The 57,671-nt window shown below is 69.6% G+C and carries 41 protein-coding genes and 3 rRNA genes (1 of these 44 cut by a window edge); 33 read left to right on the top strand and 11 right to left on the bottom strand.

Annotated elements, in window-relative coordinates; genetic code table 11:
- Nucleotides 1–267: 267 nt before the first annotated feature.
- The 4 genes from tig to clpX all read left to right on the top strand — a co-directional run bounded on the left by tig (nt 268) and on the right by clpX (nt 4,611).
- A complete protein-coding gene (tig, locus tag ACQEV1_RS40550) occupies nt 268–1,680 on the top strand; it encodes a trigger factor (RefSeq protein ID WP_285637099.1) in 1,413 nt (470 codons plus the stop codon).
- Nucleotides 1,681–1,855: 175 nt separating this feature from the next.
- Nucleotides 1,856–2,494, top strand: a complete 639-nt coding sequence (locus ACQEV1_RS40545) for a ClpP family protease (RefSeq protein ID WP_285574353.1) — start codon at nt 1,856–1,858, stop codon at nt 2,492–2,494.
- Nucleotides 2,495–2,520: 26 nt separating this feature from the next.
- Complete coding sequence (locus ACQEV1_RS40540) at nt 2,521–3,177, top strand: ATP-dependent Clp protease proteolytic subunit (RefSeq protein WP_285574426.1); 657 nt, start codon at nt 2,521–2,523, stop codon at nt 3,175–3,177.
- 159 nt (nt 3,178–3,336) lie between these two features.
- Nucleotides 3,337–4,611, top strand: a complete 1,275-nt coding sequence (gene clpX / locus ACQEV1_RS40535) for an ATP-dependent Clp protease ATP-binding subunit ClpX (protein ID WP_285574355.1) — start codon at nt 3,337–3,339, stop codon at nt 4,609–4,611.
- Here the strand turns inward: clpX and ACQEV1_RS40530 are convergent, their stop codons facing one another.
- Nucleotides 4,612–5,352 carry a hypothetical protein gene (locus ACQEV1_RS40530; RefSeq protein WP_433401787.1) on the bottom strand — a complete coding sequence of 247 codons (741 nt, stop codon included), beginning with the start codon at nt 5,350–5,352 and terminating at the stop codon, nt 4,612–4,614.
- 210 nt (nt 5,353–5,562) lie between these two features.
- Between ACQEV1_RS40530 and ACQEV1_RS40525 the strand changes: the two genes are divergently transcribed.
- The 4 genes from ACQEV1_RS40525 (at nt 5,563) to rrf (ending at nt 15,330) form a co-directional block, all read left to right on the top strand.
- A complete protein-coding gene (locus ACQEV1_RS40525; RefSeq protein ID WP_285637094.1) occupies nt 5,563–8,121 on the top strand; it encodes a valine--tRNA ligase in 2,559 nt (852 codons plus the stop codon).
- A 1,904-nt stretch (nt 8,122–10,025) separates the two neighbouring features.
- Nucleotides 10,026–11,540: ribosomal RNA gene (locus ACQEV1_RS40520) — 16S ribosomal RNA — on the top strand.
- Nucleotides 11,541–11,988: 448 nt separating this feature from the next.
- A 23S ribosomal RNA gene (locus ACQEV1_RS40515) occupies nt 11,989–15,126 on the top strand.
- A gap of 87 nt (nt 15,127–15,213) precedes the next feature.
- Nucleotides 15,214–15,330 (top strand): 5S ribosomal RNA (gene rrf, locus ACQEV1_RS40510).
- The 16S, 23S and 5S rRNA genes sit together here, the layout of an rRNA operon.
- Before the next feature lie 186 nt (nt 15,331–15,516).
- Here the strand turns inward: rrf and ACQEV1_RS40505 are convergent.
- A complete protein-coding gene (locus ACQEV1_RS40505; protein WP_285585008.1) occupies nt 15,517–16,134 on the bottom strand; it encodes a response regulator in 618 nt (205 codons plus the stop codon).
- Nucleotides 16,135–16,148: 14 nt separating this feature from the next.
- On the bottom strand, nt 16,149–19,991 hold the full coding sequence (locus tag ACQEV1_RS40500) for a HAMP domain-containing protein (RefSeq protein ID WP_285627608.1): 3,843 nt from the start codon (nt 19,989–19,991) through the stop codon (nt 16,149–16,151).
- 103 nt (nt 19,992–20,094) lie between these two features.
- On the opposite strand from ACQEV1_RS40500, the gene ACQEV1_RS40495 reads away from it, so the two are divergent.
- Nucleotides 20,095–22,170, top strand: a complete 2,076-nt coding sequence (locus ACQEV1_RS40495; protein ID WP_433401784.1) for a SpoIIE family protein phosphatase — start codon at nt 20,095–20,097, stop codon at nt 22,168–22,170.
- A gap of 6 nt (nt 22,171–22,176) precedes the next feature.
- On the opposite strand, the gene ACQEV1_RS40490 is transcribed toward ACQEV1_RS40495, so the two are convergent.
- On the bottom strand, nt 22,177–23,376 hold the full coding sequence (locus ACQEV1_RS40490) for a hypothetical protein (protein WP_433401782.1): 1,200 nt from the start codon (nt 23,374–23,376) through the stop codon (nt 22,177–22,179).
- Nucleotides 23,377–23,606: 230 nt separating this feature from the next.
- Between ACQEV1_RS40490 and ACQEV1_RS40485 the strand changes: the two genes are divergently transcribed.
- The 11 genes from ACQEV1_RS40485 to ACQEV1_RS40435 all read left to right on the top strand — a co-directional run bounded on the left by ACQEV1_RS40485 (nt 23,607) and on the right by ACQEV1_RS40435 (nt 34,582).
- Nucleotides 23,607–24,959 (top strand): bifunctional folylpolyglutamate synthase/dihydrofolate synthase, encoded by a 1,353-nt coding sequence (locus tag ACQEV1_RS40485; protein WP_433401780.1) that lies wholly within the window; start codon nt 23,607–23,609, stop codon nt 24,957–24,959.
- A gap of 43 nt (nt 24,960–25,002) precedes the next feature.
- Complete coding sequence (locus tag ACQEV1_RS40480; RefSeq protein ID WP_285585018.1) at nt 25,003–25,320, top strand: DUF4233 domain-containing protein; 318 nt, start codon at nt 25,003–25,005, stop codon at nt 25,318–25,320.
- Between the two features lie 147 nt (nt 25,321–25,467).
- A complete protein-coding gene (locus ACQEV1_RS40475; protein ID WP_285627617.1) occupies nt 25,468–26,898 on the top strand; it encodes a hypothetical protein in 1,431 nt (476 codons plus the stop codon).
- Between the two features lie 140 nt (nt 26,899–27,038).
- Complete coding sequence (ndk, locus tag ACQEV1_RS40470; RefSeq protein ID WP_285627619.1) at nt 27,039–27,449, top strand: nucleoside-diphosphate kinase; 411 nt, start codon at nt 27,039–27,041, stop codon at nt 27,447–27,449.
- Nucleotides 27,450–27,638: 189 nt separating this feature from the next.
- Nucleotides 27,639–28,670, top strand: coding sequence for a rod shape-determining protein (locus ACQEV1_RS40465; RefSeq protein ID WP_285585022.1), 1,032 nt, complete (start codon nt 27,639–27,641; stop codon nt 28,668–28,670).
- A gap of 12 nt (nt 28,671–28,682) precedes the next feature.
- The gene (gene mreC, locus ACQEV1_RS40460) at nt 28,683–29,660 is read left to right on the top strand and encodes a rod shape-determining protein MreC (RefSeq protein WP_285627621.1); all 978 of its coding nucleotides are present in this window, start codon (nt 28,683–28,685) and stop codon (nt 29,658–29,660) included.
- A 2-nt stretch (nt 29,661–29,662) separates the two neighbouring features.
- Nucleotides 29,663–30,208, top strand: coding sequence for a rod shape-determining protein MreD (gene mreD / locus ACQEV1_RS40455; protein WP_285627624.1), 546 nt, complete (start codon nt 29,663–29,665; stop codon nt 30,206–30,208).
- A gap of 4 nt (nt 30,209–30,212) precedes the next feature.
- Complete coding sequence (mrdA, locus tag ACQEV1_RS40450; RefSeq protein WP_285627627.1) at nt 30,213–32,363, top strand: penicillin-binding protein 2; 2,151 nt, start codon at nt 30,213–30,215, stop codon at nt 32,361–32,363.
- A complete protein-coding gene (gene rodA, locus ACQEV1_RS40445) occupies nt 32,360–33,535 on the top strand; it encodes a rod shape-determining protein RodA (RefSeq protein ID WP_433401776.1) in 1,176 nt (391 codons plus the stop codon). The genes mrdA and rodA overlap by 4 nt, the downstream gene beginning before the upstream one ends.
- 37 nt (nt 33,536–33,572) lie before the next feature.
- Nucleotides 33,573–34,061, top strand: coding sequence for a macro domain-containing protein (locus tag ACQEV1_RS40440; RefSeq protein ID WP_433401774.1), 489 nt, complete (start codon nt 33,573–33,575; stop codon nt 34,059–34,061).
- A gap of 119 nt (nt 34,062–34,180) precedes the next feature.
- On the top strand, nt 34,181–34,582 hold the full coding sequence (locus tag ACQEV1_RS40435; protein ID WP_433401772.1) for a type II toxin-antitoxin system VapC family toxin: 402 nt from the start codon (nt 34,181–34,183) through the stop codon (nt 34,580–34,582).
- Nucleotides 34,583–34,622: 40 nt separating this feature from the next.
- On the opposite strand, the gene ACQEV1_RS40430 is transcribed toward ACQEV1_RS40435, so the two are convergent.
- Nucleotides 34,623–35,621 carry a zinc-dependent alcohol dehydrogenase family protein gene (locus ACQEV1_RS40430; RefSeq protein ID WP_433401770.1) on the bottom strand — a complete coding sequence of 333 codons (999 nt, stop codon included), beginning with the start codon at nt 35,619–35,621 and terminating at the stop codon, nt 34,623–34,625.
- Between the two features lie 180 nt (nt 35,622–35,801).
- Between ACQEV1_RS40430 and ACQEV1_RS40425 the strand changes: the two genes are divergently transcribed.
- Nucleotides 35,802–37,718 (top strand): TIGR03960 family B12-binding radical SAM protein, encoded by a 1,917-nt coding sequence (locus ACQEV1_RS40425; protein WP_433401768.1) that lies wholly within the window; start codon nt 35,802–35,804, stop codon nt 37,716–37,718.
- A 1,007-nt stretch (nt 37,719–38,725) separates the two neighbouring features.
- On the opposite strand, the gene ACQEV1_RS40420 is transcribed toward ACQEV1_RS40425, so the two are convergent.
- Entirely contained in the window at nt 38,726–38,944 is a 219-nt protein-coding gene (locus ACQEV1_RS40420; protein WP_285627645.1) for a hypothetical protein, read from the bottom strand.
- Nucleotides 38,945–39,036: 92 nt separating this feature from the next.
- Between ACQEV1_RS40420 and ACQEV1_RS40415 the strand changes: the two genes are divergently transcribed.
- The 9 genes from ACQEV1_RS40415 (at nt 39,037) to ACQEV1_RS40375 (ending at nt 49,181) form a co-directional block, all read left to right on the top strand.
- Nucleotides 39,037–40,119 (top strand): LacI family DNA-binding transcriptional regulator, encoded by a 1,083-nt coding sequence (locus ACQEV1_RS40415; RefSeq protein ID WP_285627647.1) that lies wholly within the window; start codon nt 39,037–39,039, stop codon nt 40,117–40,119.
- Between the two features lie 27 nt (nt 40,120–40,146).
- Entirely contained in the window at nt 40,147–40,812 is a 666-nt protein-coding gene (locus tag ACQEV1_RS40410; protein WP_433401766.1) for a hypothetical protein, read from the top strand.
- Nucleotides 40,813–40,879: 67 nt separating this feature from the next.
- A complete protein-coding gene (locus tag ACQEV1_RS40405; RefSeq protein WP_285627652.1) occupies nt 40,880–41,698 on the top strand; it encodes a TIGR03936 family radical SAM-associated protein in 819 nt (272 codons plus the stop codon).
- A 164-nt stretch (nt 41,699–41,862) separates the two neighbouring features.
- Nucleotides 41,863–44,391, top strand: coding sequence for an Rne/Rng family ribonuclease (locus ACQEV1_RS40400; RefSeq protein WP_433401764.1), 2,529 nt, complete (start codon nt 41,863–41,865; stop codon nt 44,389–44,391).
- Between the two features lie 221 nt (nt 44,392–44,612).
- On the top strand, nt 44,613–44,927 hold the full coding sequence (gene rplU / locus ACQEV1_RS40395; RefSeq protein ID WP_285585043.1) for a 50S ribosomal protein L21: 315 nt from the start codon (nt 44,613–44,615) through the stop codon (nt 44,925–44,927).
- Between the two features lie 9 nt (nt 44,928–44,936).
- Nucleotides 44,937–45,194, top strand: a complete 258-nt coding sequence (gene rpmA / locus ACQEV1_RS40390) for a 50S ribosomal protein L27 (protein ID WP_285585044.1) — start codon at nt 44,937–44,939, stop codon at nt 45,192–45,194.
- Between the two features lie 87 nt (nt 45,195–45,281).
- Nucleotides 45,282–46,748 carry a GTPase ObgE gene (obgE, locus tag ACQEV1_RS40385; protein ID WP_285627657.1) on the top strand — a complete coding sequence of 489 codons (1,467 nt, stop codon included), beginning with the start codon at nt 45,282–45,284 and terminating at the stop codon, nt 46,746–46,748.
- Nucleotides 46,749–46,770: 22 nt separating this feature from the next.
- Nucleotides 46,771–47,913 carry a glutamate 5-kinase gene (gene proB / locus ACQEV1_RS40380; protein WP_285627660.1) on the top strand — a complete coding sequence of 381 codons (1,143 nt, stop codon included), beginning with the start codon at nt 46,771–46,773 and terminating at the stop codon, nt 47,911–47,913.
- Nucleotides 47,914–47,927: 14 nt separating this feature from the next.
- Entirely contained in the window at nt 47,928–49,181 is a 1,254-nt protein-coding gene (locus tag ACQEV1_RS40375) for a glutamate-5-semialdehyde dehydrogenase (protein ID WP_433401760.1), read from the top strand.
- Here the strand turns inward: ACQEV1_RS40375 and ACQEV1_RS40370 are convergent.
- From ACQEV1_RS40370 to ACQEV1_RS40360, 3 genes are all read right to left on the bottom strand, one after another.
- On the bottom strand, nt 49,150–50,574 hold the full coding sequence (locus ACQEV1_RS40370; protein WP_433401758.1) for a phospholipid carrier-dependent glycosyltransferase: 1,425 nt from the start codon (nt 50,572–50,574) through the stop codon (nt 49,150–49,152). The two genes, ACQEV1_RS40375 and ACQEV1_RS40370, sit on opposite strands and share 32 nt — an antisense overlap.
- A 101-nt stretch (nt 50,575–50,675) precedes the next feature.
- Nucleotides 50,676–51,326, bottom strand: a complete 651-nt coding sequence (locus tag ACQEV1_RS40365) for a hypothetical protein (protein ID WP_433401756.1) — start codon at nt 51,324–51,326, stop codon at nt 50,676–50,678.
- Entirely contained in the window at nt 51,323–51,895 is a 573-nt protein-coding gene (locus ACQEV1_RS40360; protein ID WP_285627670.1) for an RNA polymerase sigma factor, read from the bottom strand. The genes ACQEV1_RS40365 and ACQEV1_RS40360 overlap by 4 nt, the downstream gene beginning before the upstream one ends.
- A gap of 114 nt (nt 51,896–52,009) precedes the next feature.
- Here ACQEV1_RS40360 and ACQEV1_RS40355 point away from each other — a divergent pair, with 114 nt between their 5' ends.
- The 3 genes from ACQEV1_RS40355 to ACQEV1_RS40345 all read left to right on the top strand — a co-directional run bounded on the left by ACQEV1_RS40355 (nt 52,010) and on the right by ACQEV1_RS40345 (nt 54,880).
- Nucleotides 52,010–52,351 carry an ArsR/SmtB family transcription factor gene (locus tag ACQEV1_RS40355; protein WP_285627672.1) on the top strand — a complete coding sequence of 114 codons (342 nt, stop codon included), beginning with the start codon at nt 52,010–52,012 and terminating at the stop codon, nt 52,349–52,351.
- 56 nt (nt 52,352–52,407) lie between these two features.
- Entirely contained in the window at nt 52,408–52,605 is a 198-nt protein-coding gene (locus ACQEV1_RS40350; RefSeq protein WP_285627674.1) for a hypothetical protein, read from the top strand.
- Between the two features lie 118 nt (nt 52,606–52,723).
- Complete coding sequence (locus ACQEV1_RS40345) at nt 52,724–54,880, top strand: MMPL family transporter (RefSeq protein ID WP_433401752.1); 2,157 nt, start codon at nt 52,724–52,726, stop codon at nt 54,878–54,880.
- An 85-nt stretch (nt 54,881–54,965) separates the two neighbouring features.
- On the opposite strand, the gene ACQEV1_RS40340 is transcribed toward ACQEV1_RS40345, so the two are convergent.
- Nucleotides 54,966–57,209: a glycoside hydrolase family 3 N-terminal domain-containing protein gene (locus ACQEV1_RS40340; protein ID WP_285627679.1), complete on the bottom strand. Its 2,244-nt coding sequence runs from the start codon at nt 57,207–57,209 to the stop codon at nt 54,966–54,968.
- A 108-nt stretch (nt 57,210–57,317) separates the two neighbouring features.
- Nucleotides 57,318–57,671: the 3' portion of an ROK family transcriptional regulator gene (locus ACQEV1_RS40335; protein ID WP_433401750.1), read on the bottom strand. The gene runs 795 nt beyond the window's last position; the window shows 354 of its 1,149 coding nt (coding positions 796–1,149); its start codon lies off the right edge, out of view; it ends in the stop codon at nt 57,318–57,320.

The raw sequence follows: 57,671 nt of genomic DNA, 5'->3' as shown, positions 1-57,671 counted from the left end.
CGTCCACCCGTACGGGGTGGCCCTCGCCGAGGGGTCTGCCGAGTAGCGGCCGTAGAGTCGTCAGAGGGGTTCGTAGGCGCCCTTTCGCAATACTTGGCGACGCATTGCCGCCCCAACTGTCCGCGCGCGGGCCGGAACACCATAGACTTGGCGCGCGAAGGCGCGGTGACGCACTTTGACGTGCCCGCGTCCCGGCTGACAACGCAGCCGCCCACGACATCCAACGTGAAATCCGTGCCGCGGCCGGATCCAAGGAGACCGCCCAAAGTGAAGACCGATGTGGAGGAGCTGAGCCCGACGCGGGTCAAGCTCACCGTCGAGGTGCCCTTCGACGAGCTGAAGCCCAACCTCGACAAGGCGTACAAGGAGCTCTCGCAGCAGGTCCGCCTCAAGGGGTTCCGCCCTGGCAAGGTGCCGGCGCGCCTGATCGACCAGTACGTCGGACGGGGCGCGGTCCTGCAGGAGGCGGTCAACGACGCGCTCCCCGGCCTCTACGGCCGCGCCGTCGAGGAGAGCGAGCTGTTCGCGCTCGGCCAGCCCGACGTGGAGATCACCGAGCTGGAGGACAACCAGCAGTTCGCGTTCACCGCCGAGGTGGACATCCGGCCCAAGTTCGAGGTGCCCGACTACGACGGCCTCGAGATCACGGTCGACTCGGCCGAGGTGACCGACGAGGAGGTCGAGGAGACCCTCTCCAACCTGCGCGAGCGGTTCGCGACGCTGACCAACGCCGACCGGGAGGCGCAGGAGGGCGACTTCGTCTCGATCGACCTCGCCGCGACCGTCGAGGGCGAGGACGTCGAGGACGCCCGTACGAGCGGCTACTCCTACGAGGTCGGCAGCCGTAGTTCGGTCGAGGGCCTCGACGACCAGCTCGTCGGCATGAACGCCGGTGACTCCAAGACCTTCACCACCACCCTGGTGGGCGGTGAGCACGAGGGCAAGGAGGCCGAGGTCACCGTCACCGTGCACAGCGTGAAGGTCAAGGAGCTGCCGGAGCTCGACGACGAGTTCGCTCAGCTCGGCAGTGAGTTCGACACGATCGAGGAGCTGCGGGAGGACGTCCGTAAGCGTCTCGCCGACCAGAAGCTCCACCAGCAGCTCGGCGAGGCGCGCGACAAGGCCCTCGAAGCGCTCATGGAGAAGCTCGACATCCCGCTCCCGGAGAGCGTGATCGAGAACGAGATCCAGCGCCGCAACGAGCAGCTCGACCAGCAGCTCCAGATGTACGGCATGAGCCGTGACAAGTACCTCCAGGACGAGGGGAAGTCCGAGGAGGAGTACGACCAGGAGATCAAGGACGGCGCCCGCGACGCGGTCAAGGGCGGCTTCATCCTCGACCAGCTCGCCCTGCAGGAGAAGCTGACCGTCGAGAACGAGGAGCTGACCGACTACGTCGTCCGCAACGCCATGTCGATGGGCGTGCAGCCGGACGTCCTGGCCAAGCACCTGACGGAGAACAACCAGATCCCGGCCGTCGTGTCGGAGGTGCTGCGCTCCAAGGCCCTCAACCTCGTCGTCGAGCACGTCAAGGCCACCGACGACAAGGGTGCCGAGGTCGACATCGCGGCCATGCTGCGGCACGAGGCCGGTGAGGACGAGGCCCACGCCGACGAGGCCCCTGAGGCCCCTGAGGCCGCCGAGACGGCAGAGGCCGGCGACGAGAAGGCCGACGCCTGATCGATCCGCGACCAGACGGGCCGGCGCAGTGCGCGCCGGCCCGTTCGCGTCTCCGGGGCCGGCCCACCTTCCACGCCGACAGCGAACATGCCTCCCTCGCGGCCAAAGCCCTCGCCGCAGCGCGTTAATGTCGCAAGCAACCGACCACGACCACGATTCCGGAGCAGGTGACGCAGTGACCACGCCTCCGACCTTCGAACCGCCGTCGCCCGTGCAGGCGCGCACGGCCGAGGCGCCCCTACTGCCGTTGGGCGACCAGCTTTACCAGCGTCTGCTGCGCGAGCGGATCGTCTTCCTCGGGCAGCAGGTCGACGACGACATTTCCAACCGCATCTGTTCGGAGCTGCTGCTGCTCGCGGCGGAGGACTCCCGGCGGGACATCTACCTCTACATCAACTCGCCGGGCGGCTCGGTGACCGCCGGCATGGCGATCTACGACATGATGCAGTACGTCCCGAACGACATCGCGACGGTCGGCATGGGCCTGGCCGCGTCGATGGGGCAGTTCCTGCTCTGCGCCGGCACGCCGGGCAAGCGCTACGCCCTGCCGCACGCGCGGATCATGATGCACCAGCCGTCCGGCGGCATCGGCGGCACGGCGTCCGACATCAAGATCCTCGCCGAGCAGATGCTGTACGTGAAGCAGACGCTCGCCGAGCGGATCGCCTTCCACACGGGCCAGTCGCTGGAGCAGATCCAGACCGACTCCGACCGCGACCGCTGGTTCACCGCCGACGAGGCCAAGGACTACGGCTTCATCGACCACGTGGTGCACAACGCCAACCAGGTCGCCTCAGAGGGTGCGGTTTCATGAACATCGACCGGAGGGGACTGAACCCGATGAGCGATCAGATCCGGGCCGGTATCCAGCCCGTGGAGAGCCGCTACATCATCCCGTCGTTCGTCGAGCGCACCACGTACGGCGTCAAGGAGATGAATCCGTACAACAAGCTCTTCGAAGAGCGGATCATCTTCCTGGGCGTCCAGATCGACGACGCGTCCGCGAACGACGTGATGGCCCAGCTGTTCACGCTCGAGTCCATCGACCCCGAGCGTGACATCAGCATCTACATCAACTCGCCCGGTGGCTCGTACACCGCCATGACGGCGATCTACGACACGATGCAGTTCGTCCGCTGCGACATCCAGACGGTCTGCATCGGCCAGGCGGCCTCGGCCGCCGCGGTGCTCCTGGCGGCGGGCACGCCGGGCAAGCGCGCCGCGCTGCCGCACTCGCGGATCCTGATCCACCAGCCGGCCACCGAAGGTGGGTATGGTCAGGCCAGCGACATCGAGATCCAGGCGAACGAGATCCTCCGCATCCGCGCGGAGATGGAGACGATCTTGGCGCGGCACAGCGGTCAGGACGTCGAGAAGGTCCGCCGGGACATCGAGCGCGACAGATTCCTGACGGCCGAGGAGGCGAAGACTTACGGTCTCATCGACGACATCATCGAGAGCCGCAAGAAGCGCGTTTCCGAGGTAGTGTCGTCGTAAGCGGCCCTTGAGTGACCCTCAGGTGTCGGCCATATCGACCACACCGGAGGGCTCACTCACTGCCCGCCAGGCGGTAACGTCGAGACAACGTCGAGAGCCTCAGCACGCTCCCTCGATCCCGCGGACCGAGGATGAGCGGCCCCACGTAAAGGAGACAGGGTGGCACGCATCGGCGACGGTGGTGACTTGCTCAAGTGCTCGTTCTGCGGGAAGAGCCAGAAGCAGGTCAAGAAGCTCATCGCGGGTCCGGGCGTGTATATCTGCGACGAGTGCATCGATCTCTGCAACGAGATCATCGAGGAAGAGCTCTCCGAGTCATCCGACCTCAAGTGGGACAACCTGCCGAAACCACGCGAGATCTACGAGTTCCTCGACTCGTACGTGATCGGACAGGACAAGGCCAAAAAGGCCCTGTCCGTGGCGGTGTACAACCACTACAAGCGGATCCAGTCGGGCAGCGGCGGCAGGGATGAGGGCGTCGAGCTCTCCAAGTCCAACATCCTGCTGCTGGGCCCGACCGGGTCCGGTAAGACGCTCCTCGCGCAGACGCTCGCCAAACTGCTCAACGTTCCCTTCGCCATCGCCGACGCGACCGCCCTCACCGAGGCCGGCTACGTGGGCGAGGACGTCGAGAACATCCTGCTGAAGCTGATCCAGGCCGCCGACTACGACGTCAAGAAGGCCGAGACCGGCATCATCTACATCGACGAGGTCGACAAGGTCGCCCGCAAGAGCGAGAACCCCTCGATCACGCGCGATGTGTCCGGTGAGGGCGTTCAGCAGGCGCTGCTGAAGATCCTGGAGGGCACCACCGCGAGCGTGCCGCCGCAGGGCGGCCGCAAGCACCCGCACCAGGAGTTCATCCAGATCGACACCACCAACGTGCTGTTCATCTGCGGTGGCGCGTTCGCCGGTCTGGAGAAGATCGTCGAGCAGCGCGTCGGCAAGCAGGGCATCGGCTTCAACGCGGTTCTGCGCACCAAGGACGACGACGGCGAGGTCGCCGACCTGTTCGCCGACGTCATGCCGGAAGACCTCCTGAAGTTCGGGATGATCCCGGAGTTCGTCGGACGCCTTCCGATCGTCACGAGCGTGCACAACCTCGACCGCGAGGCACTGATCAGCATCCTCACCGAGCCGCGCAACGCGCTGGTGAAGCAGTACCACCGGCTGTTCGAGCTCGACGGGGTCGACCTGGAGTTCACCGACGACGCCCTCGAGGCGATCGCCGACCAGGCGATCCTGCGCGGCACGGGCGCGCGCGGGCTGCGCGCCATCATGGAGGAGGTGCTGCTGTCGGTGATGTACGAGGTGCCGAGCCGCGCCGACGTCGCCCGCGTTGTGATCACCCGCGAGGCGGTCCACGAGCACGTCAACCCGACGCTCGTGCCCCGGGAACGCACCAAGCGCGAGCCGCGGGAGAAGTCCGCCTGATCAGGCCTTCTTCTCCATGTCGTCGCGCATCGACAGGAGCAGTCCGGCCGTCTGCGCGGCGTCGCCCGCGTCGGTGGTGATCACGCCGAGCGTGCCCTCGTCGGCCCAGCCACAGGTCGCCAGCGTCGCCTGACCGGTGCTCAGCTGGTCGATGCACATGACCGTGCCCTTGAGCCGGCCCGCCGGATACGGCGTCAGCGCGCGGCCGCCCGCGCCCGTGCTCGTCGCCAGGCCGCTGATGAACTCCTTCAGCTGCGTCGCCGGGTCGGCGAGGCGCCCGGACGCCCCGATGAACAGCACGGTCGTGGTCGTCGCCGCGGCCCCGTGGTAGACGGCGGTCAGCGGGTTCGGCATGCCGGCCGCCTTCAGGCGCTCCCGTTGCCGGTCGGTGAGCTGCCGAGTGCCGGGGGAGTCGTCACGCTGGAGGCCGCCCGCCTGGGCGGGGGTGTTCAGCACCCGTGTCGGCGCCGCCATGACCGACAGCAGCGCGATCGCGGCGGTGATCAGGGCGCCCATGCCGAGGGCCGCGCTGATGCCCGCTCCCGCCCACATCCCGCGGGGCGACTCCGGTGGCGCGGGCGCGGCGGCGTACGGATGCGGGGGTGGCGCCGGTGACGGTGACTCGTCGTCTGCCGCCTCGGCGGCCCGCGTACGCCGGATGGCGCCGGCGGCGAATCCGGCGGCCAGGCCCAGCATCGCCAGGCCGACGATGAGCACCGCGATGGCCAGGAGCGCCTTCACGAGAGTCGTCTCCCCCTGTGCCTCAGCTGGTCGCTGCCTGTCACATTGTCCTCCGATACCACGCCTCACCCCCAGTGGCGCGGCCGTCATGGGTCACGCTGACAGGACCTTTCCACCGGTGCGTGACATCGAACCCGGCATTCTGCCGTAGTTCCCTCGATCTGCGGGGCGAGACCACGGTTCCGGAAGAACCTCCGTACACTCCGACGCGTGACTTCGCCTGATGCTCTGCCGACTCAGTACACCCCGGCCGACGTCGAGGGACGGCTCTACCAACGCTGGACCGACGGCGGCCTGTTCACGCCCGCCGTCGTACCCGGCGCGCCGGCGTTCTCGATCGTCATCCCGCCGCCGAACGTGACCGGATCCCTCCATGTGGGCCACGCGCTGGACCACTCGATCCAGGACGCGCTCGTACGCCGGCAGCGCATGCGCGGTCTCCAGACGCTCTGGCTGCCCGGCATGGACCACGCGGGCATCGCCACCCAGAACGTCGTGGAGCGCGAGCTCGCCAAGGAGGGCCTGTCCCGGCACGACCTCGGCCGCGACGCCTTCGTCAAGAAGGTCTGGGAGTGGAAGGCCGAGTCCGGCGGGAAGATCCTCGGGCAGATGCGCCGCCTCGGCGACAGCGTCGACTGGACTCGCGAACGCTTCACGATGGACGCGGGCCTGTCCAGCGCCGTGCTGACGATCTTCAAGCGCCTGTACGACGACGGCCTGATCTATCAGGCCGAACGCATCATCAACTGGTGCCCGCGCTGCCTGACCGCGCTCTCCGACATCGAGGTCGAGCACTCCGACGACGACGGCGAGCTGGTCTCGATCCGGTACGGCGAGGGCGACGACGCGATCGTCGTCGCCACGACCCGCGCCGAGACGATGCTCGGCGACACGGCCGTCGCGGTGCACCCGGACGACGAGCGTTACGCCCACCTCGTCGGCCGCGAGATCGAGCTGCCGCTGACCGGCCGGCACATCCCGATCGTCGCCGATCCCCACGTCGACCCGGAGTTCGGCACCGGCGCCGTCAAGGTGACGCCGGCCCACGACCCGAACGACTTCGAGATCGGGCAGCGGCACGGCCTGCCGATGCTGACGATCATGGATGAGCGCGGCACGATCACCGCGCACGGGCCGTTCCAGGGGCTCGACCGCCTGGAGGCCCGGCCGGCCGTGGTCGACGCGCTGCGGCAGGACGGCCGCATCGTCGCCGAGACCCGCCCGTACGTGCACGCCGTCGGCCACTGCTCGCGGTGCAAGACGGTGGTCGAACCCCGCGTCTCCCTCCAGTGGTTCGTCCGGGTCGAACCGCTCGCCCGCGCCGCGGGCGACGCCGTACGCGACGGCCGGGTGAAGATCGTGCCGGCCGAGATGGCCCCGCGGTACTTCGAGTGGGTCGACAACATGCACGACTGGTGCATCAGCCGGCAGCTGTGGTGGGGCCACCGCATCCCGGTCTGGTACGGCCCGGACGGCTCAGCGGTGTGCGTGGGCCCGGGGGAGCAGCCCCCGGAGGGCTGGACCCAGGACACCGACGTGCTCGACACGTGGTTCTCCTCGGCGCTGTGGCCGTTCTCGACGCTCGGCTGGCCGGAGGACACCCCCGAGCTGCGCGCGTTCTATCCCACCTCCGTGCTGGTCACCGGGTACGACATCCTGTTCTTCTGGGTCGCCCGGATGATGATGTTCGGCCTGTACGCCATGGACGGCGTGGAGCCGTTCAAGGTCATCGCGCTGCACGGCATGGTCCGCGACCAGTTCGGCAAGAAGATGTCCAAGTCGTTCGGCAACGTCGTCGACCCGCTGGAGTGGATCGACCGGTACGGCGCGGACGCCACACGCTTCACCCTGCTGCGCGGCGCGAACCCGGGCGGCGACGTCGCGGTCAGCGAGGAGTGGGCGCAGGGGTCGCGCAACTTCTGCAACAAACTGTGGAACGCCACCCGCTTCGCCCTGATCAACGGAGCGGCCATCCGGGAGCTGCCCGCCGACCTCACGGTCGCGGACCGCTGGATCCTGTCCCGCCTGTCGTCGGTGGTCACCGAGGTCGACACCCACTTCGAGAACTTCGAGTTCGCCAAGGCGTGCGAGACGCTCTACCACTTCGCGTGGGACGAGTTCTGCGACTGGTACGTCGAGCTGTCCAAGGTGCCGGGCATGAGCGCCGACGCCCCGGCCGTGCTGGGGCGCGTGCTCGACGTCCTGCTGCGCCTGCTGCACCCGCTCACGCCGTTCGTCACCGAGGAGCTGTGGACCGCGCTGACGGGCGGCGAGTCGATCGTCACGACCACCTGGCCGTCCGCGGACGGCTTCTCGGACGCGTCGGCGGAGGCGGAGATCGCCGGCCTGATGCGCCTGGTGACGGAGGTACGCCGGTTCCGCGCGGACCAGGGCCTGAAGCCGGGCCAGAAGGTCGCGGCGACGATCGAGGGCCTCGACCCGGCGTACGAAGACGCGGTGCGGACGCTCCTGCGCCTGACGCCGGCGGGAGAGGGCTTCACCCCGACCGCGTCGTTGCCGGTCGAGGGAGTGACCGTACGCCTGGACACCGCGGGAGCCATCGACGTCGCCGCCGAACGCGCGCGCCTGGAGAAGGACCTGGCCGCCGCCCGCAAGGAGATCGCCCAGGCGGAGGGCAAACTGGGCAACGAGCAGTTCATGGCCAAGGCCCCGGAGCAGGTGGTCACCAAGACCCGAGCCCGCCTCGAACAGGCCCGCACGGACGTGGAGAGCCTGGAAAGCCGCCTGGCGGCCCTGCCCGCGGGATAACGGCGCGTCCTCACGTCCGGGAGCGGCCCGCCGGTGCGGGTCGCTCCCGGGTGCCGAGGGCGTGTCGTTCGGCGGCTTGTGCCTGGTTATCGGGGGCGGTGGGTTGTGGGGCGAATCCTGTGGTGCTTGCGGGGTGTTCCAGAGGTGGCCGATCTGGTGCGGGTCGCTCCCGGGTGCCGAGGGCCTGCCGCTCGGCGGCTCGTGCCTCGTTATTGAGTGCGGCGGGTGTGGGGCGAATCCGGTGGCCGGAGGCCGGTCGAACCAGAAGAAACGGGGCCAGCCAGGCTCACGCTTGAGAGGCGCGAGACCGCAGGCCCGCCGGCCGGTCACCAGACCAGAACCAGCACCGCCAAAGCAGAACTCGCCGTAGACGCGTCGCGCCCAACGGTAAGGCGCAGATCGCAGATCGCCGAGCGACACGCCCCAACACGGCGACCCCGGGATCGACCCCACAGGCAACACAGGATGCGCTGCGCACCTGCCACACCCGGTAACGAGGCACAAGCCGCCGAACGAGACGCCCTCGGCACCCAAGAAGTGTGCACCTGCGACTACCGCCGGCCGACCGGGGATAGCTGATCGTCGACTGGATCCCGGACGCGACTGGCCTGGCGCCACTCAGGCGGTGCGTCGGCCCGGGGTCTTAGGTCTCGCGGAGGAAGACGATGTCCGGCGGGGGCGTGGGAGGCGGCCGATGAGGGCGCCGCCTTCCAGGCGTCCGGGTTGGACGGCTCGGAGACCATGCGGGTCTCTTCGTGGCGATCGGCGCCCTGCCGTTCAATCGACGTGGCAGGCCGCGCGGTCTCCGGGCCGAGCGCGGTGATGAGGGCCGCGCCATCGCGGGTGTTCGCCGTCTCGATGCGCACGCGGTTCCGCTCGTCAGGGAGACAGCGGTCCGGCGCTCCTCTCGCTTCAGCATGCGGGTGGTGTCTTCCTCTGGGGCTGTGTTCATCGGCTCCACAGCCGCATGATGGTCGCCGGTACCGGGCGGCTTGCGTCACTTAGGCGCCCAGCTGGGAGCGGAGCGTCGTGCAGGCCGGCGACGTGGGGCCGGCCTGCCGCTCGGGAATATGCGCGGCGTCTCGTGGGTTCCTCCTCTGGACGCTCTGTCGGCGCAGCGTTGGTCGACGTAGGGCGGCTCGGCACCTGGCCCTGGAGGCCGTCGGCACGGGCCGACCAGAAAAATCTGGTGGCTGGGTTTAGGTCCTGGGGCAGCGGGAATCAGTCCAGGGTGCAGGAGTGACTTGCACCTACGCATACGCCCGCGTCGGTGGGTTGACCTCGACGCCCGGGTGTCCTAAGCTTGTCCGAGCCTGCGGGGGAGCAGGACGTCGAAAGACGGCCGGCCCCGCGGAAGACACCCCAACGAAGAGCTGTGGCGGATCTCGTTCGTCACGGGACCAACTGGATGTGTCGGCCCGGTCGGGTTGCTGATCATCGTGAGATGAGGCAATCTCCGGGTACCTCCCTTCGATCGGACGGGAAGCCTTTGGGCTCCCGGTCTGAGTGTTGGGCGGGCCGAGTTCGTGTCGCTTGTCGGTCAATTCGACAAACGGAGCGGAAACGGTAAGATGGGAAATGTCCCAAGGGAGTTCGAAAGGACTTCCAAAGGACTCTCGATTCCAAAGTCGGAGCAATTCGACAAAGGAAACGGGAAAGGCTAAGATAGAGGAAACGCCCCAGCGGGGATCTTCCAAAAGATCCTCAACGGTGTGTGTCCGTTTCTTGAGAACTCAACAGTGTGCTAAAAGCCAGTGCCTTTTGGTCCTCGACCAGGCTGGTTGGCCCATCGTCTTATGGGTTGGTCGGTTTGGTTTTGGATTCCTTTGGCAAGAATGATTCTTGTCGGGATTGTTTTTCTCTTCAGGTTTGGCAGTCGCCTTCGGGTGGTTGTCGTTTTGACCTTAACGGAGAGTTTGATCCTGGCTCAGGACGAACGCTGGCGGCGTGCTTAACACATGCAAGTCGAGCGGAAAGGCCCTTCGGGGTACTCGAGCGGCGAACGGGTGAGTAACACGTGAGTAACCTGCCCTTGGCTCTGGGATAAGCCCGGGAAACTGGGTCTAATACCGGATATGACCCTCCACCGCATGGTGTGAGGGTGGAAAGTTTTTCGGCTGAGGATGGACTCGCGGTCTATCAGCTTGTTGGTGGGGTGATGGCCTACCAAGGCGACGACGGATAGCCGGCCTGAGAGGGTGACCGGCCACACTGGGACTGAGACACGGCCCAGACTCCTACGGGAGGCAGCAGTGGGGAATATTGCGCAATGGGCGGAAGCCTGACGCAGCGACGCCGCGTGGGGGATGAAGGCCTTCGGGTTGTAAACCTCTTTCACCACCGACGAAGCTAACGTGACGGTAGGTGGGGAAGAAGCGCCGGCTAACTACGTGCCAGCAGCCGCGGTAATACGTAGGGCGCAAGCGTTGTCCGGAATTATTGGGCGTAAAGAGCTCGTAGGTGGTTTGTCGCGTCTGCCGTGAAAACCCGAGGCTTAACCTCGGGCCTGCGGTGGATACGGGCAGACTAGAGGTAGGTAGGGGAGAATGGAATTCCCGGTGTAGCGGTGAAATGCGCAGATATCGGGAGGAACACCGGTGGCGAAGGCGGTTCTCTGGGCCTTACCTGACGCTGAGGAGCGAAAGCGTGGGGAGCGAACAGGATTAGATACCCTGGTAGTCCACGCCGTAAACGTTGGGCGCTAGGTGTGGGGTCTTTCCACGGACTCCGTGCCGTAGCTAACGCATTAAGCGCCCCGCCTGGGGAGTACGGCCGCAAGGCTAAAACTCAAAGGAATTGACGGGGGCCCGCACAAGCGGCGGAGCATGTTGCTTAATTCGACGCAACGCGAAGAACCTTACCAAGGTTTGACATCACCGGAAAACTCGCAGAGATGCGGGGTCCTTTTGGGCCGGTGACAGGTGGTGCATGGCTGTCGTCAGCTCGTGTCGTGAGATGTTGGGTTAAGTCCCGCAACGAGCGCAACCCTCGTTCCATGTTGCCAGCACGTAATGGTGGGGACTCATGGGAGACTGCCGGGGTCAACTCGGAGGAAGGTGGGGATGACGTCAAGTCATCATGCCCCTTATGTCTTGGGCTGCAAACATGCTACAATGGCCGGTACAAAGGGCTGCGAAACCGTGAGGTGGAGCGAATCCCGGAAAGCCGGTCTCAGTTCGGATTGGGGTCTGCAACTCGACCCCATGAAGTCGGAGTCGCTAGTAATCGCAGATCAGCAACGCTGCGGTGAATACGTTCCCGGGCCTTGTACACACCGCCCGTCACGTCACGAAAGTCGGCAACACCCGAAGCCGGTGGCCCAACCCTTGTGGGGGGAGCCGTCGAAGGTGGGGCCGGCGATTGGGACGAAGTCGTAACAAGGTAGCCGTACCGGAAGGTGCGGCTGGATCACCTCCTTTCTAAGGAGCATCACTGGCCACACGCACCAGGCGATCGAGTCTGGGGTGTTGGTCCATGACTCATGCCACGGGCGAATGTCTCGTGGGTGGGTTTGCTCATAGGTGGAGCACTGGCTATTCGGTTCTCTCTGGTTGGTTTCAACGGTTAGTACTGCTCGTCTTGTACGGGTTCAGGAACGCGGTTCGGAGCTGGCCGGTAGGGGCCGGGCACACTGTTGGGTCCTGAGGGAACGGGCACGGGAGCTCTTGGAGCTTTTCGGGTTCGTCTCTTCGGGCCGTCTCGGATCTTGTCTGCCATGGTTGGTGGGTGGGGTTTGGGCGGGCGGGCCGGCTGAGCCTCACATACCGCATCAGGTTTCTGGTGGTCGTGGTGGTGGTTGTTGGTTGGTGTCCCGTTCGTGTTTTGAGAACTGCATAGTGAACGCGAGCATCTTTTTTCTTGTGTTGTGTTCAAGTTTTTAAGAGCACACGGTGGATGCCTTGGCATCAGGAGCCGATGAAGGACGTGGGAGCCTGCGATATGCCCCGGGGAGTTGGCAACCGAGCGTTGATCCGGGGGTTTCCGAATGGGGAAACCTAGCACCCGTCATGGGGTGTTGCCGCCACCTGAATGTATAGGGTGGTTGGTGGTAACGCGGGGAAGTGAAACATCTCAGTACCCGTAGGAAGAGAAAACAACATGTGATTCCCTGAGTAGTGGTGAGCGAAAGGGGATCAGGCTAAACCATGCGCGTGTGATAGCCGGCGGGCGTTGCGTGTGTGGGGTTGTGGGAGCATTCTTGTCTGGTCCGCTGACTGGGCGTGGAGTAAGAAAACAATGAGGTAGTCGAACGATCTGGAATGGTCGACCGTAGTCGGTGATAGTCCGGTAGGTGAAACCTTGTTGTCTCCATTGGGTGTTTCCCGAGTAGCACGGGGCTCGTGAAATCTCGTGTGAATCTGCCAGGACCACCTGGTAAGCCTAAATACTTCCTGGTGACCGATAGCGGACTAGTACCGTGAGGGAAAGGTGAAAAGTGCCCCGGTGAGGGGTCGTGAAAGAGTACCTGAAACCGTGTGCTTACAAGCCGTCAGAGCCTTGCATTCCTTGTGGGTGTTGGGGTGATGGCGTGCCTTTTGAAGAATGAGCCTGCGAGTTATGGTGTGTGGCGAGGTTAACCCGTGTGGGGGAGCCGTAGCGAAAGCGAGTCTGAATAGGGCGTTTGAGTCGCATGCTGTAGACCCGAAGCGGAGTGATCTACCCATGGGCAGGTTGAAGCGCGGGTAAGACCGTGTGGAGGACCGAACCCACCAGGGTTGAAAACCTGGGGGATGACCTGTGGGTAGGGGTGAAAGGCCAATCAAACTCCGTGATAGCTGGTTCTCCCCGAAATGCATTTAGGTGCAGCGTCACGTGTTTCTTGCCGGAGGTAGAGCTACTGGATGGCCTAGGGGGCCGACAAGCTTACTGAAGTCAGCCAAACTCCGAATGCCGGTAAGTGAGAGCGTGGCAGTGAGACTGCGGGCGATAAGGTTCGTAGTCGAGAGGGAAACAGCCCAGATCATCGGCTAAGGCCCCTAAGCGTGTGCTAAGTGGTAAAGGATGTGGAGTTGCCGTGACAACCAGGAGGTTGGCTTAGAAGCAGCCACCCTTGAAAGAGTGCGTAATAGCTCACTGGTCAAGTGATTCCGCGCCGACAATGTAGCGGGGCTCAAGCACACCGCCGAAGCCGTGGCATCCCAGCAATACTCAGGTGAGACTCCTTGTGGGTCGCATCCAGGGGTTGGGGTGGGTAGGGGAGCGTCGTGTGGGCGGTGAAGCGGCGGCGTGAGCCAGTCGTGGAGGCCACACGAGTGAGAATGCAGGCATGAGTAGCGAATGAGGGGTGAGAAACCCCTCCGCCGGATGACCAAGGGTTCCTGGGGCAGGCTAATCCGCCCAGGGTAAGTCGGGACCTAAGGCGAGGCCGAGAGGCGTAGTCGATGGACAACGGGTTGATATTCCCGTACCCGCTGACACGCGCCCATGCTGAACCCACTGATACTAACCACGCGGACTCCGTTTGGTTCCTTCGGGGACCTTGCCGGGGCGAGTGCGGGACCTGAGGTGGTAGTAGGCAAGTGATGGGGTGACGCAGGAGGGTAGCTCAGCCCAGGCGATGGTTGTCCTGGGGTAAGCATGTAGCCCGCACCATAGGTAAATCCGTGGTGCATGAGGGTGAGATGTGATGCCGAGCCGATTTAGGTGAAGTGAGTGATCCCATGCTGTCGAGAAAAGCCTCTAGCGATGTGTGTCGGCGGCCCGTACCCTAAACCGACTCAGGTGGTCAGGTAGAGAATACCAAGGCGATCGGGTGAACTGTGGTTAAGGAACTCGGCAAATTGCCCCCGTAACTTTGGGAGAAGGGGGGCCCCTGCTGGTGACCGACCTAGCGTTGTGAGCTGGTGGGGGTCGCAGATACCAGGGGGAAGCGACTGTTTACTAAAAACACAGGTCCGTGCGAAGTCGTAAGACGCTGTATACGGACTGACGCCTGCCCGGTGCCGGAACGTTAAGAGGACTGGTCAGCCCTTCGGGGTGAAGCTGAGAATCTAAGCGCCGGTAAACGGCGGTGGTAACTATAACCATCCTAAGGTAGCGAAATTCCTTGTCGGGTAAGTTCCGACCTGCACGAATGGCGTAACGACTTCCCCACTGTCTCAACCACAGGCCCGGTGAAATTGCACTACGAGTAAAGATGCTCGTTACGCGCAGCAGGACGGAAAGACCCCGGGACCTTCACTATAGCTTGGCATTGGCGTTTGGAGCGTCTTGTGTAGGATAGGTGGGAGACTGTGAAGCGGTGACGCCAGTTACCGTGGAGTCGTTGGTGAAATACCACTCTGGTCGTTTTGAGCGTCTAACCCGCACCCGTGGATCCGGGTGGGGGACAGTGCCTGGTGGGTAGTTTAACTGGGGCGGTTGCCTCCCAAAGAGTAACGGAGGCGCCCAAAGGTTCCCTCAGCCTGGTTGGCAATCAGGTGTTGAGTGCAAGGGCACAAGGGAGCTTGACTGTGAGACAGACATGTCGAGCAGGTGCGAAAGCAGGGCCTAGTGATCCGGCACCACCGTGTGGATGGGGTGTCGCTCAACGGCTAAAAGGTACCCCGGGGATAACAGGCTGATCTTGCCCAAGAGTCCATATCGACGGCAAGGTTTGGCACCTCGATGTCGGCTCGTCGCATCCTGGGGCTGGAGTAGGTCCCAAGGGTTGGGCTGTTCGCCCATTAAAGCGGCACGCGAGCTGGGTTTAGAACGTCGCGAGACAGTTCGGTCCCTATCCGCTGTGCGCGTAGGAGACTTGTGAGGGTCTGTCCCTAGTACGAGAGGACCGGGACGGACGAACCTCTGGTGTGCCAGTTGTACCGCCAGGTGCATGGCTGGTTGGCTACGTTCGGTCGGGATAACCGCTGAAAGCATCTAAGCGGGAAGCCTTCCTCGAGATGAGGTCTCCCAACCTTCATGGTTGTAAGGCCCCCAGCTAGACGACTGGGTTGATAGGCCGGAGATGGAAGCACCGCAAGGTGTGGAGTCGACCGGTACTAATAGGCCGAGTGACTTGAACACACTCACGTTTTGTTGCTCGCGTTCACTGTGCGGTTCCCGGAACACGACCGGGAACCATTGTTCCACTGGTTATGTTCTGTTAAGCGTTTCGGTGGTCATAGCGGTGGGGAAACACCCGGTCCCATTCCGAACCCGGAAGTTAAGCCCTCCAGCGCCGATGGTACTGCACCGGGGACGGTGTGGGAGAGTAGGACACCGCCGGACATCAACATATAGTCGGGAAGAGGAGAGAACCCCGCGAAACATTCGCGGAGTGTTCTCTCCTCTTCTCGCATTTCAGGTGGGGGCCGCAAACAACGGCCTCTTTTTTCATTTCCACACTCGGTCGGACAGCAAAGCGGCGGGGGCGGCACGAAGGCCGCCCCCGCCGCAGAGCTCCGAGGAGGGGTCTCAGTCGGCCGGCGGACGAAGCGTGTCGATCGCGGTCCGCAGCTCGCCGACACGCTGCTCCAGCGTGCCCATCGCCTTGGCCGCCTCCTCATCCTTCGACGACCACTCGGACAGCACCCGGATTTGCTGCTCCACGGCCGTCAGACGCTCGCTGAGCTCCGCGGCGAACTCACCTGAGGGAGCGGCCGCGAACTGCGTGCGCAGCAGCTCTGACTGCTCTCGCAGCTGTTGGTTCTTCCGGTGCAGCTCCACGAAGATCGACACCTTGGTCCGTAGCACCCACGGGTCGAACGGCTTGGAGATGTAGTCCACGGCGCCGGCGGCGTACCCGCGGAACGCGTAGTCCGGGCCGGCGTCCACCGCCGTCAGGAAGATGATCGGTACCTCGCGCGTCTTTCGACGGCGCTTGATCGCACGGGCGATCTCGAAGCCGTCCATGCCCGGCATCACGATGTCCAGCAGGATCACCGCGAACTCGTTCGTCAGCAGTGCCCGCAGGGCCTCGTCGCCCGACCGGGCACGGATCATGTTCTGGTCGAGGGAGCTGAGGATCGCCTCGAGCGCGACGAGGTTCTCGTCGCGGTCATCGACCAGCAGGATGTTCGCCTTCTCGGCCACGGTTCAAGCCTCCATCATGTGCGCGGCCGACTGAGCCACGCTCTCATGATGTCAAGAAGGTGGTCCGCGTCGACAGGCTTGGGCACATAGTCGGATGCCCCGGACTCGATGCTCTTCTCCCGGTCGCCCTTCATCGCCTTCGCGGTGAGGGCGATGATCGGCAGGTCGGCGAACTGCGGCATCCGGCGTACGGCCTCAGTGGTCGCGTAGCCGTCGAGCTCGGGCATCATGACATCCATCAGTACGAGGTCGATGTCCTCGTTGCGGTCGAGCGTGTCGATCCCCTCGCGACCGTTCTCGGCGTACAGCACCTCGATGCCGTACTGCTCCAGCACGCAGGTCAGCGCGAAGATGTTGCGCACGTCATCGTCGACGATCAGGATCTTCCGGCCCGACAGCACCTCGTCGTCGATGGGGTTCTCGGCGAACTGCTCCTCGGCCTCGGGCAGCTCGAGCGTCGCCTGCGGGGCGGGAGGCGGCGGCTGCGGCGTCGGCCGGCTGTCGCTGGGCGCGGCGAGCGCCGTGTCGACCGGACCGGCGTACCGGACCGGCAGGTACAGCGTGAACGTGCTGCCGTCGCCCGGGCGGCTGGACACGTGGATCTCACCGCCGAGCAGCGCGGCGATGTCGCGGCTGATCGACAGGCCCAGCCCGGTGCCGCCGTAGCGCCGGCTGGTGGTGCCGTCCGCCTGCTGGAACGCCTCGAAGATCGACTTTAGGTTGTGCTCGTCGATGCCGATGCCCGTGTCGGTGACCGCGAGGCCGATGACGTCGGGGTTCTCGGCGAGCGCCGGGTCGACGAAGGTGACGTCCACCGGCCGCCGTACGGTCAGGCGCACCTCGCCGGAGGAGGTGAACTTGACCGCGTTGGACAGCAGGTTGCGCAGCACCTGCTGGAGCCGCTGCTCATCGGTGTACAGCTCGTGCGGGAGGCCCGGCTCGGCGTACACGTCGAAGGCGAGCCCCTTGTCGGCGGCCATCGGCCGGAACGTCGCGTCGACGTAGTCGACCAGCTCCGACAGCGCGATGCGCTGCGGGTGCAGCTCCATCTTGCCCGCCTCGACCTTGGACAGGTCGAGCATGTCGTTGATGAGCCGCAGCAGGTCGCTGCCCGACTCGTGGATCGTCTTGATCAGCTCGACCTGCTTGGCCGTCAGGTTCTTGTCCGGGTTGCCGGCCAGGAGCTTGGCGAGCACGAGCAGGCTGTTGAGCGGCGTGCGCAGCTCGTGGGACATGTTGGTGAGGAACTCGGACTTGTAGCGCGACGACTGCGCGAGCTGCTCGGCGCGCTCCTCCAGCGTGCGGCGTGCCTGCTCGATCTGGAAGTTCTGCATCTCGATCGCGCGGTTCTGCTTGGCCAGCAGCGCCGCCTTCTCCTCCAGCTCGGCGTTGGAGCGCCGCAGCTCCGCCTGCTGGCGCTGCAGCTCGCTGGAGCGGTCCTGCAGCTCGACCGTCAGTCGCTGGGACTCGGCGAGCAGCGCCTCCGTACGGGAGTTGGCGGTGATCGTGTTGATCGTCACGCCGATGGTCTCCACGAACTGGTCGAAGAACGCCAGGTGGACCTCGCTGAACGGGCTGAACGACGCGAGCTCGATCGCGCCGAGCACGCGGTTCTCGAACAGGATCGGCAGCACGATGACGTTCGCGGGGGACGCCTGCCCGAGCCCCGTGCCGATCGTGATGTAGCCCGGCGGGAGGTCGTCGACCAGGATCGGCTTGTGCTCCACGGCGGCCTGGCCGACGAGGCGGTCGCCGAACGCGAAGCGGACCCGGTCCACCTGGTCGCGGCCCACGCCGTACCCGGTCTTGAGCACGAGTTCGCGCTCCCCGTCGCCGCCCTCCTCCGCGAGGTAGAACGCACCGTACTGCGCGGAGGCGAGCGGGGTGACCTCGCTCATGATCAGCCGCGCGACCTCCATGAGGTCGCGGTGGCCCTGCATGAGGCCGGCGATGCGGGCGAGGTTGGTCTTCAGCCAGTCCTGCTGCTGGTTGGCGCGGGTGGTCTCGCGGAGGTTGGCCACCATGAGGTTGACGTTGTCGCCCAGCTCGGCGACCTCGCCGCGGGCCTCGACCGCGACCGACTTGCTCAGGTCGCCGCGGGCGACCGAGCTGGCCACCGACGCGATGGCGCGCACCTGCCGGGTCAGGTTGCCGGCCAGCTCGTTCACGCTCTCGGTGAGCCGCTTCCACGTGCCGGAGACGCCCTCGACCTCGGCCTGGCCGCCCAGCCGTCCCTCGCTGCCCACCTCGCGCGCCACACGTGTGACCTCGCCGGCGAACGCGGACAGCTGGTCGACCATCGTGTTGATGGTGGTCTTCAGCTCCAGGATCTCGCCCTGGGCGTCGACGTCGATCTTCTTGGTCAGGTCGCCGTTCGCGACCGCGGTGGTCACCTGGGCGATGTTGCGGACCTGGGAGGTCAGGTTGTCCGCCATGGAGTTGACGTTGTCGGTGAGGTCCTTCCAGACGCCGCTGACGCCGCCGACCTTCGCGCGACCGCCGAGGTTGCCCTCCGTGCCCACCTCGCGGGCGACGCGGGTGACCTCGTCGGCGAACGCCGACAGCCGGTCGACCATCGTGTTGAGGGTGTCCTTGAGCTGGAGGATCTCGCCCTGGGCGTCGACGGTGATCTTCTTGGACAGGTCGCCGCCGGCCACCGCGGTCGCCACCTGGGCGATGCTGCGGACCTGGCCGGTGAGGTTGCCGGCCATGGAGTTGACGTTGTCGGTGAGGTCCTTCCAGACGCCGGACACGCCGCTGACCTGTGCCTGGCCGCCGAGGCGTCCTTCGGTGCCGACCTCGCGGGCCACACGCGTCACCTCGTTGGCGAAGCCCGACAGCTGGTCCACCATCGTGTTGAGGGTGTCCTTGAGCTGGAGGATCTCGCCCTGGGCGTCGACGGTGATCTTCTTGGACAGGTCGCCGTTGGCGACGGACGTGGCGACCTGCGCGATGTTGCGCACCTGGCCGGTGAGGTTGCCGGCCATGGAGTTGACGTTGTCGGTGAGGTCCTTCCAGACGCCGGACACGCCGCTGACCTGTGCCTGGCCGCCGAGGCGTCCTTCGGTGCCGACCTCGCGGGCCACACGCGTCACCTCGTCGGCGAACGAGGAGAGCTGGTCGACCATGGTGTTCACGGTCGCCTTGAGCTCCAGCAGCTCGCCGGTCGCCTCGACCGTGACCTTGCGGGTCAGGTCGCCCTTGGCCACCGCCGTGGTCACCAGGGCGATGTCGCGGACCTGGCCGGTCAGCCGGCTCGCCATCGCGTTGACCGCGCCCGTGACGTCGCGCCAGCGGCCCGACATCTCACGCGGCTTGGCCTGGCCGCCCAGGCGTCCCTCCGCGCCGACCTCGCGGGCCAGCTGGGTGACCTCCGCGGCGAACTCGTCGAGGTGCTCGACCATGCGGTTGACGCCCGAGCCCATCCGCAGCAGCTCGCCGCGCCAGGGACGGGTGCCGGTGTCGAGCTCGATGCGCTGGCTCAGATCGCCGTCGGCGACCGCGTCGGCCACCCGTGCCATCGCGGTCGCGGACTGCACCAGCGTGTCGATGAGCGCGTTGGCGGCGGCGTTCCCGGTCGCCCAGGCGCCCTCCCCGCCGGCGCCGAGCCGCTCGTCGATCCGGCCCTCGTGACGAACCTCACGTTGCACACGGACGAGTTCCCCGGTCAGATGGCCCGCACGTGCCTGCACATCGTTGAAGACGGAGGCGATCTCGGCCAGGACATCATCACCGGAGGCATCGAGTCTGGTCTCGAAATCTCCGTCGCGCAGGGCGCTGAGCGCGTCGAGGACGGGCCGCAGGTCAGCCTCGTCGTACTGGACGCTCACCGGTGCATGGGACGTGCTTCGAGGCATTAACTAGCACCTCGCCTTCCATGCGACGTGGTCGGGGATATGTTCAGCCCACCCGGGGAATCTGCCACGATGGCAGCGTCGTGCATCCCCGAGACGAATCCAAGTGACTGTGGAGAAGAACCCAAAGAGGTACGCGACCTTCCCGCCGGAGGTCGCGTCAGTTGCGGCTGCACGGCGTTTTGTCGGGGACACGCTTCGTAACTGGGGCGTCGACGAGGTGGACGACGCCATGCTACTCACCAGTGAACTGGTTACGAACGCAATCGTCCACGCCGGCACCGAGGTCGAGGTCGTGTGCGAGGCGCTCGGCGGCCAGGTGCGGGTCGAGGTCCACGACCGGCACCAGGCGCGGCGCATCCCCGTCCCCGGCGACCAGGTGAGCGGCCGCGGGCTGCTGTTCCCCGAGACGCTGGCGATCTCCTGGGGCGTCACGTACGGCCAGGGCGACAAACAGGTCTGGTTCACCGTCCCCGGAGTCTCGGGGGAGAAGCCACCGCCTCCGCCGCCCTCGTACGAGGAGATCGTCACCGCGCCGCGCCCCACCCGGCCGACCGTCGACGAACTGGCCCACCGCACCGCGCAGAGCGCGCAGGACGCCCTGGGCGCCGACTGCGTGTACGTCCTGCTGACCGAGGACGACGCCGACCTCGTGCTCAAGGCGACGTCCGGTGTACGGCCCGAGGGCACGGCGCTGGAGATGGGCCTCGAAGGCGCCACCGTCGGCGGGAGGGGCGTCTACGCCGACCTGGGCGGCAGCCCGTACAACCTGCCGGCGCTGCAGGCCGCCGGGATCCGCTCGCTCGTCACCGCGCCGTTCGTCGTGGACGGCCGGGGCATCGGGCTGATCATCGCCGCCTCGCGCGACGCGGCCCACTTCAACGAAGCCGACGTCGAACGCCTCCAGCAGGTCGCCGACCGGCAGGCGCCCTCACTCGAACGCGCCCGCCTGATGGAGCTCGAACGGGCCCGGCGCGGCTGGCTCGGCTTCCTCGCCGAGGCGAGCAGCCTGCTCGCCGGCACCCTCGACCAGCAGATGACCATGGCGCTGGTGTCGCAGCTGATCGTGCCCCGCCTGGCGACCTGGTGCGCCCTGTTCACCGTACGGGACAACGGGGCGGCGCTCCCGGCGTACGCCTGGCACGCCGACGAGACGATGGTGGCCGACCTGCGCGTGCTCCTCGACCTGCTGCCGCCGGCGCCGCCGCCGGCCGAACCCGGGCCGTGGGAGGGCTTCGGGCCCGCGCCCAGCGAGGGCATGCCCCCCACCGCGCACCGGGTCACCGGCGACGTCGCACACGAGTTCCCGCTGCTGGCGCGCGGACGCAGCATCGGCATGCTGGTCGTCGGCGGCCCGAAGGGCGCCCGGTTCAACCGCGACATGCTCGAGCTGACCGAGGACCTCGCCGGGCGCGCGGCGCTCGCCATCGACAACGCGAGGCTGTACGAGGAGCAGGCGGACATGAGCCGTACGCTCCAGCGCAGCCTCCTGCCGCCGGAGATCCCGGTCATCCCGGGCCTGGACGTGTCCGTGGTGTACGAACCGGCCGGCGAGAGCAGTGAGGTGGGCGGCGACTTCTACGACGTGTTCAGCGTCGGCTCGCGGTGGCGCTTCGCCATCGGCGACGTGTGCGGCACCGGGCCGGAGGCCGCGTCGGTGACCGGCCTGGCCCGCCAGGCGCTGCGCATCCTCGGCCGCGAGGACTACGCCATCACCGAGGTCCTCCAACGCCTCAACGCCCTCATCCTGGACGAGGGGTCGCGCGCGCGGTTCCTGACGCTGCTGCACGGGGAGGTCGAGCCGCTCGAGGACGGCAGCGCCCGCGTGACGTACGTGACCGCGGGCCATCCGCCGCCGCTGTTCCTCAGCCCGGCGGGCACGGTCGTGGGCGACGACGAGTCGGACCTGATGCTCGGGGCGTTCCCGGAGGCGGAGTACTCCCTCCGGACGGTCACCCTCGGGCCGGGGCACCTGCTGCTGGGGTTCACCGACGGCGTGACCGAACGGCGCAACGGCGACCGGCTGCTGGGCGACGACCGGGGGCTCGAACGCATCCTCGCGGGCTGTGCCGGGCTGGGCGCCGGCGCGGTCGCCGCGCGGGTCAGCCGCGCCGTACGCGCCTTCTCCGGCGAGCCCTCGCACGACGACATGGCGCTGATCGTCCTGCGCATCGAGGAGTGAGGCGGCTCAGGCGTCGAACAGGCGCGTGGTGTCGGCGCCGACGAGGTCGAGCACCCGGCCGGTGAAGTACACGGTGCCGAGGACGACGATCCGCTCCCCGTACGCCGCGAGCCGTGCGGGGGTGAGGTCGGCGATGTCGAGGCCGTCGCGCGTACGGGTGAAGCGCAGGCTCTCCCGGTCGGGCATCCGCACCGTGGTCACCGGCAGGCCGCCGAGCGCGGCCAGGACGCCCTCCAGGTCCTTGTGGTCGGGCAGGCAGACGAGGACGTGGTCGATCCGGTCCCAGCGGCGGTACGCCTCGGCGAGCGCGGCGGCGGCGCCGTTCGCCTCGACGGCGGAGTCGACGAGCAGGGTGGCGCCGGGGACCGTGTGCCAGGACACGCGGCCGGGGAGCCGTACGGAGGCCAGCACCTCGGCGGTACGCGCGGGGTCCGGGGCGGGCCGGCCGATCGCCTCGAGCAGCCGCCGGGCGGCGGCGCAGCCGAGGAGGGCGTTGGGACGCTGGAGCCCGGGAGGCGCGGAGGGGGCGTCGGTGACCACGTCGACCCGGCGGCCGGTACGTGCGGCGACGGTCGCCTCGATCGCCGTCGCGACGTCCGGCGCCTGCGGCAGCGACACGACCGCCCGCGTGAGCCGCGCGACGACCCCGGCCTTGTCCGCCGCGATCTCCGCCGGCGTGTCACCGAGGACGCCGAGGTGCTCGCCGAACACCTCGGTGATCGCCACGACCGTGGGCGGCACCAGGCTCACCTCGTCCGAGGCGCCGCCCATCCCGGCCTCCAGCACGATGACGTCGGCCCCGGCGTCGCGTGCGTGCAGCAGACCGGCGAGGGTGAACAGGCCACTCGGCGAGAGGTACCCGGCCTCGCGCGGCGGCAGCGACCGCGCTCCGTCCCTGAGCCTGCGGCCGAGCCCGGCGAGGTCACGCTCGGCGATCGCGGCCCCGTCGAGACGGATCCGGTCGGTGTCCCGGCGCAGGCCGGGACTGGTGACGGTCACCACCCGGCACCCGGCCGCCACGAGCCAGGCCGAGGCGTACGTCGCGGCGGTGCCCTTGCCCTTGGACCCGACCACGGTGAGGACGGGAATCGTGGGGAGCCCGAGCACGTCGGCGAGCCGCGCGGCCCGATCCAGGTCACGCCGGTCCCCAGGGCCGCGACGGCCCCATTCGTCGTAGAAGAAGGCGATATCGCCCTCGCCGGTCATCGTTTGTCCTCCCAAGCGCGCACACGCCACGCTATCCGCGGAGGATCTCCATGACTTCCCGGCGGGTGATCGTGGTGAAGACGCGTGTGGAAGGCGGGGCGTGAGTCACGCGTCCCGGCCGTCGGACCACAAGTCCGATGGCCGGGACGCCGGAGGCGACCGCACCGCCGGTGAGGCCCTACCTGCAAGCTCGGGGGCATTGGACCCGCAAAGCTGACTAGGCTGCGAGCGTGACACGGAGCAGTTATGACGACGCCGTTGCCGGGATCAGGGCGCGTGGGGTCGAGTGGGACCTCGATCCGTCGCTGGACCGGATCCGGGACCTGGTCGACATCCTCGGCTCGCCGCAGCGGGCGTACCCGGTGATCCATGTCACCGGGACCAACGGCAAGTCGAGCACCGCGCGGATGATCGACGCCCTTCTCCGCGAGCGCGGGCTGCGGGTCGGTCTCTACACCAGTCCCGAACTGCACACCATGCGCGAGCGGATCAGTGTCGACGGTGAGCCGGTGACCGAGGAACGCTTCGCCGAGCTGTACGACGACGTCCTGCCGTACGCCGAGATGGTCGACGCCAAGCACGATGTCAAGGTCTCCTTCTTCGAGATGCTGACCGCGATGGCGTTCGCCGCGTTCGCCGACGCCCCCGTGGACGTCGCCGTGGTCGAGGTCGGCATGGGGGGCGCGTGGGACGCCACCAACGTCGCCGACGGGTCCGTGGCCGTCGTCACGCCGATCGGGCTCGACCACACCGAGTACCTCGGGGACACGATCGAGGCGATCGCGGGAGAGAAGGCCGGGATCATCAAGCCGGAGGCGGTCGCGGTCCTCGCGCAGCAGCCGGTCGAGGCCGGCGAGGTGCTCCTGCGCCGCGCCACCGAGGTCGGTGCGACCGTCGCGCGCGAGGGCATCGAGTTCGGCGTCCTGCAGCGGGAGCTGGCGGTGGGCGGGCAGCGGGTCCGCCTGCAGGGCCTGCTCGGCACCTACGACGAGGTGTTCCTGCCGCTGTTCGGCGACTACCAGGCGAGCAACGCCGCCTGTGCGCTGGCCGCGGTCGAGGCGTTCGCGCGCGGGCGGGCCACCGCCGAGCCGGGCGGTGAGGACCGGCTCGACGCCGACCTCGTGCGCGCGGCGTTCGCCGGCGCGCCCGCGCCCGGGCGGCTGGAGGTCGTGCGGACGGGGCCGACCGTCCTGGTCGACGCGACGCACAACCCGGCCGGCATGGCGGCCACCGTCGCGGCGATCACCGAGGAGTTCGGGTTCACCCGCCTGATCGGGATTCTCGCCGTCATGGCGGACAAAGACGTGATGGGAGTGCTGGAGGAGCTCGAGCCGATCATCGACGAGTTGATCGTCTCGCGTAACTCCTCACCGCGTTCGATGCCGGCGCACGAACTGGCGGTGGTGGCACGCGATGTCTTCGGCGAAGATCGCGTTCATCTCGTGGCCCGGCTGGACGACGCGATCGACCAGGCGATCGGGCTCGCGGACCAGTCGGGAGAGTTCGCCGGGGCCGGGGTGTTGATCACCGGTTCGGTGGCGACGGCGGGCGATGCCCGGTTGCTGATGAAGGCGTCACAATGATCGGCACGGGCCCGGAGTTCCGCGCCGCAAAGGCGGGTCGAGCGTGAGAAGACTGTGTGCCGTCGTCCTCGCCCTTCAGGCGGTGGTGACCGCTCTGTCGATTCCGGTGGCGATCGCCGTGGCGCACGCGGACGGCACGACGGCGGGTGTCGTGGGCGGCGTCCTGGCGGTGGCCGGGCTGGTCGTCGCGGGTCTGCTGCGGTTCCGGTGGGCGTACGTCGCCGGGAGCGTGTTGCAGGTTCTGGTGATAGCGACCGGTTTCGTGGTGACGACGATGTTCGTTCTCGGGATCATATTCGCCGCTCTGTGGGCGACGGCGATTTGGCTCGGATGGCGGGTGGAAGGCGCTCCGGCGCGCTAATGTCGGGTTGACTCTTCAGCGTTCCCCGTCGAACAGAATATCAATTCCAGCAAAGTCGGACATTTACCGAATTCGTTGGAAACGGGGATGACTCCGGGAGGCCGCCCGATGACTGATCTTCCCGAAATTCGCCCCGAAAGTCATGACGTGCAACGGCGAGACCCGGCCGGGCTCGCCATTCTCCTTCTCGTTCTGGTCACCGCCATTCCCGCCGCGGTTCTCGTGCTGCCCAACACCGCGTCCTACGTCGTGCCGCAGGCGGCCCGCGACCTCGGCCTGTCGGGCGGCGAGGCGGCCGGGTTCGTACGGGCGACCGGCCTCGCGATGCCGGCGCTCCTGCTGGCCACCCCGCTCGCCGCCGTGCTGGCCCGGCGGCGCACTCCGTGGGGCGTCCTGTTCGGCGGCCTGGCCCTCCTGCTCGGCGCCCAGGCGTCGGCCGCGTACGCCACCTCCGTGCCGCTCACGGGCCTCCTGCGGGCCGTGGAGGGGGTCGGGGCGGGCGCCGTCCTGCCGGCGGCCCTCCTGCTCGCCTGCGAGCGCTCCGAACGCCGCCTGGCGACCGGGGTGTGGGCGGCCGCCCTGACCGGCTCCCTGCTGCTGGCCACGCCCGCCGTCCTGGCCGTCACGCCCGGCCCGTACGGCGCCTACGCGGCCGAGTGGCGGGTGATCCTGCATCCGTACTGGTGGCTCGGGGCGACCGCGCTCGTGGGCACCGGCCTGCTGGGCGTGCTGCGCCTGCGGCCGCCCATCGGGCCGGGCGTCCCGGCGCCCACGCGGGGGGAGCGCGTGCTGTTGCTGCTGCCGGTCGCGCCCGCCGCCGGGTTCGCCTTCCTGGCCGTCGTGACGACGTACGCCTGGTCGCCGGGGGGCCAGCTCATCCTGGCCGCGTGCGCCGTGACCGGCCTGCTCGGCATCGCCCTGGCCGGGTCGCGCGGCGCCGTCACCGGCAGCCCGCTCGGGTACGCCGTGGTGATGGTCGCCGTGGGCCTGCTGTCGATGCCGGTGACCGGACCGCTGGCGGGGCTGCTGGGCGGGCGCGGCGTGCCGTTCGGGCCGTTCGCCGTGGGCGCGGGGTGCGCCGCGCTGGCCGTGCTCACCGCGACCGCGACCCGCCGGCCGGCCGGACGGGGCGCGGTGATGTGCGGGTTCGGCCTGGTCACCGCCGCGATGGTGGCGCTCGTGGCGATGGGCGCCGGGGCCGACCGGTGGGAGCTGTCCGGCGCGCTGGGGGCCCTGGGCACGGGCATGGGCCTGGCGCTGGGCACCACGCTGCGGCCGGCCGGGGCGGGCCCGGCGCTCTTCGGCCTGACCCTGTGCCTGCCCGCCGTGCTCGGCGGCCACCTCGTCGTCGGGCCGCTCCAGGTCGCCAGGGTCGGCGCGGTGACGAGGACGGGAGGGGGCACCGCCCAGGCGCTGGCGGCGCTGACCGACGCGTACCGGATGTGGCTGGTGAGCGCCTGCGTGATCGCCGTGGTGCTCGCCGTCGCGACCGCCTGGACCGGGCGCGGCCGGGCGCGCCGGGACGCCGCCGTCGCCGCGGCTCCGGGCTCCAGCGGCGCCGCCCTTCCCACCGGGTGACACGGGTAGGATCGCAGCCACACGCGGAGGCCCGGCCGCGAGCCGTCATCGCCGAGCTCGGCATCGCAGCCTGTCATGCGGCGACCGCCCTCCCGGCCCCGTGACGATCGTCATCCAAAGAACGCGAGGAGAACCAACCCGTGTCCGAACGCACTCTTGTCCTCGTCAAGCCCGACGGCGTACGCCGGGGGATCGTCGGCGACGTGATCTCGCGCATCGAGCGCAAGGGCCTCAAGCTCGTCGCGCTGGAGCTGCGCACGCTCGAGCGCGAGGTCGCCGAGACCCACTACGAGGAGCACCGGGAGAAGCCGTTCTTCGGTTCCCTCGTCGAGTTCATCACCGGCGGCCCGCTCGTCGCGATGGTGGTGGAGGGGCCGCGCGCCATCGAGGCGTTCCGCGGGCTCGCCGGCGCCACCGACCCGGTCGCCGCGGCGCCCGGCACGATCCGCGGCGACCACGCCCTGGAGATCCAGGAGAACATCGTCCACGGCTCCGACTCCACCTACTCCGCCGAGCGTGAGATCAAGCTCTTCTTCCCGAACCTTTTCTGACGACGGCGCCAAGACGCGCGGTCCGGAGCGACTCCGGTCCGCGCGTTTTGTTTAGCGTGACCGGCTCCTGACCGGAGCGTTACGGAGCGACGACGCGCGACGATTGGTCCTGCATCAACTGGCCTGTTCCGAGTTACCATGACAATGCGCTCCTGCACGCCCGCCAATCTCGAAGGGCTGCCTTTCTTCATGGGTAACAAGCTGTCGTTCCTCGGCCGCGACATGGCGGTCGATCTGGGTACGGCGAACACGTTGGTCTACGTCCGCGGTCGCGGCATCGTGCTCAACGAGCCCTCTGTCGTGGCGATCAACACCCACACGGGCAAGATCGTCGCCGTCGGGATCGAAGCCAAGCGGATGATCGGCCGTACGCCGGGCAACATCGTCGCGGTGCGTCCGCTGAAGGACGGCGTCATCGCCGACTTCGACGTCACCGAACGGATGCTGCGCTACTTCATCCAAAAGGTTCACAAACGCCGACATTTCGCCAAGCCACGCATCGTCGTGGCCGTGCCCAGCGGCATCACCGGGGTCGAACAGCGGGCGGTGAAGGAGGCGGGCTACCAGGCCGGGGCCAGGCGCGTCTACATCATCGAGGAGCCCATGGCCGCCGCGATCGGCGCCGGGCTGCCGGTGCACGAGCCGACCGGCAACATGGTCGTCGACATCGGCGGCGGCACGACCGAGGTCGCGATCATCTCGCTCGGCGGCATCGTGACGAGCCAGTCCATCCGCGTCGGCGGCGACGAGCTCGACCAGGCGATCATCTCCTACGCCAAGAAGGAGTACTCCCTCATGCTGGGGGAGCGCACCTCCGAGGAGATCAAGATGGCGATCGGGTCGGCGTACCCCTTCGACGACGAGCCGCACGCCGAGATCCGCGGCCGCGACCTCGTCAGCGGGCTGCCGAAGACCGTCGTGATCTCCGCCGAGGAGATCCGCCGCGCGATCGAGGAGCCGGTCAACACCGTCGTCGACGCGGTCAAGACCACCCTGGACAAATGCCCGCCCGAGCTGTCCGGCGACATCATGGACCGCGGCATCGCGCTGACCGGAGGCGGCGCGCTGCTGAAGAACATCGATGAGCGCCTGCGCGAAGAGACCGGCATGCCGATCCACATGGTCGACAATCCGCTCGACTCGGTCGTGCTCGGCTCGGGCAAGTGCGTCGAGGACTTCGAGGCACTGCGGCAGGTCCTCGTACCCGAACCAAGGCGTTAGGACACCCGGCCGGTGAAGGACACCCGGCGAACCCGCGCCGTCCTCGGCGTGCTGTTGCTCGTCTCGCTCGCCATGATCACTGTGGACTACCGCGGTGGGGACCACTCCCCGCTGAGGGTGCTGCGCGGCTTCGGCGAGGCCATCTTCGGCCCCATCGAGCAGGGCGCCACCGCGGTCGTCCATCCGATCGCCGGCGCCTTCCACACGTTCACCGGCGCGCCGAGCGCGCACCGGCGGATCACCCGGCTCGAACGCGAGAACCAGCAGCTGCGCCGGCAACTGCGCACCGGACAACTCGACAAGCGGCGGGCCGGCGAGCTCGAGAGCCTCCTCGGCTCCTCGGGTCTCGGCGGCTACCGCATCGTCCCGGCGGAGGTGATCTCCTCCGGCGAGGGCATGGAGAACACCGTCTCGCTCGACGTCGGCAGCCGCAGCGGCGTGCAGCCGAACATGACCGTGCTGTCCGGCGACGGGCTGGTCGGCCGGGTGACCCGTGTCGGGCCGACCACCTCGACGGTCATGCTCGCCACCGACGCGGCGTCGTCGGTCGGCGGGCGGCTGGAGAGCTCCAACGAGATCGGCATCGTGCAGGGCGCCGGCCGCCACGGCGGCTCGTCGCTGAAGTTCCAGCTGCTCGACTCCACGGTGGTGATGGAGCCCGGCCAGCGCATCGTCTCGTTCGGCTCCGAGGACGACCGGCCGTACGTCCCCGGTGTCCCGATCGGCACGATCACCAGGATCGAGCGGACGTCGGGGTCGCTGACCCGCACCGCGGTCGTACGCCCGTTCGTGCACTTCACCTCGCTCGACGTGGTCGGCGTGGTGGTCGCGGCGCCGAAGCGCAACCCGCGCGACTCGGTGCTGCCGCCCTCGCCCTCGCCGTCGACCCCCACGCCCACGCCCACGCCATCGCAACCGCCGCCGGCCCAGGCCGGCTCGTCCGCGCCGCCGAAGTCCCGGCCGGCTCCGTCACCGACGTCGAGAGGCTGACCGTGTCACGTAACGTCCTCGCCTCGATCGTCATCGTCGCCGCGCTGATCCTGCAGGTGACGGTCGTCAACCGGCTGCCGCTGCCCGGCTCGGTGGTGCCCGACCTCGTGCTGCTGGCCGTCGTGGCGCTCGCCCTGGTCAACGGCTCGCTGCGCGGGCTCGTCGCCGGGTTCTGCGCGGGCCTGGCCGCCGACATCATCCCGCCGGCCGACCACACGATCGGCCGGTACGCACTCGTCTTCTGCCTCATCGGCTACGTCTGCGGGTCGGTCGCCGTCGAGATGGACCGGGCGCCGCTGCTGCCGTTCGTGGCGGTGGCCGCCGGCGCCCTCGCCGGCACCGTGCTGTACGCGCTGGTCGGCGCCATGCTCGGCGATCCACGGGCCCGCTGGCCGGTGGTCTCGCACGTGCTGCCGCTTCAGGTCTTCTACGACATCGTCGCCAGCCCGTTCGTGGTGTGGGCCGTGCTCCGGCTGACCAACCGCGCCGAACGCCCACGCGACTCGGCGGGGCTGGACCCGGTGCCCGGCTTCTACCGGGCGAGGTAGGCCGATGGGCTCACGTTCTCGCGTGCGGCTCGTCGTGCTGCACGTCATGGTCATGTCGCTGCTGCTGTCGCTCGGCGGGCGGCTCTGGTACCTGCAGGTCATGAACGGCGCGCACTACCGCCGGGTGGCCGCCGACAACGGCATCCGCGACATCATCGTGCCGGCGCCGCGCGGGCAGATCCTCGACGACGCCGGCCGTCCGCTGGTGCGCAACCGCACGGCCCTGGTCGTCTCGGCCGACCGTACGGTCCTGCTGCGGCAGAAGGACGGCGGCAGGGCCGTGCTCCAACGGCTCGCCGGCGTGCTCGGAGTGCCGTACGCCCAGCTCGCCGCCAAGGTCCGCCTGTGCGGGCCGGGCGTCACCCGGCCCTGCTGGACCGGCTCCCCGTACCAGCCGATCCCGCTCGACGACAACGCCGACGCCCGCAAGGCACTGCAGATCCGCGAGCGCCAAGAGGACTTTCCCGGCATCAGCGCGCAGCTCCAGGCGGTCCGCGACTATCCCCGTACGGACGGGGCGGGCGCCGCGCAGGCCCTCGGATACCTCCAGCCGATCACCCAGGAGGAGCTGAACAAGCGCAAGGGCATCAAGGTCACCGGCTACAGCGGCGTCGACCTGATCGGCCGCGACGGCCTCGAGGCGATCTACGACGGCGACCTGCGCGGCGCGACGGGCGTACGCCGGGTGCTGGTCGACAGCCAGGGGCGGGTCACCGGCGTCGCGTCCGAAAAGCCGCCGGTGTCCGGCGGCAACCTCGTCACCAGCATCGACGCCAAGGTTCAGGGCGATGTCGAGGCCGCGCTCAAACACGCCATCGACGCCGCGCACAAACGCGGCGACCCCGCCGACTCAGGGGCCGCCGTGGTCATGGACGTGCGCACCGGACGGGTCATGGCGCTCGGCAGCTACCCGACCTACAACCCGGCGGTGTGGACCGGCGGCATCTCCCAGAGCGAGTACGACGGGCTGCTCAACAAGAGCAAGGGACAGCCGCTGATCTCCCGCGCCACTCAGGGCGAGTTCGCGCCGGGCTCGACGTTCAAGGTCTCCTCGCTGCCGGCGGCGATCCGTGACGGCTACCCGCTGCACGGCATCTACGGTTGCCCGTCGTCGTACATGGTGGGCGCGCGCGCGTTCAGCAACTTCGAGGGCGAGTCCGGCGGCGACATCACCCTGCACCAGGCGATCGTGATGTCCTGCGACACGATCTTCTACCGGTTCGCGTACGAGGAGTGGCTCCGCGACGGCGGCATGCACCCGGTGAAGAACCCCAAGGACCCGATGATCAAAATGGCCAAGGACTTCGGGTTCGGCAAGCGCACCGGCATCGACCTGGTCGGCGAGTCCCCGGGGCGCATCCCCAGCCGGCAGTGGAAGACGGACTACTGGGACGCCACCAAGGCCTCCGACTGCAAGCACGGCAAGACCGGCTATCCCGACGTCGCCAAGACCGACCCGGCGCGCGCGGCGTACCTCAAGCAGATGGCCGCGGAGAACTGCGTCGACGGCTACGTCTTCCGCGCCGGCGACGCCGCCAACTTCTCGGTCGGCCAGGGCGACGTGCTGGTCACACCGCTGCAGCTCGCCCGCGCGTACGCCGCGGTGGCCAACGGCGGCACGCTGTGGAGCCCGCGCGTCGGCAAGGCGGTGCTGGCGCCCAACGGCACGATCGCCCGCCGCATCGATCCGGTGAAGGCCGGCACGCTGCCGATCTCGCAGAAGGTGCTGGCGTACATGAGGAGCGCGTTCGCCGACGTGCCCAAGTCCGGTACGGCGGCCGGGGCGTTCGGCGGGTTCCCGCTCGACAAGCTGCCCGTCGCCGGCAAGACCGGCACCGCGGAGGTCTGGGGCAAGAAGGACAACTCCTGGTTCGCCTCCTACGCCCCGGCCAACAACCCGCACTACGTCGTCGTGGTGATGGTCACCCAGACCGGCACCGGCGCGACCACGGCCGCGCCGGCCGTACGCGAGATCTGGGAGGACATGTACGGCCTGCGCAAGGGCAAGAAGGCCGACCTGCCCGACGGGAAGGTGCCCGACCGGCTCCCGGCGCTCGCCTCCGACGGCACGATCGTTCCACCGCCCGGCTTCGGCGAGCCGGAGGACAAGACGCCCGCGTCCGTTCCCGCCCCCCGCCGGAAGAAGCACAAATGATCGGCGGGTACGGCCGGCCGCTCGAAGGGCGCTCGTGGCTGAGCCGGCTGTCCGACTCGCCGTTGCGCCGGCTCGACTGGACGCTCCTCTGCGTCACGGCGATCCTGACCGCGATCGGCTCGGTGCTGGTGTTCTCCGCGACCCGCGGCGGCCTGAGCGAGGCGGGCGACGATCCGTACACCTACCTGAAGAAACACCTGTTCAACATCGCGATCGGGGTCATCCTCGGCGGCGTGACGGCGGCGCTGGACTACCGGCTGCTGCGGGCGTACGCGCCGATCGTGTACGCCGCCGCGTGCGTCGGCCTGGTCGTCGTGCTGACACCGCTGGGCGCGACGATCAACGGCTCGCACTCGTGGATCACGCTGGGCGGCGGGTTCCAGCTCCAGCCGTCGGAGTTCGCCAAGGTTGGCCTGGTGGTGCTGCTGGCGATGATCCTCGGCGAGCCGCGCGACGGCGAGGTGGGCCCGGGACGCCGCGACATCCTGCTGGCCCTGGCGCTGGCCGCCCTGCCCGCGGGCCTGGTGATGCTCCAACCGGACCTGGGCACGACCCTGGTGTTCGGCGCGGTCGTCATCGGCATGCTGGCGGTCTGCGGCGCGCCCAAGCGCTGGGTGCTGGGGCTGCTGGGCGGCGCCGTGACCGGGGCGTTCCTGGTGTGGTGGCTGCACCTGCTCAAGCCGTATCAGATCAACCGGTTCACGGCGTTTGCCGATCCGTCGAAGGACCCGCAGGGCGCGGGCTACAACGCCGAGCAGGCGCGCATCGCCGTCGGCTCGGGCGGGCTGTTCGGCAAGGGCCTGTTCCACGGCGAGCAGACGATCGGTCACTTCGTGCCGGAGCAGCACACGGACTTCATCTTCACGGTGGCGGGGGAGGAGCTCGGCTTCGTGGGCGCGGCGCTGATCACCGCGCTGCTGGGCGTGGTGCTGTGGCGGGGCCTGCGCATCGCGATGCAGGCGGCCGACCTGTTCGGCCTGCTGGTGGCCTCGGGCGTGGTGTGCTGGCTGGCCTTCCAGACGTTCGAGAACATCGGCATGACCGTCGGCATCATGCCGATCACCGGCCTGCCGCTGCCGTTCGTGTCGTACGGCGGCTCGGCGACGTTCGCCAACATGATCGCCGTCGGGCTCCTGGAGGCGGTGCACCTGCGCCACAACCCGTACGAGTGACCGGGATCCGTCAGAGGCAACGCCTATCGTGCGGATCGTGACGGAGATCCGGTACGTGCGGGGCGACGCCACGTGCCCCCAGGCCAAGGGCCCCAAGGTCATCGCGCACGTCTGCAACGACCGGGGCGGGTGGGGGAAGGGCTTCGTCGTGGCGGTGTCGCGGCGGTGGCCCGACCCGGAGAAGGCCTACCGGCGGTGGCACCGCGGCCGCGCCGGCAACGACTTCGGGCTCGGCGCGGTCCAGCTCGTGCAGGTCCGCGCCGACACGTGGGTCGCCAACATGATCGGCCAGCACGGCACCAGGAGCGGCCGGAGCAGCGGGCCGCCGATCCGCTACGAGGCGCTGGACGAGTGCCTGCGCCGGCTGGCCGAACCGGCCGCCGCACTGGGGGCGAGCGTCCACATGCCCCGCATCGGCTGCGGCCTCGCCGGCGGACGCTGGGAGCGCGTCGAGCCTCTCATCGACGCCCGCCTCGTCGCGGCCGGCGTCCCGGTGACCGTGTACGACCATGGTGACTTCGGGTGAACGGAGGAGGGGCCGTTCACCGAGGAGGACAGGGCGGCGGCCCGGGCCATCCTCGACACGGCCGACGAGCACCAGCGCAAGCTCGACGAGTTGGTCGCGCGTGACAAGGAGGCGGGCTGATGTCGTCCGTGCGCCCGATCATCCTCGACGCGGGTTCGCTGATCTCCGCGGAGTCGCGCAGCCGTGTGATCTGGACCGTCTACGACGAAACGCTGATCACCGGACAGGAGCTCATCGTCAGCACGCCGGTCCTCGCCCAGGTCTGGCGCGACGGACGTAAGCGGGCGGTCATCGGTCGCTTTCTGCGGCGCTGTGTGGTCGACGCACCCAGTGAGAGCACCGCCAAGCGGGCGGGCGAACTGCTCGGCCGCACCGGCACGACCGACGCCGTCGACGCGCTCGTGGTGGCCACCGCCATCGAGCGCGGGGCGACCACCATCTTGACGAGCGACCCGAACGATCTGAAGGCGCTGGTCGACGCGAGCGGAGTGAAGCTCCCGCCGTTGATCCAGAAGGTGTGATCCGGCCGGCCGCTCCCGCGTGGGAGTGGCCGGCCGTCGGTCAGGGGGCGGTCGTGACGACGATCTTTCCGACCTGTGTGCCGGACTCCATGTGCCGGTGGGCCGCGACGATGTCACCGAGGTCGAAGGTGCGGTCCACCACGGCGCGGAAGGCGTTCGCCCGCAGTCCGGAGGCCACGAACGCCTCCGCGCGGCGCAGGCGCTCCGGGTCCCTCGTCGTCTCGTGGACGGTGTAGGTGCGCATGTTCAGCGCGGGCATGCCGAGCGCGAACCCCGGGTACGGCGTGGTCTCGCCGCTGAGCGCCCCGTACTCCAGGAGCGTGCCGCCCGGGGCGACCACCCGGGCCAGGTCCAGCACGCCGGGGCCGGCGACGGCGTCGAAGACGAACTCCACGCCCCGGCCTCCGGTCAGCGCCCGTACCCGCTCGACCACGTCCTCCGCCCCGGTGACGATCACCTCGGCCGCGCCCTCACGAAGCAGCGCGTCCTTCTTGGCGTCGGTGCGGGTCAGGGCGATCGGCACGGCACCCATGCGGCGTGCGACGTGGATGGCGGCCAGCCCCACGCTGCTGGACGCGGCGTTCAGCGCGACGGTGTCCCCGGCCCGCATGCCGCCGACCTCGACCAGCGCGCCGTAGGCCGTCAGGTACGGCATCCACACCGCCGCGCCCGCGACCGCGTCCACGCCGTCGGGGCGGGGCAGCACCGCGGCGGCCGGCACGATCGCGCGCTCGGCGTAGACGCCGTAGTCGTTCTGGGAGAAGGCGGGTATGACGCTGACCGGCTGCCCCGCCGCCACCCCGGTGACGCCCTCGCCGATCGCCTCGACCACGCCGGCGGCCTCGGTGCCCAGCCTGGCCGGAAACCGTCGCACCGGCTCGATGTAGTGGCCGCTGCGGAACAGCGCCTCGGCCCGGTTCAGGCCGATCGCCTCCACGCGTACGAGCACCTCGCCGGGGCCGGGCTCGCCGACCGGCACATCCTCCAGTCGCAGTACCTCGGGCCCGCCGAGCTCGTGGAACAGCACCGTTCCGGCCATCGCACACCATCCGTTCCGTCGGAAGCCGATGATCGATTCCATGGCAAAGTACGATGGATGTCAAATTAGAGAACCCTCGTACAAGACTTGCTCTGTTCCTCGTCGTCATGTCCGGGTCCACGGCCCGGCGGCGGTAGGCTCGGAACTTGATTCCCACCCTGTTTCCCGGAGGCTTCCGCCATGTCCGTCGAGTCGCTGTTTCCCCGCCTGGAGCCGCTGCTCCCCGCGGTGCAAAAGCCGATTCAGTACGTCGGCGGTGAGCTGAACTCCTCGGTCAAGGACTGGGACGAGGCGCAGGTCCGGTGGGCGCTGATGTACCCGGACGCGTACGAGGTGGGGCAGCCGAACCAGGGCGTCCAGATCCTTTACGAAATCCTGAACGAGCGCGAGGGCGTGCTCGCCGAACGCACCTACAGCGTGTGGCCCGACCTCGAGGCGCTGATGCGCGAGCACGACATCCCGCAGTTCACCGTGGACGCCCACCGCCCCGTCGGCGCGTTCGACGTGTTCGGGATCAGCTTCTCCACCGAGCTCGGCTACACCAACATGCTGACCGCGCTCGACCTCGCCGGGATCCCGCTGCACGCCGCGGACCGTACCGACGACCACCCGATCGTGCTCGCGGGCGGGCACGCGGCCTTCAACCCCGAGCCGATCGCCGACTTCCTCGACGCGGCCGTGCTCGGCGACGGCGAGGAGATCGTGCTCGCGATCACCGAGGTGATCCGCGAGTGGAAGGACGAGGGCCGCCCCGGTGGCCGCGACGAGCTGCTGATGCGGCTGGCGCGCTCCGGCGGCGTGTACGTCCCACGGTTCTACGACGTCACGTACCTGCCGGACGGCCGGATCCAGCGGGTCGCGCCCAACCGGCCCGGCGTGCCGTGGCGGGTGGCCAAGCACACGGTCATGGACCTCGACCAGTGGCCGTACCCGAAGAAGCCGCTGGTGCCTCTCGCCGAGACCGTGCACGAGCGCTTCAGCGTGGAGATCTTCCGCGGCTGCACGCGAGGCTGCCGCTTCTGCCAGGCCGGCATGATCACCCGCCCCGTACGGGAGCGGTCGATCACGACGATCGGCTCGATGGTCGAGACGGGGCTGAAGGAGTCCGGCTTCCAGGAGGTCGGGCTGCTCAGCCTGTCCAGCGCCGACCATTCGGAGATCGGCGACATCGCCAAGGGCCTGGCCGACCGGTACGAGGGCACCAACACCTCGCTGTCCCTGCCGTCCACGCGGGTCGACGCGTTCAACATCACGCTGGCCAACGAGTTCTCCCGCGGCGGACGCCGCTCGGGCCTCACGTTCGCGCCCGAGGGCGGCTCGGAGCGCATGCGCAAGGTCATCAACAAGATGGTCTCCGAAGACGACCTCATCCGCACCGTGACCACGGCGTACGAGAACGGCTGGCGGCAGGTCAAGCTCTACTTCATGTGCGGCCTGCCGACCGAGGAGGACGAGGACGTCCTCGCCATCGCCGACATGGCCAGGCGCGTCATCCGCGCGGGCCGCGAGGCGACCGGGCGCCGCGACATCCGCTGCACCGTCTCGATCGGCGGGTTCGTGCCCAAGCCGCACACGCCGTTCCAGTGGGCCGCCCAGTGCGACCACGAGACGGTCGACCGGCGCCTGCGCGCGCTGAAGGACACCCTGCGGCGCGACAAGGAGTACGGCCGTGCCATCGGCCTGCGGTACCACGACGGCGAGCCGTCCATCATCGAGGGCCTGCTGTCCCGCGGCGACCGCCGGGTCGGCAAGGTCATCCAGGCCGTCTGGGAGGACGGGGGCCGCTTCGACGGCTGGAGCGAGTTCTTCAGCTTCGCCCGCTGGCAGTCCTGCGCCGAGAAGGCCCTGGAGGGCGTCGACCTGGACTGGTACACCGTCCGCGAGCGCGACGAGGTCGAAGTCCTGCCCTGGGACCATCTGGACGCCGGCCTGGACCGCGAATGGCTGTGGCAGGACTGGCAGGACGCGATCGACGAGACCGAGGTCGAAGACTGCCGGTGGACCCCGTGCTACGACTGCGGCGTCTGCCCGACGATGGACACGGAAATCCAGATCGGCCCAACGGGCAAGAAACTCCTCCCGCTGACCGTCGTCTGATCCCCGGGTCCCACCGGCGGCACGGCGTGCCGGTGGTGAGACCAGGGCGGTCCTGATGTGGCCGCCGCCCGCTGGACCTCGACCTGAGTTGTCTTTCCCCGGCCGGCTTTATCTGGACTCGATCTGAGGGATGTGCGGGGCTGTGGTGGCGGCATCGGTTCGATCGCCGTGTGGGCAGGGCCGGTGCCCTTAGGCCGACGTGGACGCCGAGGGACTCGCCGAAGTCCACGCCGCTCAGTTCCGGCACCGGGCGGTGGTCGATGAGGCGGTCGGCGGACCGCGCGCCTGCGGGCGGTCGCGGTGGCGATCGGGAATCGTGGCAGGCGGAGCGTCGCGGTGGTAGCCGGCCCGACCGAGGATCGGATGGAGGGCGAGCGCAACGTCGTCGCAGGGGGGCGGCCCGTTCGTGGTGCGGCCCGCCTGTGGTGCGGCCCGCCTGTGGTGCGGCCCGCCTGTGGTGCGGCCCGCCTGTGGTGCGGCCCGCCTGTGGTGCGGCCCGCCTGTGGTGCGGCCCGCCTGTGGTGCGGCCCGCCTGTGGTGCGGCCCACCCGCCCTGGGGGCTCCAGCCCACTTTCATTGTCCAGCCCCCTGGTCCGCCGGCGGAAGGCCGTCCAGGGGGGCTGTGGATAACCAGACTGTCCGCGCGTGGTCGGCGGGGACCTGCTCCGGAAAAGCAGGCAGCCCTGTGAGGATGTCTCCGCGACGAGCGGAGAGTCTCACAGGGCTTGTCGCCGGACGGCCGGAGCGGGCGGCCTTCGGGCGGCGACGGGAGTCGGTGGGATCCGGGGCGTCAGCACGGGTTCGTGCGGTTCGACCGCCGGATCAGGCCGGGCTCAGCCCGTACGCGGGATCGAGCGAGTGCTCGGCGCGCCGGGGCTGGGCTGAAGGCTCAGCCCGTAAGCGGGCCGGGCGGGTGCTCGGTCCGTGCGCAGGGCTGGGCTGGGACCTCAGTCCGTACGCGGGATCCGGGCGGATGCTCGGTCCGCGCGTCGGGCTGGGCCGGGGGCTCAGCCCGCGGACGGGGTCGCGCAGGGGTCGACCCGGTCGGCGGTGCGGCGCAGCAGGCCCGCGAGGTGCACGCGGGCGGTCTGCCGGACCTGGGCCGTCGCCTCGTGGCGCGCGGTCGGCCGGTAGGGCACGCGGGGTGCCTCCGGGCGCGAGTCGAGCAGGTGCTGCCGCGCCTGACGGCGAGCGGACTCGAACGCGATCATCTGCAGCGGTTCCATTTGCCCTCTCTAGGTCTCTTTATCGATTCAGAACCAGGCATGAGCCTACGTCCATGTCGCTTCTGAATCAATTCAGAATTAGGGTTTCCGATGTGGAACGCGTCACGCTGCAGACGATCGCCGACCGGGTCGGCGTCTCACGAACGACCGTGTCGAACGCCTTCTCCCGGCCCGACCAGCTCAAACAGGAGCTACGGCAGCGGATCATGGAAGTCGCCGAGGAGCTCGACTACCCGGGGCCGAACCCCGCCGCCCGTACGCTCCGCCGCGGACGCGCCGGGGTGATCGGGGTCGTCTTCACCGAGACGCTGTCGTACGCCTTCGCCGACTCCTACGCCGTCGGCTTCCTGCGCGGGCTCGCCCGCGTGGCCGAGCAGTCCGGCACCGGGTTGCATCTGATCGGCTGGCCCTCGCCCGGCGTCGCGGAGGAGGTGATCGGCGACGCCGTCGTCGACGGCTTCTGCCTCTTCTCGCCGGAGGCCCACCCTTTGGTGGAGACCGTCCTGCGCCGCAGGCTTCCCGTCGTCACGGTCGACCATCCGTACGTCCCCGGCGTGCCGTTCGTCGGCATCGAGGACCGCGCCGCGGCGAGCGAGGCGGCGACCTGCCTGCTCGAACTCGGGCACCGGCACATCGCGATCATCGCGGCGCAGCCGATGGCGGCCCAGGTCCCCGGCCGTGGTCACGAGCAGGCCTGGCTCGACATCGACCTCGCCGCCGCCCACCGGTTCGGCGCGGGCCGCGCCCGGGTGGCCGGCTACCACGACGCGTGTCTGAAAGCCGGTCTGAGCTGGTCCGAAATCCCGATTCACCCCACCACGAACGACCGGGAGATCGCGCGCCGGGCGGCCGCGCGGATCCTCGACCTGGACCCGCGGCCGACGGCCGTGATCGCGGCCACCGACGAGATCGCCTTCGGGGTGATGGACGTCGCGGCCCAGCGGGGCATCGGCATCCCCGATGAGCTGTCCGTCGTCGGGTTCGACGATGTGCCCGCCGCCGAGCCGGCCGGGCTCACCACCGTCCGTCAGCCGATCACCGAGAAGGGCACCACGGCCGGGCGGCTGCTGCTCGAGCCGTCCCGCGACGATCCGGCGCCGTGCGTCCTGATGGAACACCGGCTGATCGTTCGCCGCACCACCGCGCCGCCCCCGCGGACGAAACGAAATTCGTGACGGCCGCGTCCTAGGTGAGTGAACAGCATGGACAGCCGTCCCCCGGGCTGCGTGACGATCCCCCTTCTGATCATCGTTCTGCCGTTTCGCCTCGTGTGGGAGGCGCTGCGCCTGATCGGGCGGTTCGTCCGCGCGTACGTGTTGCGCCCGCTCGGCTGGCTGCTCTACAACGGCCTCGCACGGCCCGTGGCGTGGATCCTGCGCGAACTCGTCTGGCGCCCGATCCGCTGGCTCGTGCTCGTCCTGCTGGTGCTGCCCCTGCGATGGGTGGGCCGGGTGCTCCTGCTGCCGCTGGGGCGCGCGATCCTGCGGTACGTCCTGGTGCCGCTCCTGCGCGGCGTCGCCTGGCTCGCCACGCTCGCCGGCCGGCTCTTCATGTTCGTCGCGCGGCCCGTCGGCCGGGCGCTTGCCGCGCTGTGGCGCGCCGTGCTGTGGCCGGTTCTGGCTGCTTTCGGCCGACTGATCGCCTACACCTGGCGGCTCGCCGGCGTCATTCTCCACCACCTCCTCGTACGGCCCCTGAGGTTCCTGTGGCGGATGGTGCTCAGGCCGGTGCTGCGCGCCGTACGGCAGGTCTGGCGAGTCACGGTGGTACCGGCGGCCCGCTGGTTCCGCCACTATGTCCTGGAACCCGTACGCGCGGCCGGACGTTCGGTCTCCAGAGCGCTCGGCCTGGATGCACGGCGTCCGTGACCCCGTACTCTTAGAACAAAAGACTTTCGCACTGGCACGAGTAGGAAGGATCAAAACACTGGCACCCATGCCGGAGGGCCCGGCGCCGGCCCCCGTGATCCAGCGGCTTCGCGTGCGCTATGCCAAGCGCGGCAGGCTGCGGTTCACCAGCCACCGAGACATCTCCCGGGCCGTGGAACGCGCCATCCGGCGCGCCGGGATTCCGGTGGCGTTCAGCGCCGGATTCAGCCCGCATCCGAAGATCTCGTATTCGGGTGCGGCGGCAACTGGTGTGGCCAGTGAGGCGGAGTACCTCGAAATCGGGCTTGCCGCCACCTGTGACCCAGGTCGGCTGCGGGCCGATCTCGACGACGCGCTACCCGAGGGTCTGGACATCCTCGACGTCGTCGAGGCGCGCAACGGAGCTCTGGCGGACCGCCTGGAGGCATCGAGCTGGCTCGTACGTCTCGACGGGGTCACCCCGGAGACCGCCGGCGCCGCCGCGGCCGCCTTCCTGGCGGCCGATGAGATCGAGGTCGAACGCCTCACCAAGAAGGGCCGCCGGACCTTCGACGCCCGCGCCGCGGTCATCGCGTGCGAGCTCGACCGGCGTGCCACCGAGGGCGCGGATGCGCAGTGTGCCATACTTCGAATGGTTGTTCGGCACACGACACCCGCTGTTCGACCTGACGACGTCCTCACCGGACTTCGGCTTGTGGCCGACCTCGCGCCGCCGTCGCCTCCTTTGGTGACGCGGCTGGCGCAGGGACTGCTCGCCGATGACACCGGTGAGCTCACCGACCCGCTGGCCCCCGACCGGCAGACCGCACCGGCAGGCGATGTCGCCGCCGCGCACGCGGACGCCGTACGGATGGCGGAGCCGGACGCCGTCGGTGCCCAGCCGTAGGTGGTTTCCGTGCATCGCATGGACTCTCACCGAAAGCCGGGCGCACCCCTGATGACTTTGTCGGCACGACCCGAAGGGCCGAGCCGGCGCCAAGGAGAAACGGATCGCTCCTGTGCGGCGCACCCTCGCGGGTCGCGCCCGGGAGCTGACGGGAGAACGCCCGCATGCTTGACAACGAGATCGGTGACGCCGCAGGCGGCACTGAACACAACGGCAGTGAATCGAGTGGTGAGACCAAGCAGGTGAGCCGCCCGCGCCGGGCCAGCCGTCCGGCCGGACCGCCTCCTGAACCAGAGGAGAGCACGCCGTCCGCGCCCGCCGGCGAGGACCAGGCCGCCCCTGCCAAGGCCACATCCAAGACCACGCGCACCCGCCGGACCACGCGCAAGCCCGCGGCCGAGCCGGAGACCCCGGCCACGCCCGAGGCGCCGGTCAAGGCCGAGGCGCCGGTCAAGGCCACGGTGAAGGCCGAGTCCGCCGAGCCGCCGGCCCCCTCCGGCGCGCCGAAGACCTCGGAGGTCCCCGACGCGGCGTTCCAGCCGCCGATGGTCGTCTTCCAGCCGCCGGCCCTGCCCGCCGAAGAGGCCCCGCCGCGCCGGCCCAAGGCCGAGAGTCAGCCCAAGCCCAAGGCCGAGGGCAAGCCCAAGGCCGAGTCCAAGCCCAAGGCCGAGCCCAAGCAGGAGGCGCCGAAGGCCGACGAGGCCGACGACCAGGCCGATGACGACGAGGGCACCGACAAGGGCGGACGCCGTCGGCGTCGCCGCGGCGGCCGCGGTCGCGGCAAGGCACGCGACGGCCAGGACACCGAGGACACCAAGGACACCGACGAGGACGCCCAGCAGGCCGACGAGGAGTCCGACGACGAGGACGAGGACCGCGAGGACGCCGGCTCCTCCTCGAGCCGCCGGCGTCGCCGCCGCCGTCGCCGTACGGGCGGGGGCGAGGGCGACGACGTCGCGGGCGACGACCCGCCCAACACCGTCGTGCACGTCCGTGAGCCCCGCGCCGTCGAGGACGAGGTGCAGGCGGTCAAGGGCTCCACGCGCCTGGAGGCCAAGAAGCAGCGCCGCCGCGAGGGACGCGAGCAGGGCCGTCGCCGGCCGCCGATCGTCACCGAGTCGGAGTTCCTGGCCCGCCGTGAGTCGGTCGAGCGCGTCATGGTGATCCGCTCGGAGGGCGACCGTACGCAGATCGGCATCCTCGAGGACAACGTGCTGGTCGAGCACTACGTCGACCGGTCGAGCCACCAGTCCTACGTCGGCAACGTCTACCTCGGCAAGGTGCAGAACGTCCTGCCGTCGATGGAGGCGGCGTTCGTCGACATCGGCAAGGGCCGCAACGCCGTGCTGTACGCCGGCGAGGTCAACTGGGACCTGGCCGGGCTGGAGGGCCAGCCGCGCCGCATCGAGTCGGCGCTGAAGTCCGGCCAGTCGGTCCTCGTCCAGGTCACCAAGGACCCGCTCGGCCACAAGGGCGCGCGGCTGACCAGCCAGATCTCGCTTCCGGGCCGCTACCTCGTGTACGTCCCGGACGGCTCGATGACCGGCATCAGCCGCAAGCTGCCCGACAAGGAGCGCACGCGCCTCAAGCAGATCCTCAAGAAGGTCATGCCCGAGAACGCCGGCGTGATCGTGCGCACCGCCGCCGAGGGCGCGGCCGAGGAGGAGCTGGCCCGCGACGTCTCCCGCCTGTCCGCGCAGTGGGAGAACATCAAGCGGCAGTCCAAGACGGCGAACGCCCCGGCCATGCTGTACGGCGAGCCGGACCTGACCATCCGTGTCGTGCGCGACATCTTCAACGAGGACTTCAGCAAGCTCGTCGTCCAGGGCGAGGACGCCTGGGACATGGTCAAGGAGTACGTCGGCTACGTCGCGCCGCACCTGGCCGACCGGCTCGAGCTCTGGTCCGACGGTGAGGACGTCTTCTCCGGCTACCGGGTGGACGAGCAGATCGCCAAGGCGATGGAGCGCAAGGTGTGGCTGCCCAGCGGTGGCTCGCTGGTCATCGACCGTACCGAGGCCATGACGGTCGTCGACGTCAACACCGGGAAGTTCACCGGGCAGGGCGGCAACCTCGAAGAGACCGTCACCCGCAACAACCTCGAGGCCGCCGAGGAGATCGTCCATCAGCTCCGGCTGCGTGACATCGGCGGCATCATCGTCATCGACTTCATCGACATGGTCCTGGAGAGCAACCGCGACCTGGTGTTGCGCCGGATGCTCGAGTGCCTGTCGCGTGACCGCACCAAGCATCAGGTCGCCGAGGTGACCTCGCTCGGGCTCGTCCAGATGACCCGTAAGCGCGTCGGCGGCGGCCTCCTGGAGTCCTTCTCCGAGCCGTGTGAGTGCTGCAACGGCCGCGGGATCCACGTGACACTGTCGCCGGTCGAGCCGAAGGCCGACAAGTCCGGCGGGTCGAGCCGTCGCCGCAAGCGCAAGGGCGACATCGAGAAGGCCGTCGAGGACAAGATGGCCCAGGCCGAGCGTGCCAAGGAGCCCGCCAAGGCGGACGCCAAGGAGCCTGCCACGGCGGACACCGGGGACAACGGCCACGGCGCCGCCGAGCCCGCCCCCGCGGACCACGGCGGCCCGGCCGACCATGCCGAGGTGAGCGACGCCGAGCCGACCGCGAACGGGCGCCGCCGGCGTACCCGCCGGTCGCCGCGGGCCAAGTCCGAGGCGGCGGCCGACTGACCTGCCCGGGTGTGGATCGGCGCGTCCGCGCCGGTCCACGGCCCGGAAAGGCGTCCGGTTCGACCTCAGGGCTCCCGATCCGGTATCCTGAGGGCCCGGCGCTCTCGCGTCGTTGTTAGCGCGCCTGAGGCCCCTCGCCCGATGGGGCACAGGCAGCAGCTTCCGAAATGAGCTTCAGTTCGGTAAGTCGTGCCCGAGGCACGCAAAGGAAAGGTTCCGCGGTGTACGCGATCGTCCGTTGCGGCGGCAGGCAGGAGAAGGTGGCCGTCGACGACGTGCTCGCCGTCGACAAGCTGTCCGGTGAGGTCGGCTCCACGGTGACGCTGCCAGCAGTGCTCGTCGTCGACGGCGACAACGTCGTCAGCGCGCCTGCCGATGTGGCCAAGTACGAGGTCACCGCCGAGATCCTCGGGGCCACCAAGGGTCCGAAGATCAACATCATGCACTACCGGAACAAGACCGGGTACAAGCGGCGCATGGGTCACCGTCAGCCGTACACCCAGGTCAAGGTGACCGGTATCAAGGCCGGAAAGTAGGTCGCAGACATGGCACACAAGAAGGGCGCCTCGTCCAGCCGTAACGGCCGTGACTCCAACGCGCAGCGGCTCGGAGTGAAGCGGTTCGGCGGCCAGGTCGTCAACGCCGGCGAGATCATCGTCCGCCAGCGCGGCACGCACTTCCACCCGGGTCCGGGTGTGGGTCGTGGCAGCGACGACACGCTGTTCGCGCTCGTCGCGGGCGCGGTGGAGTTCGGCCGCTACCGCGGCCGTCGCGCCGTCAGCATCGTCCCCCCGGCGGAATAGGTCCGCCGGAGCGACACGACTTCGAGACAAGGGCGGGCCGATCGATCGGCCCGCCCTTGTCGTGTTTTACGACAGGAAGAAGGAACCATGCCGGATCGTGCCGTTTCCCCCGCGACGGGGGAGCACGACGGCCACCGGGACGATCACGCCCCCGTCCGAGGCCGCGCCCCGGGCGGCAAGGGCGCGCAGTTCGTCGACCGGGTGACGCTGCATCTGCAGGCCGGCAACGGCGGGAACGGCTGCGCCTCGGTGCACCGGGAGAAGTTCAAGCCGCTCGGCGGCCCGGACGGCGGCAACGGCGGGCGCGGCGGCGACATCACGTTCGAGGTCGACCCGAACGCCGCCAGCCTGCTCGAATACCACAAGCGCCCGCACCGCAAGGCGAACGGCGGCAAGCAGGGGCAGGGGTCGCACAAGAACGGCGCCAACGGCGCCGACCTCCTGCTGGCCGTGCCGAACGGCACGGTCGTCAAGACGCCGGACGGCGAGATCCTCGCCGACCTGACCGGCGCCGGCACGCGGTTCGTCGCCGCCCAGGGCGGGCACGGCGGGCTGGGCAACGCCGCGCTCGCCACCTCGCGGCGCAAGGCGCCCGGCTTCGCGCTGCTCGGCGAGCCCGGTGACGAGCTCGACGTCGTCCTGGAGCTGAAGACCGTCGCCGACGTCGCGCTCGTCGGCTTCCCGAGCGCGGGCAAGTCGTCGCTGATCGCGGCCATGTCCGCGGCCAAGCCCAAGATCGCCGACTATCCCTTCACCACGCTCGTGCCCAACCTCGGCGTGGTCAGCGCCGGGGAGTCCGTGTTCACGGTCGCCGACGTGCCCGGCCTCATCGAGGGGGCCAGTCAGGGCAAGGGCCTGGGCCTGGAGTTCCTGCGGCACATCGAGCGCGCCTCGACGCTGGTGCACGTGCTCGACTGCGCGACCCTGGAGCCGGGCCGCGATCCGATCTCCGACTTCGAGGTCATCGAGGCCGAGCTGGAGGCCTACAACGCCCTCGGCGACCGGCCGCTGGCCGACCGGCCCCGCGTCATCGTGCTCAACAAGGTCGACGTTCCCGAGGCCCGCGAGCTCGCCGACCTCGTACGCCCCGAGTTCGAGCAGCGCGGCCTGCGCGTGTTCGAGATCTCGGCCGCCACGCACGAGGGCCTGCGCGAGCTGGGCTTCGCGATGGCCGAGATGGTGAGAGCCCACCGCGCCGCGCAGCCGCCCGAAGAACCGACCCGGCTGGTCATCCGGCCGGAGCCGGTCGGCGGCCCGGAGTTCGAGATCCGCCGCCTCGGCGACGGCAGCTTCCTGATCACCGGGGAGAAGCCGCGCCGCTGGCTCCGGCAGACCGACTTCTCCAACGACGAGGCCGTCGGCTATCTGGCCGACCGGCTGGCCCGGCTCGGCGTCGAGGAGCGGCTGGCCGAGGCCGGGGCCGAACCCGGCGCGACCGTGCTCATCGGCACCGAGGACGACTCGATCGTCTTCGACTGGGAGCCGGAGGTGCTCGCCGGATCCGAGCAGGGGCTGGGCCGCCGGGGCACCGACACCAGGCTGGAGGGCCGATGACGCGCCGGAGGCGGACGAGCTGATGCGTACCGCCATCGCGAGCGCCCGCCGCGTGGTGGTGAAGGCGGGTTCCTCCTCGCTCACCACGCCCGACGGCGCGATCGACGCCGCCCGCATCGACGCGCTCGTCGACGCCCTGGCCGGCTGGCGGACCCCGGACGGCGGCAGGGGCCGCGAGGTGGTGTTCGTGTCCTCGGGCGCGATCGCCGCCGGGATGAGCCCGCTCGGCCTGCCGGTGCGCCCGCGTGACCTGGCCATCCAGCAGGCGGCGGCGAGCGTGGGCCAGGGCCTGCTCATCGCCCGCTACGCGTCGTCGTTCGCGCGGTACGGCCTGGGCGTCGGGCAGGTGCTGCTCACCGCGGACGACATGATGCGGCGCTCGCACCACCGCAACGCCCGGCGCACGCTCGAACAGCTCCTGGCCTTCGGCGTCGTGCCGATCGTCAACGAGAACGACACGGTCGCGACGGACGAGATCCGCTTCGGCGACAACGACCGGCTCGCCGCCCTCGTCGCCCACCTGGTCCGCGCGGACGCGCTGATCCTGCTCTCCGACGTCGACGCGCTCTACACCGGTGACCCGCGGCTGCCGGGCTCCCGCCGCATCGAGCACGTCCGCGGGCCGGCGGACCTCGACGGCGTACGCCTCGGCGCCTCCGGGCGGGTCGGCACCGGCGGCATGGTGACCAAGGTGGAGGCCGCGCGGATCGCGGGCGTGCCGGTCGTGCTGACCGACGCCGCCTCGGTCCAACAGGCGCTGGCCGGTGAGGACGCCGGCACCTACTTCCACCCGCCGGTGACCCGGCCCTCGGCACGGCGGCAGTGGCTGGCGCACGCCACGACCGGACAGGGGCGGCTGCGGCTCGACCCGGGCGCGGTCGAGGCCGTCCTACGCCGCGGCAAGTCGCTGCTGCCCGCCGGGATCACCGGCGTCGAGGGCGACTTCAGCGCCGGCGACCCGGTGGACCTGTGCGACGAGCAGGGCGGCCTGATCGCCCGCGGGCTGGTCAACTACGACGCTGGGGAGATCCCCGACCTCATGGGCCGCTCGACGCGCTGGCTGGCGCGCGAGCTCGGCCCGGAGTACGAACGCGAGATCATCCACCGGGACGACCTCGTCGTCCTGGCGAATCCGGAGACCCCGTCGCGGTCGGCGGCGGGGTAGGAGGGGACAGAAACGTGACCACTCAGGAGCAGGTTCTCGACGTGGCGCGGCGCGCCCGGCAGGCGGCGGCCGAGCTCGCCCCGCTGCCGCGCGCCACCAAGGACGCCGCGCTGCACGCGATCGCCGACGCCCTCCTCGCCCGGTCGGCCGAGATCGTCGAGGCGAACGCCGGCGACGTCGCGCGGGCCCGCGAGGCCGGCACGTCCGAGTACATGATCGACCGGCTGAGCCTGTCCACCGAGCGCGTCGAGAAGATCGCGGCCGCCGTACGCCACGTGGCCTCGCTGCCGGACCCGGTGGGGGAGTCGGTCCGGGGCTACACCCTGCCGAACGGCCTGGAGCTGCGGCAGGTCCGCGTGCCGCTGGGCGTCGTCGGCATCATCTACGAGGGCCGGCCGAACGTCACCGTCGACGCCGCCGCGCTCACGCTCAAGAGCGGCAACGCCGTGCTGCTGCGCGGCTCCTCCTCGGCGTACGACTCCAACGTCGCGCTGGTGGAGGTCATGCGCTCCGCGCTCACCGACCTGCCCGCCGACGCCGTGCAGCTCGTCCCGGGCCGCGACCGCGACTCGGTGAAGTACCTCATGCGCGCCCGCGGCCTGGTCGACGTGCTGATCCCGCGCGGCGGCGCGTCGCTGATCAATTCGGTCGTGGAGGAGTCGACCGTCCCGGTGATCGAGACGGGCGTCGGCAACTGCCACGTCTACGTCGACGCCGACGCCGACCTCGGCATGGCCGTGGACATCCTGGTGAACGCCAAGACGCAGCGGCCGTCGGTGTGCAACGCGGCCGAGACGGTGCTCGTTCACCGCGACATCGCCGCCGACTTCCTGCCGCGCGCCCTGGAGGCATTGCGCGGCAAGGGCGTGACCGTGCACGGCGACGAGGCCGTGCGGGCGTACGGCGACGACGTCGTGCCCGCCACCGAGGAGGACTGGTCGAACGAGTACCTCTCGCTCGACCTCGCCGCCGCCGTGGTCGGCTCGCTGGAGGACGCGGTCGCGCACATCCGCCGGTACGGCTCGGCGCACACCGAGGCGATCGTGACGAACTCCCAGTCGGCGGCCCGCCGGTTCGTGGCCCTGGTCGACTCGGCGGCCGTCATGGTCAACGCCTCGACGCGGTTCACCGACGGCGAGGAGTTCGGCTTCGGCGCGGAGATCGGCATCTCGACCCAGAAGCTGCACGCGCGCGGCCCGATGGGGCTGCCCGAGCTGACCTCCACCAAGTACGTCGTCACCGGCGAGGGTCACCTGAGGGGCGCCTGACCCGGCGTTCGCCGGGCCGTCCGGCGAGCGCCAGCGCCGCGGCCAGGCAGGCCACCGGTACGACCGGCAGGACGTACCGGTGGTCGAAGTCGAGGACCGCGACCGGCACGACCAGCAGCGTGACCGCCGTGCCCCAGGGCAGCAGCGTGCCGCCGCGCCGCAGGCCGAGCGCGCCCGCGAGGAGGATCGCCGCCAGGAACGGGCCGCGCAGGTAGGCCGGGTACTGGTAGGCGCGCAGCACGGCGGCGTACGGCTCGACGGAGTGGTACTCCCCGGTGGCGCCGGGGTCGTACGAGGACAGCGTCCGCAGCGCCGACGGCGGGACCCCGACGGGCGCCCAGCGGCCCTTCGCGAAGCCGAACGCGGGCGTCACGCGCCGGGGATGGCGGGCCGGTGTCCAGTGGAAGGTCAGAGAGACGTCGCGGCCGACCGCGCCGAGGTAGTCCAGGGGCTGGGCGAGGATCGCCCGCAGCGCGAACGACCGGGCGAGGTCGTTGTTCGCGGCGGCGCCCCCGCGCATGCGGTTGAGGGACGAGCGGGGATCCCACACGTACTCCGACGCGGCGTCCTGCCGGGTGCCGTTCGGGCACAGCGCGGCCTCGTCCGGCGGCGGCTGGATCCGGCGGCAGTCCGCGAAGGTCATGGTCCGCGCCCAGAGGGCGACCCCGTCGGTCCCGGAGAGGGCGAAGCGGCCGTTGTCGGCCCGGTACCAGCCGGCGAACAGCGCGAGGGGCAGCAGGCCCGCGACCGCCGCGGCGGCGAACCGGCGCACGCCGATCCGGCGTACGGCCAGGTAGAGCAGTACGAGCAGGAGCAGCGGCAGGCCTGCGCTGCGGGTCAGCGCGGCCGCCGCGAGCGCCAGGCCCGCGCCCGCCGCGGCACGCGCCGACGGGCGGCCGGGCGACCACATCAGCGTCACCACCGCGACGACCACGAGGAACAGGAACAGCGTGTCGGACAGCACGGCGTGTTCGAGCTGGAGCATCTGCCCGTCGAACAGGACCGGCACCGTCGCGAGCACCGCGCCCCACCCGGGCACGCCCCTGCGGCGGAGCAGCGCGTAGATCAGCAGGCCGGTCGCGAGGCCGAGGACGTGCTGCGTCGCGACCACCACGGGGACGCTGTGGAACGGCAGGAACAGGCGCAGCAGCAGCGGGTAGCCGATGCCGCGGAAGCCCGTCCCGGGACGCAGGTGCAGCGCGAGGCCGAGGTACTCGTAGGAGTCGATGTAGTACACCCGGCCGGGCCGGTATCCGAGCATCGTCACGATCCGCAGCCCGGCCGCGACGGCGAGGACCACGCCGAACGGCGCGTGCGCCGCCCACCGCGAACGTCCGGCGGGTCGGCGGGACGGCAGCCGCGAGACGGGCGCGTCGGCGAGAAGGTGCGGCAAAGCGGCTCCTTATTGTAATTTCGTCCAATAGTGCGCGGACAAGCGTCACCGGCCGCCCGGCGGCGCGTTACGCGCCGCCGGAAGGCGGTCTCAGTCGCGGGTCAGTTCCAGTACGGGTCGTTCTCGAACACGCAGGGCCGGACCGGCCCGGCCACCAGGTAGGACCCGAGCTTCCACAACTTCGTGCGGTGCGACTCGGCGAGCTCCACCACGAGCGTCTGACCGGGCTTGATGCGCTGGGGGAAGATCTTGAAGGACTGGAACGAGCGCTTCGACGCCGGCCACACGAGCGGCTGGTGCGCGAGCATGTCCCGGTACGACCGGGGCAGGTCGGACATCTTCGTCACGGACTTCGACGGGGTCGGGGGAGCGGGCTGGTCGACCACGGCGCCCCGCTCGCCGGTGCATCTCATGTGCTGGGGCAGATAGGTGATGTCGGTACGGGCGCCGTCGTCCGCGAGTTCCGCCTGCAGCCGGGCCGCCGCGCGCAACTCCTTGACCGTCACGGTGATCGAGCCGTCGGCGTTCCGGGTGACCGCGTAGGCCGCCGTGGCCTCCGGGCCGATCAGCGTGGGGACGGCGAGCGCGGCGAGAACGGCCACTGCGGCGGCCGCCACGGTCACCGGCCGCCACCGGACCCTCGTGGGCCGTCCCGCCGTGCGCCACCGCCGCCGCACCGTGCCGCGTCGCCGGGAGGCTCGGTCCGCCACCTCGGTCTTCAGCTCCGCCAGGAGCCTGTCCTCGAAGCTCATCGCAGTCCCTCCACGGCGACGGTCGGGCCGGTGTCGGGATCGCCGCGCAGCGACCGGCGGGCCCGGTGCAGGCGGACCCGGGCGGTGTTCTGCCGGATGCCCAGGACGGCGGCCGCCTCCCCGACGGTCAGTTCGTCGATCGCCACGAGTTCCAGCACCGCGCGCTCGCCCGGCGGCAGGCCGGCCATCGCGGCCAGCAGCCGGCGCGCCGGTCTCTCCGCGTCGATGCGGTCCTCGAGCCGGGACACGTCGTCCGTGTCGAGCAGGCGACGGCCGGCGATCCGGTGTTCGAGCCGCTGCTGTCGTGCCTCCCGCCGCCGGTACGCCGCGAGCGTGTTGCGCGCCACGCCGTGCAGCCACGCGACCTCGGTGCCACGGTCCGCGCGGTAGGTGTGCGCCGAGTCGATCACCGCGACGAACACGTCCGCGACCAGGTCGGCGACCAGGTGAGGATCGTCGAGCCGGCGGGCCACGAACCGCGTGACCGCGTCGACGTGGCGCCGGTAGAACCGCTCGAACGCCTCAGGGTCGGTGGCGACCTCTGCCGGCGATGCGTGCCTGCCGCGCATCGGTCCGCCTCCTTCACCGTTCCGCCGGATCACACCCTTACTTGGTCATTGGCGAAGGAAGGGTTACATGCTAACTTTTCTTTGCAGGGGCAAAATTTTGTTAGGAGGGTCTCCGTGCCGACCGGTGACGAGCTCGTGGAGGTGCTGGCGACGCTCGCCAACCCGCATCGCCTGCGCGTCGTCGCGGCGCTGGCGCGTGAGCGCAACTACGTCAGCCGGCTGGCCCGTGAGCTGGGCATCAGCCGGGCGTTGCTCCAGGTGCACCTACGGAAGCTGCAGGCGGCCGGGCTCGTGTCGGCCCAGATGGAGCTGTCCGAGGACGGGAAGGCGATGAAGTTCTACGAGGTGACCCCCTTCTCCATCCAGCTCACCCCGGAGGCCGTCGCGGCCGCCGTACTCACTCTCACCACACCCGAGATCGTCCAGCGCGACGGCGGGGAGGAATCACCCATATGAACGGGCATGCCTTGGCGGAAGTCATCGGAGCCGCCGGACTCTCCACGGTGGTCGCCGTGACCATCTGGCAGGTCGCCGCCATCGTGCGGGCCAAGATCCTGGCGCCGCGCGAGGGGAGGTACCAGGAGCTCGCCGAGAGCACCGCGGCCGTGCAGGAGAGGACCGACCTTCAGCTCCGGGAGATCACCCTGGTCCTGGAGGACATGCGCGGGCGCCTGGCCTCACTGGAACGGATCCTCAAAGAGGTCGAGTAACGACCGGAGGACCCCGGGCCGCCGAGCTGCAACTCGGCGGCCCAGGTAGCGAAGAAGCATCACCTCGCCCGAGGGCGAGTTCTCGTCGAATACCCCTTCGTGGAAAGGACAGCAGTTCATGCTGCGCATTGGCAAGTCGGCCCCGCCGGAGACCGCGGCGCGGGCCCCGGCAGGGCCCGCGCCCCTCGTGGAGCGCGTCGCGGGGTGGTCGGTGCGGCACCGCACACCGGCCATCGCGGGCTGGTTCGCCCTGGTGATCCTCGCCGTGCTCGCCGGCACGCTGATTCCGGGTCAGGGCGCCGGCGGCATCGATCCGGGGGAGTCGGGCCGGGCCCAACGCGTCCTCGACGCCCAGCACGCCTACGTGCCGGTCCTGGAGAACGTGCTGGTCCAGTCCCGTACGGGCGGACGGTTCGCGGACGACCCGGACCTGCGCCAGGCCGCGCGGGACCTGGAGGCGGCGCTCCGGCGGACGCCCGGCACGGTCACGGGTCTCCGCTCGCCCCTGGTGTCCAGGGACGGCCGCTCCGGCCTGGTCACCTTCCAGCTCGCGGGACCGTACGAACAGGTGGACGCGCAGTACGACGCCGTCGTGAAGGCGGTCGCGGAGGTGGCGGCCCGCCATCCGGGGGCGCGTGTGGCCCAGGCCGGCGACCGCAGTCTGAGCTCCGCGGTCGACGAGGGCATCAAGGGCGACTTCAAGCGGGCCGAGCACTTCTCACTGCCGATCACCGTGGTGATCCTGCTGGTGGTGTTCGGCTCGCTGATCGCGGCGGGCATCCCGCTGCTGCTGGCGTTCAGCACCGTCATCGGCGCGTTCGGCCTGCTGCAGGTGGTCGATCACTGGACCCCGATCAACAGCGCGACCCACTCCATGGTCCTGCTGATCGGCGTCGCCGTCGGCATCGACTACTCGCTGTTCTACCTGCGACGCGAACGTGAGGAGCGCGCCGCGGGCCGTACCGTCCGGGAGGCGCTGCGGGTCACCGCCCGCACCTCCGGGCACGTCATCCTCGTCTCGGGCCTGACGGTGATGCTCTGCATGACCGGGCTGCTGTTCAGCGGGCTGGCCGAGCTGCGCGGGCTGACGATCGGCGCGGTCCTCGTGGTCGGCCTCGCGATGGTCGGCTCGGTGACCGTGCTGCCGGCGCTGCTGAGCCTGCTGGGCCGCTGGGTGGACCGGGGCCGGCTCCCATGGTTGGGCCGCCGGCGTACGGCCGCGGCGGAGTCACGCACCTGGACGGCGGTCGCGCGGGTGGTCGTGCGGCGGCCGCTCCTGTGGGGCGGCGCGGCCGTGCTCGCCCTGGTGGTGATGGCGCTGCCCGTGTTCGGGATCCACCTGCAGGACGCCGCCGTGACCGACAGCCTGCCGCGCAGCGTGCCCGTCGTGGACGCCGCCGTCCGCATGCAGGAGGCCTTCCCGGGCACGCCGTCTCCGGCTCGCGTGGTGGTGTGGGAGACACGTGACGGCGCGCTCGACGGTCCGGGCGTACGGCGGGCCGTCGACGGCCTGCGGGGCGACGGGGCGCAGCCGATCGCCCAGGCGCGGGTCGGCCGGGCGCTGCTCCTGCGGGTGCCCCTGGCCGACTTCGGCAACGGGGAGACGGCCGTCCGGGCGCTGGGCACGCTGCGGCACCGGTCCCTGCCCGCGGCGTTCGGGCACGTGGACGGGGTCGAGTACGCGGTCACCGGCCGGACCGCGCTGGCGTACGACTTCACCCGGCAGCTGTCCGGCCGTACGCCGCTCGTCTTCGGGTTCGTGCTCGTCCTGGCGTTCGTCCTGCTCACCGTGGCGTTCCGCTCCCTCACCGTGCCGCTGGTCTCGATCGCCTTGAACCTGCTGTCGATCGGTGCCGCGTGCGGCGTGCTCGGCTGGGTGTTCCAGGGCGGCCACGGGGGCTCGCTGCTCGGCTTCACCTCCTACGGAGGGATCGTCGACTGGCTCCCGGTGTTCATGTTCGTCGTCCTGTTCGGCCTGAGCATGGACTACCACATCTTCATCCTCAGCCGGATCCGCGAGCGCCGGTCCGGCGGAGCCGGTCCGCGCGAGGCGATCGTCGAGGGCGTCGGCGCGAGCGCGGGCGTCGTGACCAGCGCCGCCGTCATCATGACCGCGGCCTTCAGCGTCTTCGTCGTGCTGACCGCGATCGAGTACAAGATGATGGGCGTCGGGCTGTCCGTGGCCATCCTGCTCGACGCCACCCTCGTACGCGGCGTGCTCCTCCCTGCCGCTCTGGCCCTGCTCGGCGACCGGGCGTGGGGTCGCCGCCGGTGAGAAAGGCTGGGTCGCCCCGGCGGGTGGGTTGCGGACCCGCCGGGGCGACCGCCTCTCCCGGCGGAGGGCCGGTGGCCGGCGTCGCCTAGTGAACGGTCAGGTCCGCGGACTTACCGCCGGCGACGATCTTGTACTGGCCGGGGACGACCGACCGGGTGGACGAGCCGTTGATGTCGCCCTGCGTCACGGCCAGGCGCGACACCGGGAACGACAGCGAGACGGTCGTCGACTGGCCGGCCTTCAGCGGCACGCGAGTGTAGGCGACGAGGCGGTTCGGCGGGACGAGGATGCGGCTGACCGGCTGCTGGGCGAAGACCGGTACCACCATGTCGCCGTCGCGGGAACCGGTGTTGGCGACCTTGACCGACACCTTCACCGTGCTGCCGCCGGACACCGAGACGTCGTTCACCGCGTACGAGGTGTAGGACAGGCCCGCGCCGAAGCCGAACAGCGGATCGTAGGACGAGCTGGTGCCGGAGTTGGTGCCCGGCAGCTGCTGGTAGAACATCGGCTCGTCGCCGGCGACCTTCGGCCACGACACCGGCAGGCGTCCGCTGGGGTTGGCCTTGCCGAACAGGACGTTCGCCACCGCCGTACCGCCCTCGCTGCCCGGCAGCCAGGACATGAGCAGCTGCTTGGCGTCGGCGGCGCCGCCGAGGGCGAGCGGCCGCCCGGCCACGACCACCACGATCACCGGCTTGCCGGTGGCCTGCAGGTCGTCGACCAGCTTCTGCTGGTCGGCGGCCAGCTCGGGCGTCTCGTTGTCGTTGGTGCCCTCGGCGCCCGGCTTCTCGCCGACCACGACGACGGCCGCGTCCGCGCCCTTCGTCTGGTCGACCGCGTCACCGGCGTCCTTGACCAGCTTGGCGTGGTCGCCGATGAGGTTCTTGATGCCCTGGTAGACCGTGACGCCCGGATCGTTGACGCCGTCCGGGATGCCCTGCCACTGGATCGTCCAGCCGCCGTCCTGGTTGGGGATCGAGTCGGCGCTGGGGCCGGTCACGACCACCTTGCCGACGCCGGTCGACAGCGGCAGCACGTTGCCGTCGTTCTTCAGCAGTGTCTGCGACTCGGTGGCCGCGCGGACCGCGAGGTCCTTGTCGGCGCCGAGCGCGATGCCGTCCGCCTGGGAGGCGTCCACGTACGGGTGCTCGAACAGGCCGAGCTTGAACTTCAGCGTCAGGATGCGCGAGACGGCCTCGTCGATGCGCGCCTTGGACACCTTGCCGCTCTTGACGTCGGCGATGAGCCCGTTCACGTAGTCGTCGACGCTGCCCGGCGGCAGCATCGCCATGTCCACGCCCGCGTTGACCGCGATGGCCGCGGCTCCCGCGTAGGTGTCGCTCAGGTGGTAGGCGGTCTGCAGGCTCTGGACGTCGTTCCAGTCGCTGACCACGACGCCCTTGAAGCCCCACTGCCTGCGCAGCAGGTCGGTGAGCAGGTAGTGCGAGGCGTGCGCGGGGATGCCGTTGACCGAGCCGGAGTTGGCCATGAGGGTCAGCGCGCCCGCGTCGACCGCGGCCTTGTAGGCCGGCAGGAACGTGTCCTGGAAGTAGCGCGGGTCCAGGTGCGCCTCGGTGCGGTCGTGGCCCGCGAACGGCGCGGAGTAGCCGGCGAAGTGCTTGACCGTCGCCGCGACCTGACCGGACTTCTGCAGGCCCTGGATGTTGGCGGCGCCGAGCGAGCCCGCGAGGTACGGGTCCTCGGAGTAGGTCTCGTAGTAGCGGCCCCAGCGGGTGTCGCGGGAGATGTCCTCGACGGGCGCGAAGTCCCACTGCGGGCCGGTGGCCTTGACCGCGCGCGCGGTGGACTCGCCCATCGCCTCGGACAGCTGCGGGTCCCAGGTGGCGCCGACGCCCACCTGCTGGGGGAACTTCGTGGCGCCGAGGACGTTGTTGTGCCCGTGGACGGCGTCGACGCCGTACACGATCGGGATGTGCAGGCGGGAGTGGTCGATCGCGTACTTCTGGACCGCGTTGACCATGTCGGCCCAGTCCTTGGGGGTGTTCTGCGGCGGGGTCTCCCCGCCGCCGGACAGCACCGAGCCGGCTTTCAGGTCGGTCAGGATGTGCTTCATGCAGGACTCGACCAGGGCGCCGCCGGCCCACTGGCAGTCGCCCTGCATGTTGACCACCGCCGGCTGGGTCATCTGACCGACCTTCTCCTCGAGCGTCATGCGCTTGAGGAGGTCGGCCACACGGGCGGGGACGGGGGCGTGCGGGTCCTGATATCCGGACTGGGCGCTGGCGCCGGTCGCGCTCAACGCCAGGCCGGAAAGGGTGAGAGTAACGGCCAGCCCGATGTGGGCGGCCCTGGACCTCAGTCTCATGACGCGTGTCTCCAGGCGGGGGATCAAGAAGAGGCTCTGTGATCAAAGACCCAGCCGAAGATCAAATCAAGGCTTGAATTAAGTTTGGCCGAAGCCTGCCAGAATCGTTCAAGAGTTGAACGCGACCTGGAGAACGAGCGCCAGCGCGCCGAGCACCTCCGCGCGGTCGCCGAGGACCCCGGGCACGATCGACACCAGCGAGGCCGCGCTGGCGATCGCCGATCGTCTCACCGCCTCGGCCATCGGATCCAGCAGCAGCGCCCCCGCACGGCCCAGGTCGCCGCCGACCACGACTCGCGTCGGGTTCAGCAGGTTGCACAGGCCGGCCACACCGGCGCCGACGTAACGGCCGGCGTCGCCGACCGCGCGGCGGCACGGCGCGTCGCCGGCGAGGGCCAGCTCGACGATCCGCGCGGTGGTCAGGCCGTCGCCGTGCGCGTGCCGCAGCAACTCGGCGAGGTA

The sequence above is a fragment of the Actinoallomurus sp. CA-142502 genome (assembly GCF_050936355.1).
In the GTDB taxonomy this organism is placed as follows: Bacteria; Actinomycetota; Actinomycetes; order Streptosporangiales; family Streptosporangiaceae; genus Actinoallomurus; species Actinoallomurus iriomotensis.
The sequence above is the reverse complement of the archived record's forward strand: the minus strand, read 5'-3'. Positions and strand labels throughout refer to the sequence as shown.

Bases quoted from the DNA above. Each gene is read 5' to 3' on its own strand.
- ACQEV1_RS40540 (WP_285574426.1), top strand. From the start codon at position 2,521: ATGAGCGATCAGATCCGGGCCGGTATCCAGCCCGTGGAGAGCCGCTAC.
- ACQEV1_RS40500 (WP_285627608.1), bottom strand. From the start codon at position 19,991: ATGCCTCGAAGCACGTCCCATGCACCGGTGAGCGTCCAGTACGACGAG.
- ACQEV1_RS40490 (WP_433401782.1), bottom strand. From the start codon at position 23,376: ATGACCGGCGAGGGCGATATCGCCTTCTTCTACGACGAATGGGGCCGT.
- ACQEV1_RS40465 (WP_285585022.1), top strand. From the start codon at position 27,639: ATGGGTAACAAGCTGTCGTTCCTCGGCCGCGACATGGCGGTCGATCTG.
- mrdA (WP_285627627.1), top strand. From the start codon at position 30,213: ATGGGCTCACGTTCTCGCGTGCGGCTCGTCGTGCTGCACGTCATGGTC.
- rodA (WP_433401776.1), top strand. From the start codon at position 32,360: ATGATCGGCGGGTACGGCCGGCCGCTCGAAGGGCGCTCGTGGCTGAGC.
- ACQEV1_RS40435 (WP_433401772.1), top strand. From the start codon at position 34,181: ATGTCGTCCGTGCGCCCGATCATCCTCGACGCGGGTTCGCTGATCTCC.
- ACQEV1_RS40430 (WP_433401770.1), bottom strand. From the start codon at position 35,621: ATGGCCGGAACGGTGCTGTTCCACGAGCTCGGCGGGCCCGAGGTACTG.
- ACQEV1_RS40425 (WP_433401768.1), top strand. From the start codon at position 35,802: ATGTCCGTCGAGTCGCTGTTTCCCCGCCTGGAGCCGCTGCTCCCCGCG.
- ACQEV1_RS40420 (WP_285627645.1), bottom strand. From the start codon at position 38,944: ATGGAACCGCTGCAGATGATCGCGTTCGAGTCCGCTCGCCGTCAGGCG.
- ACQEV1_RS40410 (WP_433401766.1), top strand. From the start codon at position 40,147: ATGGACAGCCGTCCCCCGGGCTGCGTGACGATCCCCCTTCTGATCATC.
- ACQEV1_RS40405 (WP_285627652.1), top strand. From the start codon at position 40,880: ATGCCGGAGGGCCCGGCGCCGGCCCCCGTGATCCAGCGGCTTCGCGTG.
- ACQEV1_RS40400 (WP_433401764.1), top strand. From the start codon at position 41,863: ATGCTTGACAACGAGATCGGTGACGCCGCAGGCGGCACTGAACACAAC.
- rpmA (WP_285585044.1), top strand. From the start codon at position 44,937: ATGGCACACAAGAAGGGCGCCTCGTCCAGCCGTAACGGCCGTGACTCC.
- obgE (WP_285627657.1), top strand. From the start codon at position 45,282: ATGCCGGATCGTGCCGTTTCCCCCGCGACGGGGGAGCACGACGGCCAC.
- proB (WP_285627660.1), top strand. From the start codon at position 46,771: ATGCGTACCGCCATCGCGAGCGCCCGCCGCGTGGTGGTGAAGGCGGGT.
- ACQEV1_RS40365 (WP_433401756.1), bottom strand. From the start codon at position 51,326: ATGAGCTTCGAGGACAGGCTCCTGGCGGAGCTGAAGACCGAGGTGGCG.
- ACQEV1_RS40360 (WP_285627670.1), bottom strand. From the start codon at position 51,895: ATGCGCGGCAGGCACGCATCGCCGGCAGAGGTCGCCACCGACCCTGAG.
- ACQEV1_RS40345 (WP_433401752.1), top strand. From the start codon at position 52,724: ATGCTGCGCATTGGCAAGTCGGCCCCGCCGGAGACCGCGGCGCGGGCC.
- ACQEV1_RS40340 (WP_285627679.1), bottom strand. From the start codon at position 57,209: ATGAGACTGAGGTCCAGGGCCGCCCACATCGGGCTGGCCGTTACTCTC.